Source organism: Pseudomonas sp. B21-054, assembly GCF_026016345.1.
Lineage (GTDB): Bacteria > Pseudomonadota > Gammaproteobacteria > Pseudomonadales > Pseudomonadaceae > Aquipseudomonas.
Genome location: NZ_CP087204.1, coordinates 4919813 through 4975949, shown reverse-complemented (window position 1 = coordinate 4975949; position 56137 = coordinate 4919813). Strand labels below are relative to the sequence as shown.

Below are 56137 nucleotides of genomic sequence, written 5' to 3'. Positions count from 1 at the left end.
CGGCACACACGACTTCTCACGGTCGGTGTCAGGTGCGTCATGGAAGTGGCTGGGCCATTCCAGTGTCCAGCGAGTTCGACCCAATGATGGCGAAGTCGCGACGGACGCGTCCTGCTTGCTGGCTATTCAAGCACTCAGTCAGGAGGAGGAATCAACCGGCGCCTGTGGACGAGATGAAGCGTCTAAATATAAGCCTAGTGCTACACAGTCCGACGGTTGTACATCTCCACCCTACACGTATCCCTGATAATCGGGTGCTGCCGCGCGCAGAATCCGCAGCGGGTTGGCATTTACCGTGAGCTCCGGAAGGGGAGGTCACGCATCATGGCTAATTTAGGCGTTGTTTCCGAGGCTCTCGCTCGGGTTCGTTCGTAGCTGACTGCACTTTGTGAACTGGCCGTGAATGTGGCGCGCAAAGCGAGTCAAAACTCTGCTTTGCCGCGTATTTCAGGCCTCATGTCACCTGCGCTCGTTACACCTGCAAACTCTACCGTTACGTAGCGAAAGCCCCGTAGGACGGCCTCTCGTCCTCGTGAATTGCGTTGGTCAGGGCCGGTTTTTGGCCGTTAGTCCGCTGTCCAGCCACTTTTGGCGGCGTTCGCGACTATAGCAGCAATGATTAAGTGCTTCAATTCCATAAAAAATTGTTATGATCGCCGCCATGACAACTACTGCCCCTTCGACCCCTGGCGTTCAACTGCTCGAGGTCTCGCCGGAATATGCCGGCCAACGAATCGATAATTTCCTGCTAGCCCGGCTCAAAGGCGTGCCCAAGACCTTGATTTACCGCATTTTGCGTAAAGGCGAAGTGCGGGTGAACAAGGGCCGGATCAAGCCCGAATACAAGCTCCAGGCCGGTGATATCGTGCGCGTGCCGCCGGTTCGCGTGCCCGAACGCGATGAGCCTGTGCCCCTGGCCCAAGGTCTATTGCAGCGCCTTGAAGCTTCGATCGTCTTTGAAGACAAAGCCCTGATCGTGATCAACAAGCCCGCGGGCATTGCGGTTCACGGCGGCAGCGGCCTGAATTTCGGCGTGATTGAAGCCTTCCGTCAGTTGCGTCCCGATGCCAAGGAGTTGGAGCTGGTCCATCGCCTGGATCGCGACACCTCCGGCCTGCTGATGATCGCCAAGAAGCGCAGTATGTTGCGCCATTTGCATGAGCAGCTGCGCGGCGATGGCGTCGACAAGCGCTATATGGCGCTGGTACGGGGTCGTTGGGACACGTCCATCAAGCAAGTTCGCGCGCCGTTGCTCAAGAGCAACCTGCGTTCCGGCGAGCGCATGGTGGAAGTCAACGAGGAAGGCAAGGAGGCGCTGACGGTTTTCAAGGTGCTGCGCCGCTTCGGTGACTTCGCCACTCTGGTCGAGGCCAAACCGGTGACGGGGCGTACTCACCAGATCCGTGTCCATACCCTGCATGCCGGGCATTGCATCGCCGGCGACAGCAAATACGGCGATGACGATTTCAGCAAGGAAATCCGCGATCTGGGCGGCAAGCGCCTGTTTCTCCATGCCTATATGCTCACTGTGCCGCTGCCCGATGGTGGCGAGTTGAAATTGCAGGCTCCCGTGGATGATATGTGGGCCAAGACCGTGGAGCGGTTGAGTGCATCCTGATTACAAACTGCTGATCTTCGATTGGGACGGCACTCTGGCCAACTCCATTGGTCGTATCGTGGAGTCGATGCATGTCGCGTCGGATCGTACGGGCTTTGTCCGGCGTGATGACTTTGCAGTAAAAGGCATCATCGGCCTGGGTTTGCCAGAAGCCATTCGCAGCCTGTATCCGGAGATTGGCGACGATGAGCTGGTGGTTTTTCGCCAGCACTATGCCGATCACTACATTGCGCTGGAGGCCGAGCCTTCGCCGTTGTTCGAGGGTGTGGTTCATACCCTTGAAACCTTGAAGGGCGAGGGTTATCGCTTGGCGGTCGCGACCGGCAAGGCTCGTCGTGGGCTGGATCGGGTCTTGAAATCCCATGGTTGGGACGATTACTTCGATATCACCCGTGCAGCGGATGAAACCGCCAGCAAGCCGCATCCATTGATGCTCGAGCAGATACTGGCTCATTGCGAGATGCGACCGGAACAGGCGTTGATGGTGGGGGATTCGTCGTTCGATCTGCAAATGGCCCGCAATGCCGGCATGGGCTCGGTGGCTGTCAGCTATGGCGCGCAATCCATCGAGGCGCTACGGGCATTCGAGCCGCGGCTGGCGATTGACCATTTTCCTGAATTGCACGCCTGGCTGAGCCAGCGCGCCGATTAAAGTCTGTTGAGGATGCATGTATGACCGATGAATGGAAGGCACCGGCCAAGGCGAGCGCTGACAACGGTGACGAAAAAAGCTGGAAGCTGCTGGAAAAGACCCTGTTGGCGGGGGTGGAGGAACAGCGTCGTGCGCGCCGCTGGGGGATCTTCTTCAAGTGCCTGGTCTTCATCTATCTGTTTTTCGGCTTGGCGATGATCTTTCAGGCCCTTGATGGCAAGAAGAGTCCGGGAGGTGGTTCGGCCTATACGGCGGTCATCGACATCGAAGGCGTGATTGCCGACAAGGAAGCGGCCAGTGCGGACAATATTATCGGCAGCCTGCGGGCCGCGTTTGAAGATTCGAAGGTCAAGGGCGTGGTGCTGCGCATCAACAGTCCGGGTGGCAGCCCGGTGCAGGCCGGCTATGTCTATGACGAAATCGTCCGCCTGCGCGCGGCGCATCCGGATATCAAGCTCTACGCGGTGATTTCCGACCTCGGTGCTTCCGGTGCCTATTACATTGCCAGTGCGGCGGACCAGATCTATGCCGACAAGGCCAGCCTGGTTGGCTCCATTGGTGTGACCGCCGCGGGTTATGGCTTCGTCGAGACGCTGGACAAGCTCGGCGTGGAACGCCGGGTCTACACCGCCGGTGAACACAAATCCTTCCTTGATCCGTTCCAGCCGCAGAAGCCGGAGGAAACGGCGTTCTGGCAGGGCGTGCTCGACACGACCCACAAGCAGTTCATCGCCAGCGTCAAGAAAGGGCGGGGTGAGCGGCTGAAAGACAAGGAGCATCCGGAGTTGTTCTCCGGGCTGGTCTGGTCGGGCGAGCAGGCGTTGCCGCTGGGCTTGATCGACGGCTTGGGCAGCGCCAGTTCGGTGGCTCGGGATGTGATTGGCGAGAAGGAACTGGTGGATTTCACCATCGAAGAGTCGCCGATTGACCGCTTCTCGAAAAAGCTGGGGGCCAGCATCGCTGAGCGTCTGGCGATGTGGATGGGGTTCCAGGGGCCGGCGTTGCGCTGATTGCCTTGGAGTTTCAATGCGGGGGAGGCTGACAGCCCCTCTGTTGCGAGGGGGTTTATCCCCGTTGGGCGCGAAGCGCCCCTTAATCTGTCGCCTCGGTGCGCGGCTCCATTGATAGGGCCGCCCCAGCGGGGATAAATCCCCTCGCCACGAGTTTTGTATTTAGCAGTGGTAACTCTCAATGACCAGGCTTCAGGGGATTTGCACGCCCTCGGCCAGCAACATGTCCACAAGGCGAATCAGCGGCAGCCCGACCAGGCTGGTGGCGTCCGGGCCTTCGGTGCTCTGGAACAGGCTGACGCCAAGCCCTTCGGCCTTGAAGCTGCCGGCGCAGTCATAGGGCTGCTCGGCCCGCAGGTAGCGCTCAATGCGCTCTGGGTCCAGTACGCGCATGTTCACGGTAAACGGAACGCAATCGACCTGGCAGGTACCGGTCTGGCTGTTTAGCAGCGCCAGGCCCGTCAGGAAGGTGACCCTGGCGCCGCTGGCGGCCAGCAGTTGTTCGCGGGCGTTCTCGAAGGTGTGGGGCTTGCCCAGGATGCGCTCGCCGAGCACGGCCACCTGGTCCGAGCCGATGATTAGGTGCGCCGGGTGACTGCCCGCCAGCGCCAGGGCTTTCCCCCGGGCCAGGCGCTTTACCAGGTCGAGGGCGGATTCGCCGGGGCGATGGCTTTCGTCGATGTCCGGGGAGCTGCAGACGAACGGTAGCCTCAGGCGTGCGAGCAATTCCCGGCGATAGACGGAGCTTGAGGCGAGTAATAAAGGCAGCATGGGCGTCTCCAAAAGGCAGGGCCGAATTCTAGCGAGGCGCGCAAGTAACGGACAGGGCTGAATTTCCTTTGACATGGCCGGGTGCATCCCTATAATGCTGCGCCTATGTTGAATGACCCGATTCCACCTCACGTTGACCCGCGCAAATTGGCTGACCGTGGCACCACCCTTCAAGGTGAATTGCTGCTGGCCGATTTGAAGAGACTCTGCGACCCGCTTTCCGACGATGTCGGTACGGTCCAGGCCAAATTCGTTTTTGAACGAGATGAACGTAAATCTGTGGTAATCCACAGCTTTATCGACACTGAAGTCAAAATGGTTTGCCAGCGTTGTCTTGAGCTGGTCACCCTGCCGATCCAAAGCGAGTGCAGTTACGCCGTGGTGAAGGAGGGTGCGAATACCCAGTCGTTGCCGAAAGGTTATGACGTGCTGGAACTGGGCGAAGATCCATTGGATCTGCAGTCACTGATCGAGGAGGAGCTTCTGCTCGCCTTGCCCATTGTGCCTGCTCATCATCCGGAAGAATGCCAGCAGCCGGCGGGAGCAGATGAGCCCGAACCGAGCGAGGACGAGGTAACGCGGTCCAACCCGTTCAGTGTATTGGCGCAGTTAAAGCGTGACCCAAACGTTTAGGAGTTAATCAATTATGGCTGTTCAGCAGAACAAAAAATCCCGCTCTGCCCGTGACATGCGCCGTTCGCACGACGCGCTCGAGGCTAGCACCCTGTCCGTAGAAAAAACCACCGGTGAAGTTCACCTGCGTCACCACGTATCGCCAGAAGGCGTATACCGTGGTCGCAAAGTGATCGACAAGGGCGCTGACGAGTAATCCTTGTCTGCTCAAGTCATCGCGATTGACGCAATGGGCGGGGACTTCGGTCCCCGCAGCATTGTTCAGGCCAGTCTTGCTTGTCTGAATGCTACGCCCTCGCTGCACCTGACCCTTGTCGGTCAACCCTCCCTTCTTGAAGAAATGCTCAGCGGCCAATCGGCTGTGGATCGCTCGCGCCTGGCCATTGCGCCAGCGTCCGAAGTCATCACCATGGACGAAAAACCGGCCCAGGCCTTGCGCGGCAAACCTGACGCTTCAATGCGGGTGGCCCTCGAGCTGCTGCGCGACGGCAAGGTCCAGGCGTGTGTCAGTGCGGGCAATACCGGCGCGCTGATGGCGTTGTCGCGCTATGTGCTCAAGACGTTGCCGGGGATCGACCGACCGGCGATGGTCGCGGCGATTCCGACCCAGCGGGGGTTTTGTCAGTTGCTCGACCTGGGTGCCAACGTCGATTGCAGCGCCGAGCATCTGTTGCAGTTCGCGGTGATGGGCTCGGTGGCGGCTGAAACCCTGGGCATCGTGCGCCCTCGCGTGGCGCTGCTGAACATCGGCACCGAAGACATCAAGGGCAACCAGCAGGTCAAGCTGGCCGCCACGTTGCTGCAGCGCGCGCGGGGTATCAACTACATCGGCTTCGTCGAGGGGGATGGCGTGTACCGCGGCGAGGCGGATGTGGTGGTGTGTGATGGCTTCGTCGGCAATATTCTGCTCAAGTCCAGTGAGGGCCTGGCGACCATGATTGGCCAGCGCATCGAGACCCTGTTCAAGCAAAGCCTGGCTTCGCGAGTGGTGGGGGCCCTGGCGCTGCCGTTGATGCGGCGGTTGCAAGCGGACCTGGCGCCGGCGCGGCACAACGGTGCGAGTTTCCTTGGGTTGCAGGGAATCGTGATCAAGAGCCACGGTTCGGCGGGCGTGCTGGGTTTTCAAAGCGCGATTAACCGGGCGGTGATCGAAATCCAGGAAAACCTGCCTGAGCGCCTTCATGGCCGCCTCGAAGATTTGTTAACTTAGGCGTTTTCGTCCGACAATGCTTAAATGTGACCGGTCGGTTCAACTCACCATCCAACTGTCAGTTTCCTAGCGCCCCCCGGGGCGTCAATTTTTGACGACAAGATCATTAGGGGCTTTGTTTTCATGTCTGCTTCCCTCGCATTCGTCTTTCCAGGACAGGGCTCGCAGTCCCTCGGCATGCTGGCCGAGCTGGGCGCGCAATACCCGTTGGTCCTCGAAACATTCAAAGAAGCTTCCGATGCGCTCGGCTACGACCTGTGGGCACTGACCCAGCAGGGGCCGGAAGAACAGCTCAATCAAACCGATAAAACCCAACCGGCCATCCTGACCGCCTCTATCGCGCTCTGGCGCCTATGGCTGGCCGAAGGCGGTGCGCGTCCGGCGTTCGTTGCCGGGCATAGCCTGGGCGAGTACAGCGCCCTCGTGGCGGCCGGCAGCCTGAGCCTGGGCGATGCGGTGAAGCTGGTGGAGCGTCGTGGCCAGTTGATGCAGGAGGCCGTTCCGGCTGGGCAGGGTGGCATGGCCGCGATCCTCGGCCTGGACGATGCCGATGTACTGGCCGCTTGTGCCGAAGCGGCGCAAGGTGATGTGGTCAGTGCGGTGAACTTCAACTCCCCGGGCCAGGTGGTGATTGCCGGTGCCAAGGCGGCTGTCGAGCGCGCCATTGAAGGTTGCAAGGCTCGTGGCGCCAAGCGCGCGATGCCGCTGCCGGTCAGCGTGCCGTCGCACTGTGAGCTGATGCGCCCGGCTGCCGAGCGTTTTGCCGAGTCCATCGCCGCCATCGATTGGCGAGCGCCACAGATTCCCGTGGTGCAGAACGTCAGTGCCAACGTGGCTCCGGATCTCGAGACCCTCAAGCGCGATCTGTTGGAACAACTCTACAAGCCGGTTCGCTGGGTCGAATCGGTGCAGGCCCTGGCGGCCAGGGGCGCGACCGAATTGGTCGAGTGCGGCCCTGGTAAAGTGCTGGCCGGTCTGAACAAACGTTGCGCCGAAGGCGTGTCGACTTCCAATCTCAATACCCCAGACGCTTTCGCTGCCACCCGTGCAGCGCAGGCCTGAACAGGAGAAGCTTGCATGAGTCTGCAAGGTAAAGTTGCACTGGTGACCGGTGCAAGCCGTGGCATCGGCCAGGCCATTGCCCTGGAACTGGGTCGCCAAGGCGCCATCGTCGTGGGTACCGCGACTTCCGCTTCGGGCGCCGAGCGCATCGCTGCGACCCTCAAGGAAAACGACATTCAAGGCACCGGCCTTGAGCTGAATGTCACCAGCGACGAATCCGTCGCGGCGGTGTTGGCAAGCATTCAGGAGCAGTTCGGCGCGCCGGCGATCCTGGTCAATAATGCCGGTATCACCCGCGATAATCTGATGATGCGCATGAAAGATGACGAATGGTTCGATGTGATCGACACCAACCTGAACAGCCTTTACCGGCTGTCCAAGGGCGTTCTGCGGGGCATGACCAAGGCACGTTGGGGCCGAATTATCAGTATCGGCTCGGTTGTGGGTGCCATGGGCAACGCAGGCCAAGTAAACTATGCTGCGGCAAAAGCCGGTCTGGAAGGTTTCAGCCGTGCACTGGCCCGTGAAGTGGGTTCGCGTTCGATTACGGTAAACTCGGTAGCCCCGGGTTTTATCGACACCGACATGACCCGTGAACTGCCGGAAGCACAGCGTGAAGCGCTGTTGACACAAATTCCGCTGGGTCGTCTGGGGCAAGCTCAAGAAATCGCGTCTGTGGTCGCTTTTCTTGCGTCGGACGGTGCGGCATACGTGACTGGGGCTACAATCCCGGTAAACGGCGGGATGTACATGAGTTAAATGTGACGGATTGCTTCAAAAAAATGTCATACGAGCTGTCTAAAATCCGTTATAAAGCTGCAATCAATTTATAGACGGCGGGCCGCGGGGTCTGAGGAGTGAAGCTTTCGGTTGAAAAACCGAAAAGTTCTTCTATACACTTACCCACCGGCCAGCTGCCTGAATTTGTCCATTAGGAGTGAAAACAAGGTATGAGCACCATCGAAGAGCGCGTCAAGAAAATCGTTGCCGAGCAACTGGGCGTCAAAGAAGAAGAAGTTGTGAACACCGCTTCCTTCGTTGAAGACCTGGGTGCCGACTCCCTTGACACCGTTGAGCTGGTGATGGCTCTGGAAGAGGAATTCGAGACCGAAATCCCTGACGAAGAAGCTGAGAAGATCACTACTGTACAAGCTGCTATCGACTACGTTACCAGCCACCAGGCGTAATTGTTTTTAGTCGTCGCTAGCTGTCATGGAAAAACCGCACTGCCATCACGGCGTGCGGTTTTTTCTTTAGGCCTGATGCAAAGTCGTCATTAGAAAAAGGAGAGTGCTGTGTCGCGTAGACGCGTCGTAGTCACCGGTATGGGTATGTTGTCGCCACTGGGTACGGATGTGCCGAGCAGCTGGCAGGGCATTCTGGCTGGCCGCAGTGGCATTGGTCTGATCGAGCACACCGACCTTTCTGCCTATTCCACCCGTTTTGGCGGCTCGGTAAAGGGTTTCAATGTCGAGGAATACCTGTCGGTCAAAGAAGCCCGCAAACTTGACCTGTTCATTCAATACGGCCTGGCAGCCGGTTTCCAGGCGGTGCGTAACGCCGGTCTGGAAGTCACCGACGCCAACCGTGAACGCATCGGCGTGGTCATGGGATCGGGTATTGGTGGTTTGACCAATATCGAAGAAACCAGCCGCACGCTGCACGATTCGGGGCCGCGACGGATTTCTCCGTTCTTCGTGCCGGGCTCGATCATCAACATGATTTCCGGTTTCCTGTCCATCCACCTGGGTGCCCAGGGACCTAACTACGCCATCGCCACGGCGTGCACCACCGGTACCCACAGCATCGGCATGGCCGCGCGCAACATCATGTACGACGAAGCCGACGTGATGATTGCCGGTGGCGCCGAAATGGCGGCTTGCGGCCTGGGCATGGGTGGCTTCGGTGCTTCCCGTGCGTTGTCGACCCGCAACGACGAACCGGCCCGCGCGAGCCGGCCGTGGGACAAGGGCCGCGATGGCTTCGTGCTGTCCGACGGCGCCGGTGCACTGGTGCTCGAGGAGCTGGAGCACGCCAAGGCCCGGGGCGCGACCATCTATGCCGAACTGATCGGCTTCGGTACCAGCGGCGACGCGTACCACATGACGTCGCCACCGGCCGATGGCGCCGGTGCTGCTCGTTGCATCGCCAATGCCTTGCGCGATGCGAAAATCAACGGCGAACAGGTGCAGTACATCAACGCCCATGGTACATCGACCCCGGCTGGCGACCTGGCTGAAGCCCAGGCGATCAAGACGGTATTTGGCGAGCACGCTTATAAACTGGCAGTCAGCTCGACCAAGTCCATGACCGGTCACCTGCTGGGCGCCGCCGGTGCGGTGGAGGCGATCTTCAGCGTGTTGGCGATCAACAGCCAAGTGGCGCCGCCGACCATCAATCTCGATGAGCCGGATGAGGGCTGTGACCTGGACTTCGTACCGCACACGGCCCGGAGCATGGACATCGATGTAGTGTTGTCCAACTCCTTCGGTTTCGGTGGGACCAACGGTTCACTGGTGTTCCGCCGGTTCGCCGGTTGATGGAAAGCTGGGTCGACGGTCAGCCGGCCGACGTTCTGTCGCTGAAAGATCGCGGCCTGGCTTATGGCGACGGGCTGTTCGAAACCATCGCGGTGCGCGATGGCAAGCCCGTGTTGCTGGAGCGTCACCTGCAACGCCTGGAGCTGGGTTGCCAGCGATTGGCGCTCAAGGTTGACATGACCGAGTTGAGCGTCGAGCTGAACACCTACGCGCAACGCCTGGGTGAAGGGGTGTTGAAGCTGATCGTGACTCGTGGGGACAGCTTGCGCGGTTATGCCGCCGATCCCTCTGCGCAGGGGCGCAGGATTCTGCAAGGGAGCCCGCCGCCCGCTTATCCCGCTGCGCATGCCGAACGAGGCGTTCATCTGTTTCCTTGCGCCGTACGCTTGTCCGAGCAGCCCTTGCTCGCCGGTCTCAAGCACCTCAATCGCCTGGAGCAAGTGCTGGCGCGCGCCGAATGGACCGATGCCCAATACGCCGAAGGCTTGATGCTGGATACGTCCGGGCGGGTGATCGAAGGCGTCTTCAGCAATCTGTTCCTGGTGCACGATGGCGTATTGATCACTGCGGATCTGAGCCGTTGCGGTGTGGCCGGCGTGATGCGCGCAGAATTATTGTTTCAAGCCGAGTCCCAAGGCATCGCCACGCAAATCACTGACATTCGCCTCGAACAGCTGCACCAGGCCGATGAAGTCTTCGTTTGCAACAGCGTTTATGGCGTGTGGCCAGTGCAGGCATGTGGTTCGGCGCGCTGGTCGGTTGGGCCGCTCACCCGTAAACTGCAGACCCTTGCCCGCGCGCTATTGGATGTTTGATTCGTGAGACGTAAATTCTTGCTGCTGCTGGAAACCGGACTGGTTCTGGCGGGGCTGTTGTTGGGCGCTTCGGCCTGGAAGATTCATTCGGCGTTGCAACAGCCGCTGAACATCACCCAGGAAGAAATGCTGGACGTACCCAACGGGACCACCCCGACTGGCACCCTCAAGCGCCTCGAATCCGACGGCCTGATCAGGGACGCTTTCTGGTTGCGGATCTATTGGCGCTTCAATCTCGCTGACCAGCCGTTGCACTCCGGTGAATATCGGATGGTGCCAGGCATGACGATGGAAAACCTGATCGGTGTCTGGAAGCGTGGTGAAGTGGTGCAGTACAGCGTGACGCTGGTGGAAGGCTGGAATTTCCGTCAGGTTCGTGCGGCGCTGGCCAAGGATGAAAAGCTCCAGAAGACCCTCACCGGGCTGAGCGACAGCCAGGTGATGGAGCGTCTTGGCCATTCCGGGGTCTTTCCCGAAGGGCGGTTCTTCCCGGACACCTATCGCTTCGTGCGCGGTACGTCGGATGCCGATCTGCTGAAAAAAGCCTATGACCGGCTGGAAGACGTGCTTGCCAAGGAGTGGGCACAGCGTGCCGCCGATGTGCCTTACACCCAGCCTTATCAAGCCTTGATCATGGCGTCCCTGGTGGAAAAGGAAACCGGCGTGCCCCAGGAGCGCGGTCAGATTGCCGGCGTATTCGTGCGCCGCATGCGCTTGGGCATGCTGCTGCAAACCGACCCCACGGTGATCTACGGCCTGGGCGAGCGCTACACCGGCAAACTTACCCGCGCCCATTTGAAAGAAGAAAACCCGTACAACACCTATTTGATTCCGGGTCTGCCGCCGACGCCGATTGCGATGGTGGGGCGCGAGGCGATTCATGCCGCGTTGAACCCGGCGGAGGGCAACAGCCTCTACTTTGTTGCCCGCGGTGACGGCAGCCACGTGTTCTCCGATGATCTGGAGTCGCACAACAACGCGGTGCGCGAATTCCAGCTCAAGCGCCGCGCCGATTACCGCTCCAGCCCGACCCCGGCCACGCCGGACGAGCAGGTGCCGATTCCCGCCGCTTCGCCTGATACCACGCCCGAAGCGGTGCCTCAAGTGCCGCCCCAGGTACCTGCACCGCAACCTGCTCCCGAACCGAACGACAGCGAGCCGAGCCCGCAATGACTTTGATTAAGGATCGCCCGTGACTGGCTTGTTTATTACGCTGGAAGGCCCCGAAGGCGCCGGCAAGAGTACCAACCGCGAATACCTGGCCGAACGCCTGCGGGCTGCCGGCATCGAGGTGCTGCTGACCCGTGAGCCCGGCGGTACGCCGTTGGCCGAGCGGATTCGCGAGGTCTTGTTGGCCCCGATCGAAGAAGTCATGAACCCCGACACCGAGCTGTTGCTGGTGTTCGCTGCGCGGGCGCAGCACTTGGCCGAGGTGATTCGCCCGGCGTTGGCCCGTGGCGCGGTGGTGCTCTGCGACCGTTTTACCGATTCGACCTACGCCTATCAGGGCGGCGGTCGAGGCTTGTCCCTGGAGCGCATTGCCGCGCTGGAGACCTTCGTCCAGGGCGACCTGCGACCGGACCTGACGCTGATATTCGATCTGCCGGTGGAAATCGGCCTGGCCCGCGCCAGTGCCCGAGGCCGGCTGGATCGTTTTGAACTGGAAGGCCAGGTTTTTTTCAATGCGGTACGCGCTGCCTTCCTGGATCGTGCCAAGGCCGATCCGTCCCGTTATCTGTTGATCGATGCCGCGCAACCGTTGACCCAGGTCCAGCAGTCCCTGGACGGCCTGCTGCCACGTTTGCTGGAGCGTGCCCGTGGCTGAAGCCTATCCCTGGCAGGACGGCCTCTGGCAACAGCTCGCCGGGCGCGCCCAGCATGCCCATGCCTATTTGCTGCACGGTCCGGCCGGTATCGGCAAGCGGGCGTTGGCCGAGCGCCTGATGGCCAGCCTGTTGTGCCAGCGCCCGGGGGCCTCTAACGCCTGCGGCGAGTGCAAATCCTGCCTGCTGCTCAAGGCTGGCAGCCATCCCGACAACTATGTGCTGGAACCGGAGGAAGCGGACAAGGCGATCAAGGTCGACCAGGTTCGTGATCTGGTCAGTTTCGTGGTCCAGACTGCGCAGATGGGTGGGCGCAAAGTGGTGTTGATCGAGCCTGTCGAGTCGATGAACATCAACGCCGCCAACGCCTTGCTCAAGAGTCTTGAGGAGCCGTCTGGCGACACCGTGCTGTTGCTGGTCAGCCACCAGCCGAGCCGTTTGCTGCCGACGATCAAGAGCCGCTGCGTACAGCAGGCCTGTCCGCTGCCAAGCGAGGCGACGAGCCTGCAGTGGCTGGCCCAGGCCTTGCCTGACAGCAGCGATGAAGAACGCGTCGAATTGCTGACCCTGGCCGCCGGTTCGCCCTTGGCGGCCGTCAGTCTTCGGGCCCAGGGCGTATTGGAGCAACGGGCGTTGGTGGTGGACGGGGTGAAAAAACTGCTCAAGCAGCAGCAATCCCCGACGCAACTGGCTGAAGGTTGGAATGCCATCCCGCTGCTGTTGCTGTTTGACTGGTTCTGCGACTGGTCGAGCCTGATCCTGCGCTACCAGCTCACCGAGGACGAGGCCGGCCTGGGGCTGGCGGACATGCGCAAGGTGATCCAATACCTGGCGCAAAAAACCAGCCAGGACAAAATCTTGAACATTCAGGACTGGATTCTTGCCCAACGTCAGAAGGTGCTGAGTAAGGCAAACCTCAATCGGGTGTTGTTGCTCGAGGCTCTATTGGTGCAGTGGGCGAGTTTGCCTGGTCGAAACTGACAGACACGGCCTAGACTCAGCTCAATCGCAGCGGAGATCAGCATGAACGAACCTGTCAGTCCCGGGCCACGCAACGGCATCCTGTCCCTGACCATCAAGGATAAGTCGGTGCTTTACGCCGCCTACATGCCCTTCATCAAAAATGGCGGCCTGTTCATCCCGACCAACAAGAGTTATCGCTTGGGCGATGAGGTGTTCATGCTGTTGAGCCTGATGGATGAGCCGGAGAAGATCCCGGTCGCCGGCAAGGTGATCTGGATGACCCCCAAAGGCGCTCAGGGCAATCGGGCCGCCGGTGTCGGCGTGCAGTTCAATGAAGGCGACAGTTCGGCCCGTAATCAGATCGAAACCCACTTGGCCGGAACCCTGAAGTCCGACCGTCCCACCCATACGATGTAGCCCAGTCCTCTATGCTTGTAGATTCCCATTGCCACCTTGACCGCCTCGACCTCGCTGCCCATGACGGCTCCCTGGATGCCGCGCTGGACGCCGCCCGCCAACGAGGCGTCGGCCACTTCCTGTGCATTGGTGTCAGCGCCGACAACGCCGCTGACGTCAAGGCGCTGGCTGAACGCTATGAAGATGTCGATTGTTCGGTCGGTATCCATCCGCTGGATGTGCAGCCCGATGCCACGCCGGCCCTGGACTGGCTGCTGCGTGAGCTCGACCACCCGCGGGTGGTGGCCATTGGCGAAACCGGTCTGGACTATCACTACGAACCAGAAGCCGCCGAGGTGCAGCAAGCCTCGTTCCGCCTGCACCTGGAGGCTGCGCAACAGACCGGTAAACCGGTGATCATCCACACCCGTGGCGCCCGGGCCGACACCCTGGCCTTGCTGCGTGACGCGGCGTTGCCCCAGGCCGGTGTGCTGCATTGCTTCACTGAAGACTGGGACATGGCCAAGGCTGCGCTGGACATGGGTTACTACATTTCCTTGTCTGGAATTGTCACGTTCCGCAACGCTGATGCCTTGCGCGACGTCGCCAGTAAAGTGCCGGCCGATCGCTTGCTGGTGGAAACCGACTCACCGTACCTGGCGCCGATTCCGTATCGTGGCAAGCCGAACCTTCCTCAATACGTACGAGAAGTGGCGGAGTTTCTGGCGATGTTGCGCGGCGAGTCCTACGAGCGGTTCGCTGAGCAGACGACGAAAAATTTTAAGCAATTGTTTCCGCTGGCTCACGTTCGTCCGGCGCAAGCCTGAATTTCATGCAAAAAAAACCCGGGTTCTGGGGGGTGAATCCGGGTTAAGACCATTAGGAGTAAAACAAAGGCACACGGTCCATTGGTACCTTTATCAGCGCGTCACTTGGGGGAGATGTCGCGCTGACAGTTCAAGTATTGATCAGTATCCCAACGCGTCCAGTCGGGCCGAGGCGGTTTTTAAACATATTTGGAATACGCTCGCTTCGGATAAGTTCTCACTGTCGCCAAAGCTTGCCGGGGCGGCGTGTCGGAGCGAAAAAAACGCAGCCGGGCGTGTACGGTTTTTGGAAGAACTGCGGTCGAGAACGGATGATCCGTGCATTTTTGCGTAAGTTAGGCATAATACCGGGCTTCGAATTTTGACCCTTCAGACCTTTTTTCTTATGCACAAAGAACCCCGTAAGGTCCGTGAGTTTCGTCGCCGCGAGCAGGAAATTCTCGACACCGCGCTCAAGTTGTTCCTCGATCAGGGTGAAGACAGCGTCACCGTCGAGATGATTGCGGATGCCGTGGGTATCGGCAAAGGCACGATTTATAAACATTTCAAATCCAAGGCAGAGATCTATCTGCGCCTGATGCTCGATTACGAGCGCGATTTGAACGAGCTGCTGCATTCGGCCGACGTGGACAAGGACAAGGAGGCCCTGTCCCGGGCCTACTTCGAGTTCCGCATGCGTGACCCGCAGCGTTACCGCTTGTTCGATCGCCTGGAAGAGAAGGTGGTCAAGGGCAACCAGGTGCCGGAGATGGTCGAGGAGCTGCACAAGATCCGCGCCTCGAACTTCGAACGCCTGACGCTGTTGATCAAGGGCCGGATCAGCGAAGGCAAGCTCGAAGACGTGCCGCCTTATTTCCATTACTGCGCCGCCTGGGCGTTGGTGCATGGCGCGGTGGCGCTGTATCACTCGCCGTTCTGGAGCAATGTGCTGGAAGACCAGGAAGGCTTCTTCCAGTTCCTGATGGACATTGGCGTGCGCATGGGCAACAAGCGCAAGCGCGATACCGACGTTCCTGGCAACTGACATTCAGATGCCTTATTGCGCCATGTCCGCTTACATGGCGCAGTGCCCCAGGAATATACTCAGGCTTGGGCCTTGCGCATACTTGATTTCTAGGTCAAGTTTCGGGAGTCCGATTCTTCTTTCGCCGGAGTGATCCATGATCGTTGACCGTCAAGGCAGGCGTTTTCGCAATTTGCGGATCAGCCTGACTTCCGCCTGCAACTACGCGTGTACCTACTGCGTGCCCAATGGCAAGCGGCTGGTGGCTGCGCAGGATGAACTGTCGGCCGAGGCGATGGCGCGGGGTGTGGCCTATCTGATCGAGGCCGCCGGAATCGAGCGGTTGCGTATCACCGGCGGCGAGCCCCTGGTCAGCCCCAAGCTTGAAAGTTTCATGATGGCGGTGGGGCAGATGGGGCTGGAAGACATCAGCCTGACCACCAACGGTCAATTGCTGGCGAAAAAACTGCCCTTGCTGGTGGATGCCGGCATCCGCCGCATCAACGTTTCCCTCGATACCTTGGACCCCGACGCGTTTCGCAGCATCGCCCGTGGCGGTGATTTGGCGACGGTGCTCGACGGTATGGATCAGGCCCGGGCGGCGGGCCTGAAGATCAAGGTCAACATGGTGCCGTTGCGCGGGCAGAACCTGGATCAGGTGATGCCCTTGCTCGAATACTGCATGGAACGCGGTTATGAACTGCGTTTTATCGAGCTGATGCGCATGGGCCACTTGGCCAGCGATTCCAACGCATTTTTGCAGCAGTTTGTTAGTCTCCAACAACTGTTGAGTCTGATCGGCGATCGGTACGAATACCTGCAGGCCGATGCCCGGTGGATGCCACGGCGGTGCGCTATGAGATCCCGGGGCTGGGTTATTTCGGCGTGATCGCCAATGAAAGCGTGCCTTTCTGCCGGACCTGCTCGCGCCTGCGGCTGTCCTCTACGGGGTGGTTGCATGGCTGCTTGTCCTCCAGCAACCGTCACTTTGTCGGCGATCTCTTGGACAAGCCGCGTCACCAGGCGTTGCCCGCTCTTCAGCGCTTGCTGGTCAAAGCCTTGGGAGATAAGCAGGAAGTGGCGTTCTCTGGTGGTGCGACCATCATGAAGATCATCGGCGGCTGACCGAGCTGGCGCAAAAGCTGCATCCACTGGCCATTCGCCGGTTTTCCGACACCGGTTTCTGGAGGGTAGGATGCGTAGCCTGGTTTTGCTGCTGGCCGTTTTGGTGCTTGGCGGTTGCATGAATGTCAGCGACATGGGAGAGGGCGTTCGTTATCACATGAGCGACGCCGGCCTGCTGGACCATAGCGACAGCCGTCGAGTGAACAATCTGCGTATTCAACCGGATTCCTTCATCTACATCGCCCAAGGAGCCTTCGCTCCGCCAGGCAGTGCCTATCCACGTCCCAATGTGGTGGCCGAGGAAGCCTTCAATGGCTTTATCGAGTATTTCCCCATGGTCCGTCGCGCCCGGGTTCCCGAAGGTCTCGATCAGGCCATGGGCGAAGCTCGTTCCGCCGGTGCCCATTACTTGCTCTATACCCGATTTGCCAAGGCCGACAACCGCATCGGCAACACCGACGAATGGCAGGATGAAGAAGCCGTGGATCGCCTGGGGGTCGACACCAGCGTGATTCAAATCATGTTGATCGAGACCAGTACCCAGTATTTGATTGATACTGCTCGTATCAAGAGTCGTGGCGGTTTACTGACGTTGCACGACAAGCAGCCACAAGACCTCATCGCCACGCCGTTGCGTGAATATGCCCGTAGCCTGCTGGGGATGAGCGACGAATAAATACAAGGAGTCACCATGAGCGGACCGCAAAAAGCCAATGACTTGCTGGGGCAGATCCCCAAGACCAAAGGGCTGCCGCCGGTCCACTTGTGGAACCCTGACTTCTGCGGCGACATCGACATGCGTATCGCCCGGGACGGCACCTGGTATTACCTGGGCACGCCGATCGGGCGAAAGCCGATGGTCAAGCTGTTCTCTACCATCATCCGCCGTGACGGCGATGATTACTTCCTGATTACCCCTGTGGAAAAGGTCGGCATCAAGGTCGACGATGCGCCGTTCGTGGCCGTGACCCTTGAGGTTGAAGGCGAAGGGGAAGGGCAGTTGTTGCGCTTCACGACGAATGTCGATGAAACCACTGAGGCCGGCGACGAACATCCGATGCGGGTGGTGATTGATCCCCAGACCCAGGAACCCGCGCCTTATGTGCATGTGCGCAGCAATCTCGAAGCGCTGATCCATCGCAATGTGTTCTACCAACTGGTGGAGTTGGCGGTCAGTCGCGAGATCGATGGGCAGCGGTGGTTGGGTGTGTGGAGTGGTGGCGTGTTCTTCCCTATCGGCGTGGAGCCGTAAACCCTGTGGGAGTGGGCTTGCTCGCGAAGGCGTCGGCACATCCAGCATCTTCTTGACTGACCCACCGCTTTCGCGAGCAAGCTCGCTCCCACAGTGGCCAAGTAAAATTCAAATTGACACCCAATCATATGATGATTAGCGTGGGCCTCCAATAAGAGTGGCCCTGGGGTGTTCATGTCCAGCAGTTTTCATGCATCGACCGTCGATTGGCTGGGTGGCTGGATAGCCGCCGGCCAGGTCAAGCCTGGGCAGACCATCAAGGTCGAAGCGGACTTGGGCGAGCAACTGGGCGTCAGCCGCACGGTGATTCGCGAGGCGATCAAGACCCTGGTGGCCAAGGGCATGCTGGAAGTCGGGCCGAAAGTCGGCACGCGAGTGTTGCCGGTGCGCCGCTGGAACCTGTTCGACCCTCAGGTAGTCGGCTGGCTGTCACGCAGCGGCCTGCCGGAAAACTTCGTCGATGACCTGCTGGACCTGCGCCGCACCATCGAGCCGATGGCGGTGCGTTGGGCCTGCGAGCGGGCCACGGCCGACCAGGTACAGGCGATCCGCCTGGCCTACCATGCGCTGGAGCGGGCCGTGGACAGCGGTGCCGATTACAACCGCGCCGACCAGTTTTTCCACGAGTGCATCCTCGCCGCCAGCCATAATCAATTCATCGAACAAATGGTCCCGGCCCTGGGCGCGCTGCTGGCGGTATCGTTCGAGGTGTCGGCTGCCGACCCGGATGAGCTGCGCCGCACTTTGCCCATCCACAAGGACATCGCCGACGCCATCGAAGCCCGTGACGCGGCGCGGGGCGTGTGGGCCTGCATGACCCTGATCGATAACGCAGACCTGGCCATCAAGCGCTTTTACCCTAATGTGATGGCCGGTCGGACAGACGCTGCCGGGCAGGCAGGGAACGGGAGGTTTCAATGAAGTGGACGGCTGTTACGGAACACCGGGCGATCTTGGGTGAGGGGCCGTTCTGGGATGAGCCGACCCAGGCGTTGTACTGGGTCGATATCGCCGGCAAGCAAGCGCTGCGGTTGATCGGCGCCAATGTGCAGATCTGGCAGATGCCCGAGCATGTGTCCGCCTTTATCCCGACGCAGAGTGGCGACGCACTGGTGACGCTGAGCAGTGGTGTCTACCGGCTGGACCTGGATTCGCCGGGCCTGGAACCCCGCCTGACCCTGCTGTGCATGGCTGATCCGCAACTGGGCAATCGTGCCAACGAAGCCCGTTGCGATGCCTTGGGCCAGCTCTGGCTCGGCACCATGCAGAACAACATCGGTGAAAACGCAGAGGACTTGCCCATCGAACGGCGGTCCGGTGGTCTGTTTCGTGTCAGTGGCGATGGCCGGGTCATGCCGCTGCTACGCGGACTGGGCATCCCGAACACCTTGCTGTGGAGTCCAGATGGCACCACGGTGTATTTCGGGGAGAGTCTCGACGGCACGTTGTATCGGTACTTTATCCATCCCGATGGCAGCCTGGCACCCGCCGAGGTCTGGTTCGGTCCCCACCCGCGCGGCGGGCCGGATGGTTCGGCGATGGATGCCCGGGGTTATATCTGGAATGCGCGCTGGGACGGCAGTTGCCTGTTGCGATTGAATCCGCAAGGCCAGGTCGACCGGGTGATCGAATTGCCCGTCAGCCGGCCTACCAGCTGTGTGTTCGGGGGGGAAGACCTCAAGACCTTGTACATCACCAGTGCGGCAAGTCCGTTGGGCCATCCGCTGGACGGTGCGGTGCTGTCGATGCGCGTCGACATACCGGGCGTGGCCTGTACTCGGTTTGCGGGATAAATCCCAAAATATGGGATGTAAATATATATATTGAGATTGTTCGGCGGTCGGGTTTATAGTCGGCTCCATCAGCAATACGCACTCACACTAAAAAAACAAAACAGGTGAAGTGATGCAACGATCCTCCCCCGTGCGCCCCGGTGGCGTACGCGACTCACTGTTTTTCGCCACGCCTTTTGACCGGTCATCCCTGGGTGCCCGGTTTTTGTCGTGCGTGCGAACAGGGGGCTTGATCCATGGCTGAGGCTCTTGTCTTGCCGCCGATACCTGAGCCACCGAAGGGCGAGCGCCTGAAAAACAAGGTGGTGTTGCTGACCGGCGCTGCCCAGGGCATTGGCGAAGCGATCGTCGCCGCGTTCGCTTCGCAACAGGCACGGTTGGTGATCAGTGACATCCAGGCCGAGAAGGTCGAAACGGTCGCGGCCCAGTGGCGTGATCGCGGCGCGGATGTGCAAGCGCTGAAAGCCGATGTGTCGGATCAGCAGGACCTGCACGCCATGGCCCGGCATGCCATTGAGCTGCACGGTCGCATCGACGTGCTGGTGAACTGTGCCGGGGTCAATGTGTTCCGTGACCCGCTGGAAATGACCGAAGAGGACTGGCGCCGCTGCTTCGCCATCGACCTGGATGGCGCCTGGTACGGTTGCAAGGCGGTGTTGCCGCAGATGATCGAGCAGGGCGTGGGCAGCATCATCAACATTGCCTCCGTCCATTCGTCCCACATCATTCCCGGCTGTTTCCCTTACCCGGTGGCCAAGCACGGTTTGCTCGGCCTGACCCGCGCCCTGGGCATCGAATACGCGCCCAAAGGGGTACGCGTCAACGCCATCGCCCCGGGTTACATCGAAACCCAACTGAATGTCGACTACTGGAACGGCTTTGCCGATCCCCATGCCGAACGCCAGCGTGCGCTGGATCTGCACCCGCCACGGCGCGTCGGGCAACCGATCGAAGTGGCAATGACGGCCGTGTTCCTGGCCAGTGACGAAGCACCGTTTATCAATGCTTCATGCATCACCATCGATGGAGGACGTTCGGTCATGTACCACGACTGAATATTCCTGGATTGCAGTGGGAAACTTCGCCTGTAATCCAATCATCATACGATATGACTATTTAGGCCTATGCTGTGTAGCAACTTGATGTAACCGCCCAGCCTGCGCACTTCCACCGTCGGTGGAGCAGACCCTGGACGTTTGGCTTTCAATAAAAAAAACAAGGAGTCAACTATGAATCATCGTCGTGGGATCCGTTCCCTGTGTCGCGCCGCCCTGGCGGTAACCGCGGTCAGCCTCAGCAGCAGCTTGCTGGCGGCTGATCCCGTGAAAATCGGTTTTCTGGTCAAGCAGGCCGAGGAGCCTTGGTTCCAGACCGAATGGGCGTTCGCCGAGAAGGCGAGCAAGGACAAAGGCTTCGAATTGATCAAGATCGCCGTGCCCGACGGCGAGAAAACCCTCTCGGCCATCGATAGCCTGGCCGCCAACGGTGCCAAGGGCTTCGTGATCTGCCCGCCGGACGTGTCCCTCGGCCCGGCCATCATGGCCAAGGCCAAGCTCAACGATCTCAAGGTCATTGCCGTGGACGACCGTTTTGTCGACGCCAGCGGCAAGTTCATGGAAGACGTGCCGTACCTGGGCATGGCCGCGTTCGAAGTGGGCCAGAAGCAGGGCGCTGCCATGGCCGCTGAAGCGAAAAAACGCAACTGGGAGTGGAAAGATACCTACGCGGTGATCAACACTTTCAACGAGCTGGACACCGGTAAGAAGCGCACCGACGGTTCGGTCGATGCCCTGAAGAAAGCCGGGATGCCGGCAGACCACATTCTTTATTCGGCGCTCAAGACCCTCGACGTACCCGGCAGCATGGACTCCACCAACTCGGCGTTGGTGAAGCTGCCAAGCGCCGCGAAAAACCTGATCATCGGCGGCATGAACGACAACACTGTGCTGGGCGGCGTGCGCGCCACCGAAGCAGCCGGGTTCAAGGCTGACAACGTGATCGGCATCGGCATCAACGGCACCGACGCCATCGGTGAGCTGAAGAAACCGAAAAGCGGCTTCTTCGGTTCGATGCTGCCAAGCCCGCACATCGAAGGCTACAAGACCGCCGAGATGATGTACGAGTGGATCACCACCGGCAAGGAACCGCCGAAGTACACCGCCATGGACGAGGTGACGCTGATCACCCGGGAGAACTTCAAGCAGGAGCTGGAAAAGATCGGCCTGTGGAACTGACGGTCGGTTGATTCAAAAGCGGCCTTGGTCACCGAGTGGCGGGGCCGCTTGATCTCTGTAAGTTCGAGGTGGTTATGCAAGCGCAAACAGCGACACGGCAATACAACATTGGCGGCAGCTTGCGGTTCAACGGGATCGGTAAGTCCTTCCCCGGCGTGCAGGCGTTGGCCAATATCAGTTTCGTCGCTCATCCGGGGCAGGTCCATGCCTTGATGGGCGAGAACGGCGCGGGCAAGTCCACGTTGCTGAAAATCCTCGGTGGCGCCTATATCCCGAGCAGTGGTGACTTGCAGATCGGTGAACAGACGATGGCCTTCAAAGGCACCGCCGACAGCATCGCCAGCGGGGTAGCGGTGATTCACCAGGAGCTGCACCTGGTGCCGGAAATGACCGTGGCTGAAAACCTGTTTCTCGGCCATTTGCCGGCGCGTTTCGGCCTGGTCAATCGTGGCGCGCTGCGCCAGCAGGCGCTGACGCTGCTCAAAGGCCTGGCCGACGAAATCGATCCGCAGGAAAAAGTCGGTCGCCTGTCCCTCGGCCAGCGCCAATTGGTGGAAATCGCCAAGGCCTTGTCCCGTGGCGCCCACGTCATTGCTTTCGACGAACCCACCAGTAGTCTGTCGGCCCGTGAAATCGACCGTTTGATGGCGATCATCGCCCGCTTGCGAGACGAGGGCAAAGTGGTGCTGTACGTCAGCCACCGCATGGAAGAAGTGTTCCGTATCTGTAACGCGGTGACGGTGTTCAAGGACGGTCGTTATGTCCGGACCTTCGAAAACATGAGCGAGTTGACCCACGATCAGTTGGTCACGTGCATGGTCGGTCGCGATATCCAGGATATCTATGATTACCGCCCTCGGGAGCGTGGCGATGTGGCGTTGCAGGTGAAGGGCCTGCTGGGGCCGGGCTTGCGCGAACCGGTGAGTTTCCAGGTGCACAAGGGTGAAATCCTTGGATTGTTCGGGCTGGTCGGCGCCGGTCGTACCGAGCTGTTTCGCTTGCTCAGTGGCCTGGAGCGCCAGAGCGAGGGGAGCCTGGTGCTGCACGGCAAGGAGTTGAAACTGCGTTCGCCCCGGGATGCCATCGCCGCTGGCGTGCTGCTCTGCCCGGAAGATCGCAAGAAGGAAGGCATCATTCCGCTGGGCAGCGTGGGCGAGAACATCAACATCAGTGCCCGTCCGGCTCATTCCGCGCTCGGCTGCCTGCTGCGCGGCGACTGGGAGCGGGGCAATGCCGACAAGCAGATCAAGTCGCTGAAGGTGAAGACCCCGGCGGCCAGCCAGAAAATCATGTACCTGTCCGGCGGCAATCAGCAGAAGGCGATTCTCGGTCGCTGGTTGTCGATGCCGATGAAAGTCCTGCTGCTGGACGAGCCGACCCGTGGCATCGATATCGGCGCCAAGGCGGAGATCTACCAGATTATCCACAACCTGGCGGCCGACGGCATCGCGGTGATTGTGGTGTCCAGCGACCTGATGGAAGTGATGGGCATTTCCGACCGAATCCTGGTGCTTTGCGAAGGGGCCATGCGCGGCGAGCTGTCGCGTGACCAGGCCAACGAATCCAACCTGCTGCAACTGGCGCTGCCGCGCCAACGCGTTGCCGACGCGGCGAACTGAGAGGTAAATCATGACCATTCAAAACAATGCACTGCCAACGGCACGCAAACCCCTGGACCTGCGTCGTTTCCTGGATGACTGGGTCATGCTGCTGGCGGCCATCGGTATCTTCGTGCTCTGCACCTTGATGATCGACAACTTCCTGTCGCCGCTGAACATGCGCGGCCTGGGCCTGGCGATTTCCACCACCGGCATCGCGGCCTGCACCATGTTGTATTGCCTGGCGTCCGGGCACTTCGACTTGTCGGTCGGTTCGGTGATTGCCTGTGCCGGCGTGGTCGCGGCGGTGGTGATGCGCGACACCAACAGCGTGTTCCTCGGCGTCAGCGCGGCGCTGGCGATGGGGCTGATCGTCGGCTTGATCAACGGCATCGTCATTGCCAAGCTGCGGGTCAATGCGTTGATTACCACACTGGCGACGATGCAGATCGTCCGCGGCCTGGCCTACATCTTCGCCAACGGCAAAGCGGTGGGTGTCTCGCAGGAATCGTTCTTCGTGTTCGGCAACGGCCAATTGTTCGGCGTGCCGGTACCGATCCTGATCACCATTGTCTGCTTCCTGTTTTTCGGCTGGCTGCTGAACTACACCACCTACGGGCGCAACACCATGGCCATCGGTGGCAACCAGGAAGCGGCGCTGTTGGCAGGGGTGAACGTTGATCGCACCAAGATCATCATCTTCGCCGTGCATGGCTTGATCGGCGCCTTGGCCGGCGTGATCCTGGCATCGCGCATGACCTCGGGCCAGCCGATGATCGGCCAGGGCTTCGAGCTGACCGTGATCTCGGCCTGCGTATTGGGTGGGGTGTCGTTGAGCGGCGGTATCGGCATGATTCGCCATGTCATTGCGGGCGTGCTGATCTTGGCGATCATCGAAAACGCGATGAACCTGAAGAACATCGACACCTTCTACCAGTACGTGATCCGCGGTTCGATCCTGTTGCTGGCGGTGGTGATTGACCGTTTGAAACAACGCTGAGACTTGCGTCGGCCGGGCTGTCCATCGCGGGCAGGCCCGGCTTTTTGGCCTGGCGCAGACCCAACAATGTGGGAGCGGGCTTGCCCGCGCAGGCGATGGTAAATTCAGCATTGATGCAAGCTGACCCGCCGCTATCGCGAGCAAGCTCGCTCCCACAGTTCTTGAGTCCGGCACTGCACCGCAACACACCGCAAACCCCATGTGGGAGCGGGCTTGCCCGCGCAGGCGATGGTACATTCAGCATTGATGCAAGCTGACCCGCCGCTATCGCGAGCAAGCTCGCTCCCACAGTTCTTGAGTCCGGCACTGCACCGCAACACACCGCAAACCCCATGTGGGAGCGAGCTTGCTCGCGATGGCGTCCTCCCTGGCGCCGACGATCATCCTGCCTTGCGCAGGGCTTCGATGAGCTCTTGCTTACGCATCTTCGATCGCCCGGAAATATTCTTCGCCCGGGCTTCCTTCATCAGGCTGTCCACCGTCTGGGCCTCATGGGAGGCCTTGCTGGTGCGTGGATGGCCTTCGCGGGTCTTGGCGGCACGTCGGGCTGATTCCTTGCGGTCGGTTTTCTTTTCCGCGGCCGGTTTCGCCTTCCCCGAACCGCCGGAACGTTCGCCGCCGCCGGACTGTTTGTTGACTGTCGCCCAAGCGCGTGCCTCGGCTTTGTCCTCGGACAGGCCTTTGTTCTCGTAACTTTTTTCGATGTGTTCGGCCTTGCGCTTTTGCTCGGCGGTGTATTTGTCTTTGCTTCCACGAGGCATGGGATGTTCCTCCTCAAGTGTCTGAGCAGAGGCTACTGGCTGGCTGCGCCGCCTTCGGAGCCCGAACCACCGGTCGTGGTTTTCGAGCCCACGCCGGTCTCGGCGTTGTCAGGGGCTGTAGAGTCCGGCGTATTCAAGCCGCCCTGACGCCCCATGTCATTGCCCTGCACACGCGGATCGGTGCCGGTGGCGGGTGGCTGGCCACTGTTCAGGCCGCCGCCGGTACCGTCGGTGTTCAACTTGGGCATGCCTTGCGTAGCGGGGGAGTTGGGTGCTTCCACCGGGTCGGTTGGCCCGGTGCCGGAGGTGGAAGCCGCGAACGCGATTGAAGACAGCAGCGTGGCGAATGTGAATGCAGTCAGCCTTGAAGTGATCATGGTGTCGCCTCCATTTTTCAGAATGCTTGCCTGATCTTGGGCCTCGCCGGATTTGGGTTGGTGCCTGGGGACCGACGAATGGTGTTTTGGGCCCGGCCCCGCAAATTTGTCTTGAAGTGTGACGAGCGCCCTCTGGCGGCTTAGTATGGCGCTTTCCATTGGCTACAAGGCCCGTTCATGTCGATCGAGATCCGTCCTGCGCAACCCAGCGATGCGCCTCAAATCCTTGCCTTTATCACTGAACTGGCCGATTACGAAAAGGCCCGCCACGAAGTCATCGCCAGTGTGGCGGACATCGAGCGTAGCCTGTTCAGCGAGGGCGCCACCGCCCATGGGCTGATCTGCCTGCGTGACGGCGTGCCGATTGGTTTCGCGGTGTTTTTCTTCAGTTACTCCACGTGGCTGGGCAGCAACTGCTTGTACCTCGAAGACCTGTACATCACGCCTGAGCAGCGCGGCGGCGGGGCGGGCAAGACGCTGTTGCGCCACCTGGCGAAGATCGCCTGCGACAACGATTGCGGCCGCTTCGAATGGAGCGTGCTGGACTGGAACACGCCGGCCATCGAGTTCTACAAATCCCTCGGTGCGCAACCCCAGGAAGAATGGGTGCGCTACCGAATGGACGGCAAGGTGCTACGGGATTTCGCCCAGGGCAACTGAGCCGTTCATGAGTGCGCGGCGGATGCGTACTCGACAAACCCCGGCCGTTGTTCGAGGCGTTTGCAGTAGGCGGCCACGGCAGGGTAGTCGGGGCGCTCCATGGGTGCCTGGCGCCAGCGGTGCACAGACAGGCCGATGAGCACATCGGCAAGGGAAAAACCTGTACCGGCCACATAGGCGCCGGTGCGGTTCAACTGCTGTTCCAGCAACCCCATCTTCTCGTTCCAGCCTTTGACCCCGGCGGCAATGCGCTGCGGGTCCTGGAAATCCGGATTCTTGCGCACCAGCGCGTGGAACGCGTAGCCCCAGGACGGGTTGAGTTCCGTCGCCTGCCAATCCATCCACTGTTCGATCCGCGCCCGGGCAGCAGGCTCGACGGGCAGCAGATCGCTGCGCCCGTGCTTACCCACCAGATAACGGCAGATCGTGTTTGATTCCCAGAGCACACCGTTCTCATCAATGATCACCGGCACTTGGGCGTTGGGGTTGAGTGCCAGGAATGCCGGGTCATGGGTCGAGGAAAAACCAATGCCCCAGTCTTCGCGTTCGTAGGCAATTTCCAGTTCCTGGCAGGTCCACAACACTTTTCTGACGTTGATAGAGGAAGTGCGGCCGAGGATTTTCAACAGTTGTCCCATAACGTTTCCCTGAGTGCTGAGGCGGTCCGATCAGAAAACGTAGCAGGGTCGTGGAGGAATGGCGATTGGATTTTTGCTGTTTCGTTTATCCCATTATATGGGAGTGATATTTATATATTGAGATTTTGCCACGCCCAGGTTTATAGTCCGTTCACTCACTGCCAAAAAACAGAACAGGTGAAACGGATGCAGGCGCAATTGATTGCGCTCGATTGGGGGACCACCTCATTACGGGCTTACAAACTCGCCGCCGGGGGCGAGGTGCTCGAGCAGCGCTCGCTGTCATCGGGGATCATGCAGTTGCCTTCCGGGCCGCGGACCCTGGCCGGTCGCGTGTGCATCGACGGCTTCGAACTGGCCTTCGACGAGGCCTGCGGCGATTGGCTCGATGCCCAACCCGGCTTGCCCGTCATTGCCTGCGGCATGGTCGGCAGCGCCCAGGGCTGGCGCGAAGCGCCTTACTGCGACACGCCCGCCAACGTCGCCAATCTCGGACATTCCCTGCAAACCGTGCGCAGTCTTCGCGGTGTCGATGTGCACATTGTGCCGGGGGTGATCCAGCGTTCACGGTTGCCCAATGTCATGCGCGGCGAAGAAACCCAGGTGCTCGGCGCCTTGCACAGCTTGCCGAACGAAGCGGTGCTGATCGGCCTGCCCGGTAGTCATTCCAAATGGGTCGAGGTCGCCGATGGCTGCATCGTGCATTTCGACACTTTCATGACCGGCGAAATTTTCGCCGTGCTCAGCGACCACAGCATTCTCGGCCGTACCCAGCAGCGCGGCGCGGCATTCGACGGCCAGGCCTTTGATCGTGGTGTGCAGGTGGCGTTGTCGGTGGACGGCCAGATCGGCCCGTTGTCCACCGTGTTCAGCGCCCGCAGCCTCGGCTTGACGGGCGAACTGGGGGCCAGCGCCCAGGCGGATTACCTCTCTGGCCTGTTGATTGGCCATGAGCTGACGGCGCTGGCCACGGTACAGCGCCGTCGGCGCGACAGCATCCACCTGCCAACGGTGGTGCTGATCGGCAATTCCCAACTCTGTGTCCGTTATCAACGGGCCCTCGACGCCTGCGGTTTCGCCCGGGTGACCCTGGCCGAACAGGCCACCGAACGGGGTTTGTGGCAACTGGCCGTGGCGGCCGGGCTGCTCGACTCCACCGCATCGCGTTAAACCTGACTGGAGGTCTGACATGCTCACACAAGCACTGGCGTACAACGGGCTGATCGCCATCCTGCGCGGCCTGCGTCCTGAAGATGCAGCCGCTATCGGCGATGTCCTTTACAGCGCTGGATTTCGCGTCATCGAAGTACCGCTCAATTCCCCGGAACCGTACGAAAGTATCCGCATCCTGCGCAGCACCTTGCCCGCCGATTGCCTGATCGGTGCCGGCACGGTGCTCACGCCGGAACAGGTCGAGCAGGTGAAAGCCGCTGGCGGCCAAGTCATCGTCATGCCCCACAGCGACCCGAAAGTACTGCGGGCGGCGAAAGCGGCGGGCTTGTACCTGTCGCCAGGCGTCGCCACGCCCACCGAAGCCTTTGCCGCGCTGGCCGAAGGCGCCCACGTGTTGAAGATGTTCCCGGCCGAGCAAATGGGCCCGGCGGTGGTCAAGGCCTGGCTGGCGGTGCTGCCGGCCGGGACCGTGCTGGTGCCGGTGGGCGGGATTACGCCGGACAACATGGCGGTGTTCGTCGAAGCTGGGGTCAAGGGCTTTGGCCTCGGTTCCGGGCTGTTCAAGCCAGGGATGACGGCAGATGAGGTGGCGGTGCGCGCCAAGGCCTACGTGGCCGCGTGGAATGCCTTGAACTGAAGACTTATCCAGCGCCCCGTGCGCTGCATCTGACAAGAGAGACAACAAGATGAAAATCACCAAACTGACCACGTTTATCGTTCCGCCGCGCTGGTGCTTCCTCAAGGTCGAAACCGACGAGGGCGTGACTGGTTGGGGCGAGCCCGTGGTCGAAGGCCGTGCCCACACGGTGGCGGCTGCTGTTGAAGAATTATCCGACTACCTGATCGGCAAAGACCCACGCAACATCGAAGACATCTGGACCGTGCTGTATCGCGGCGGTTTCTACCGCGGTGGGGCCATTCACATGAGCGCCCTGGCCGGCATCGACCAGGCGCTGTGGGACATCAAGGGCAAGGCCCTGGGCGTGTCGGTCAGCGATTTGCTCGGTGGTCAAGTGCGCGACAAGATCCGCGTGTATTCATGGATCGGCGGCGACCGGCCGGCGGACACCGCCCGGGCGGCGAAAGAAGCCGTGGCGCGGGGCTTCACCGCAGTGAAGATGAACGGTACCGAAGAGCTACAGTTTCTCGACACCTTCGAAAAAGTCGACCTGGCCCTGGCCAACGTGGCGGCGGTGCGGGACGCGGTTGGGCCGAACGTCGGCATTGGCGTGGATTTCCATGGCCGGGTGCACAAGCCGATGGCCAAGGTGCTGATGAAGGAGCTCGACCCTTACAAACTGATGTTCATCGAAGAGCCGGTGCTCAGTGAAAACTACGAGGCGCTCAAGGAACTGGCGCCGCTGACCAGTACCCCGATTGCCCTCGGTGAGCGGTTGTTTTCCCGTTGGGATTTCAAGCGCGTGCTCAGCGAAGGCTATGTGGACATCATCCAGCCCGATGCATCCCACGCCGGCGGCATCACCGAAACCCGCAAGATCGCCAACATGGCCGAGGCCTACGACGTGGCGTTGGCGCTGCACTGCCCGTTGGGTCCCATCGCCCTGGCGGCGTGCCTGCAACTGGATGCGGTCTGCTACAACGCGTTCATCCAGGAGCAGAGCCTGGGCATCCATTACAACGAGAGCAACGACCTGCTGGATTACATCAAGGATCCACAGGTGTTCGACTACGACAAAGGCTTCGTGAAAATTCCCAACGGCCCGGGCCTGGGCATTGAGATCAACGAGGAATACGTCATCGAACGCGCGGCCATCGGTCACCGCTGGCGCAACCCGATCTGGCGCCATGCCGATGGCAGTTTTGCCGAGTGGTGAGTCACGCCTGACCCTGTGGGAGCGAGCTTGCTCGCGATGGCGATGTATCAGTCACACATGTGCCAACTGACACACCGTTATCGCGAGCAAGCTCGCTCCCACAATTTGATCTTCGCAAGCAGGGAGATCTTCTTCGATGCGCCCGTTTCCTCAATAAACATAAAAAGAGGCACCTCACATGCAAGCGCACACCCTGAGCGCGCAAGCGTCGTTGGTGACGCCCAGCCGCAAGCGTTTTTTCATCATGGTCCTGCTGTTCATCACTGTGGTGATCAACTACCTGGACCGCAGCAACCTCTCGATTGCCGCCCCCGCGCTGACCAGTGACCTGGGTATCGATCCGATCCATGTAGGGCTGATTTTCTCGGCATTCGGCTGGACCTACGCAGCCATGCAGATTCCCGGCGGCTGGCTGGTGGACCGGGTGCCGCCGCGCATTCTGTACAGCGTGGCGCTGCTGCTGTGGTCGCTGGCCACGGTGATGCTCGGTTTCGCCGCCAGTTTCATCGCGCTGTTCGTGCTGCGCATGGCGGTCGGTGCCTTGGAAGCGCCGGCGTACCCGATCAACAGCCGCGTGGTCACCACCTGGTTTCCTGAGCGTGAGCGAGCTACGGCCATCGGTTTCTACACGTCCGGACAATTCGTCGGGCTGGCCTTCCTGACGCCGGTACTGGCGTGGCTGCAACACGCGTTCGGTTGGCACATGGTGTTTGTCGCCACCGGCGCGGTGGGCATTCTCTGGGCGCTGATCTGGTACGCGGTGTACCGCGAGCCACGGGATTTCAAAGGCGCCAATGCCGCCGAAATCGAGCTGATCCGCGAGGGTGGCGGGCTGGTGGATATCCAGGCCGATACGGCGAAGGCCAAGGCGAAATTCAGTTGGACCGACCTGGGCATTGTCCTGACCCAACGCAAATTGTGGGGCATTTACCTGGGCCAGTTCTGCCTCAACTCCACGCTGTGGTTTTTCCTGACGTGGTTCCCGACCTACCTAGTGAAATATCGCGGCATGGACTTCATCAAGTCTGGCCTGCTGGCATCGCTGCCCTTCCTCGCAGCGTTCGTGGGGGTGTTGTGTTCCGGTTTCTTCTCTGACTGGCTGATCCGTCGCGGCGCCACGGTGGGGTTTGCCCGCAAGCTGCCGATCATTGGCGGTCTGTTGATTTCCACCTCGATCATCGGCGCCAACTTTGTTGAATCGACACCATTGGTGATCGCTTTCCTGGCCCTGGCGTTCTTCGGCAACGGCCTGGCGTCGATCACCTGGTCGCTGGTCTCCACACTGGCGCCGGCGCGGTTGCTTGGGCTGACGGGCGGGGTGTTCAACTTCATCGGTAACCTGGCGGCCATCGCCACGCCGATCGTGATTGGTTTCCTCGCCAGCGGCGATTCGTTCGCCCCGGCCATTACCTACATCTCTGTTCTGGCGTTGGCTGGCGCGCTGTCCTACATCCTGCTGGTGGGGAAGGTCGAGCGCATCGAGTTGTAGTCCGACGAGGCGGGCGACCATAATGCCGCCCGTTCCCCCCCGCTCACTGTTGAAGGCCGGCTATGCAGCAAGACGATCCAAAAATCACCAAGGACGCAACGCCTACAGGCACCCAGACATTGCTGCGCGGCCTGGGCGTCGTGCAGGCGGTCGCCAGCGGCGCCCGTGACTTGAAGGAAATCGCCCGGCTGATCGGTACCACTCGCAGCACCACCCATCGCCTGGCCAGCTGCCTGGTGGATGAACGTTACCTGCGCGTGGTGCCGCAAGTGGGTTACCTGCTGGGGCCGAAGCTGATCGAGCTGGGTTTCCAGGCTCGGGAAGAATTGCCACTGGTCAGTCTGGCGGGACCGTACCTGGACGAGCTGTCGGCGCTGACCGGGGACACTGTTCACCTGGCGATTCGCGAGGGCGACGAGGTTTTGTACCTGCTGAAGAATCCGGGGCGTAACGGCCCGGAAATGCGCTCGCGCGTAGGCCATCGCATGCCGTTGGCGCGCACCGGGATCGGCAAGGCGCTGATGCTCGATGACACGCAGGAACAATGGAAGCGGCTGTATGAAATCAGCCTGCCGGCGGGTGGGAAGAATCAGTTCTGGCCCCAGCATCAGGAGCAATCCTGGGAACAGTTCCAGCAACGGATGGTGGAGTATGTGGCGGGGGGCTACGCGTTCGATCTGGAAGACAACGAACCGTCGATTCGCTGCGTGGCGGCGCCGATTCGTGACGCTGGCAAGCGCATCGTTGCCGGCATCAGCATCGCTAGCACCGTGCCATATATGCCGCTGGAAAAAATGGCCGAGCTGATCCCCCTGGTCAAAGGGGTCACAGCCCGGCTATCGGCGGAACTGGGTGCCAAGGTTTGACGAAGGTCAGGCCTTGAGCGTCGCCATGTCGATGACAAAGCGGTACTTCACGTCCCCGGCGATCATGCGGCTGTAGGCCTCGTTGATCTGGCGGATATCGAGCATTTCAATGTCGCAGCTGATGTTGTGTTCGGCGCAGAAATCCAGCACTTCCTGGGTTTCTGCGATACCGCCGATCAACGAGCCGGCCAGGACGCGACGACCCATGATCAAGTTGGCCGCATGGACCGGCGGATCGATCGGTTCGACCAGGCCCACCAGGATGTGTACACCGTCGAAATGCAACGTGCTGAGGTAGGGGTTGAGGTCGTGTTGCACCGGAATGGTGTCCAGCAGGAAGTGGAAGCGTCCGGCCGCGGCAGCCATCTGCTCGGCGTCGGTGGACACGATCACATGGTCGGCGCCCTGGCGACGGGCTTCTTCGGCCTTGCTGGCCGAGCGGGTGAACAACGTCACTTCCGCGCCCATGGCCTTGGCGAACTTGATGCCCATGTGACCGAGACCGCCCATGCCCAGCACGCCGACCTTGTCGCCGGCCTTCACGCCGTAATGCTTGAGGGGCGAGTAGGTGGTGATGCCGGCACAGAGAATCGGCGCGGCGCCGGCCGGGTCAAGTGCTGCCGGGATGCGTAGCACAAAATGTTCTTTGACCACGATGCTGTTGGAGTACCCGCCCATGGTGTGGCCGCCGCTGATACGGTCCGGGCTGGCGTAGGTCTGGGTCATGCCCTGGTAGCAGTATTGTTCCAGGTTCGCGTGGCAAGCTTCGCACTCGCGGCAGGAGTCGACCATGCAGCCAACGCCCACCAGGTCGCCAACCTTATAGCGCGTGACGTCCGCGCCGACGGCGGTGACCTTGCCGACGATCTCATGGCCCGGCATCAGCGGGTAAACGGCGATGCCCCATTCGTTGCGAGCCTGGTGGATGTCGGAGTGGCAGACGCCGCAGTAGAGAATGTCGATCGCCACGTCGTCGGCTCGCGGGCTGCGGCGCTCGAATTTCATGGGGGCGAGGGGAGTAGTGGGTGATTGAGCGGCGTATCCGATGGCGGTGTACATAATGGACCTCGCTAAGCAGTGAACAGTGGTGAGGCGATCTATTCTGGTAGCCATGGCGATATTCGGCGATGGCGATTCCTACGGGTGTCATGCCTAATCCTCCGACCTTGGCCGTGGATTGATCCTATGGAGCACCAGACCTGCGATGATGTTCCCATCCCTTTTTCCGTGAAGTTTTCCCCATGTTGCTGACCCGTTATCTCGATGCTAACGCGACGCTGGTTTCGTTGATTGAACCCCTGGCGACCCGTGACGGTTTTATTCCGACCCCGTTGCCTGGCGTACAAGTCCTGCGGTGCAGCGAGGACATCGCCCGTGGTCCTCAGCTCTACGAGCCAAGCCTGGTGATCATTGCCCAGGGCAGCAAGCTGGCTTACCTGGGACCACGCACGCTGGAGTACGGCGCTGGGCATTACCTGATCCAGGCCTTGCCGGTGCCGTTCGAGTGCGAAACCTATGCCATGCCCGATGCTCCGCTGCTGGGGATATCGGTTGCGATCGATCGGGCGCTGTTGGGCGAGCTCGTGCTGGCAATGGGGTTGATGCCGGGGCGAAGCCTCGCGGCCCAGACGCCGGAGTCGATGACGTGTGCCGTGCTCGATCACGACATGCGTGGGTGTGTCGAGCGCTTGTTGCACTGTCTGCACGATCCGTTGGAATGCCAGGTCATGGGTCAGGCGCGGTTGCGGGAACTGCTGTTCGTCGCCTTGCGCGGGCCCCAGGCCGATGTATTGCGGGCGCTGGTGGAGCAGCAAGGGCAGTTCGCCCGGATTGCCGCGGCCTTGAGCCATCTGCATGCACACTTCACCGAGCCGCTGAACGTCGAGACGCTGGCCAGTTGCGCGAACATGAGCGCCTCGACCTTTCATGAGCATTTCAAGCGCAGCACGTTGTTGTCGCCGGTGCAGTACCTCAAGCGCTTGCGTCTGCTCAAGGCTCAGCGGCTGCTGCTCATCGAGGGCATGGGCGTGGCACAGGTGGCACATCAAGTGGGGTATCAGAGCCCGTCGCAGTTCAGCCGGGAGTACAAACGCTACTTCGAGCGCAACCCTGGGGAAGAGCGCGCCGCCTGATCCTGCGATGTTCCCCTGTGGGAGCGAGCTTGCTCGCGATAGCGGTGGGTCAGTCGACATCTGTGTTGAATGAAAAATCGCTATCGCGAGCAAGCTCGCTCCCACATTGGGTTGCGGTATTCCTTGGATGGCAGGCAACAAAAAGGCCCCCATTGCGGGAGCCTTGATGTTCAGCGAGTCGGCTTACATGTTCGGGTAAGTCGGCCCACCAGCGCCTTCCGGGGATACCCAGGTGATGTTCTGGGCCGGATCCTTGATGTCGCAGGTCTTGCAGTGGACGCAGTTCTGGGCGTTGATCTGGAAGCGCTTCTCGCCGTCTTCCTTGGTCAGCACTTCATACACGCCGGCCGGGCAGTAGCGTTGGGCCGGTTCGTCGTACAGCGGCAGGTTCTTGCTGATCGGGATGCTCGGGTCGGTCAGCTTCAGGTGGCAGGGCTGTTCTTCTTCGTGGTTGGTACCGGAGATGAACACCGAGCTGAGTTTGTCGAAGCTGATCTTGCCGTCCGGTTTCGGGTAGTCGATCTTCTTGCAATCGGCCGCCAGTTTCAGACAGGCATAGTCGGGCTTGTTGTCATGCAGGGTGAACGGCAGCTTGCCGCCGAAAATGTTCTGGTCGAGCCAGTTGAAGCCGCCACCGATGATGGCGCCGTACTTATGGATCGCCGCGCCGAAGTTGCGACTGGCGAACAGCTCTTCATACAGCCAGCTGTTTTTGAAGCTGTCGACGTAAGCGGTCAGTTCATCACCGCCTTCGGATTCGGCGAACAGGCGATCGGCCACCGCCTCGGCGGCGAGCATGCCGGATTTCATGGCGGTATGGCTGCCCTTGATCTTGGCGAAGTTCAAGGTGCCGAGGTCGCAACCGATCAGCGCACCGCCCTTGAAGACCATTTTCGGCAGCGAATTCAGGCCGCCCTTGCAGATGGCGCGAGCGCCGTAGCTGACGCGCTTGCCGCCCTCCAGATACTGCTTGAGCACCGGGTGATGCTTGAGGCGCTGGAACTCGTCGAACGGTGACAGGTAGGTGTTGCTGTAGGACAGGTCGACGATCAGGCCGACCACAACCTGGTTGTTTTCCAGGTGATAGAGGAACGAACCGCCGGTGTTCTCGGTGCCCATGATGTCCAGCGGCCAGCCGGCAGTGTGCACCACCAGGCCGGGTTGGTGCTTGGCCGGGTCGATTTCCCAGATTTCCTTCAGGCCGATGCCGTAGTGCTGGGCGTCGGCCTCGCTGTCCAGGTTGAAACGCTTGATCAACTGCTTGCCGATGTGGCCACGGCAGCCTTCTGCGAACAGCGTGTACTTGCCGCGCAACTCCATGCCGGGGGTGTAGAGGCCTTCCTTCGGGTTGCCTTCGCGGTCGACACCCAGGTCGCCGGTGATGATCCCGCGCACCACGCCGTTTTCGTCGAACAGCGCTTCCTGGGCGGCGAAGCCTGGGTAGATCTCCACGCCCAGGTTTTCGGCCTGCTGGGCCAGCCAGCGGCACAGGTTGCCCAGGGAAATAATATAGTTGCCTTCGTTGTGCATGGTCTTGGGCACAAAGAAGTCAGGGATTTTGCTCGCGGCCTCGGCGTTTTTCAGGACATAAATGTCATCGCGTTTGACGGGCGTATTCAGCGGTGCGCCGAGTTCTTTCCAGTCCGGGAACAGTTCGTTCAGGGCACGAGGTTCGAACACCGCGCCGGAGAGGATGTGCGCACCGACTTCCGAGCCTTTTTCGACCACGCAGACGCTGATTTCCTTACCGGCTTCGGCGGCCTTCTGTTTCAGTCGGCAAGCGGCAGACAGGCCAGCGGGGCCGGCACCGACGATGACCACGTCGAATTCCATGTATTCGCGTTCCACAGGCTATCTCCTACTCAAGGCTCTACAGTTTTTTCTAATTGGAGGTTTGGCGTTGCATCCGTTGTTTCCTTCGAAAAGCGACGAAAGCGACAATGGATGACACGCGGTTCTCTCTTAAGCGGCGCATTATATCTACACCACTCTCAGGGTCCAATACAAACGTTCGTTTGAAATTGCCGCAGGCCAGATAAATCACTGACGTACGGCTTATGACTGACCATTTTGCCGTATTGACCGGAATAGGCGTTCCGGTCAAGATACGGTCGGTTTTGCGCTCGCCGTAGGCTGACTGTTGGTTTCAAGAGCACCTCTAAAGACAGGGCGAAGGCAGCACAAAGTGACGTATTGCGTGGCTCGGACGCGCAGTTTACACGCCGCGATAATGAATGACTCGTCGGTCATCACTGACGAACGGTCTTCACTCCCGTGTGCAAGGTCATGTGTGGTTCATGCCGGCGTTTTTAGAGGTGCCCTTGCGCCCATGAGCATCAACCGCCAGGTTCGCCTAGGCGACTTTCTTTTCACCGGAGAGTAACGAGGAATCCATGAAGGTTCTTGTAGCTGTCAAACGAGTGGTCGACTATAACGTCAAGGTTCGCGTCAAGGCGGACAACTCCGGCGTCGACCTCGCCAACGTCAAGATGTCGATGAACCCTTTCTGCGAAATCGCCGTAGAAGAAGCCGTGCGCCTGAAAGAAAAAGGCGTGGCGACTGAGATCGTCGTCGTCTCCATCGGCCCGACCACCGCCCAGGAACAACTGCGTACCGCGCTGGCACTGGGTGCCGACCGCGCCATCCTCGTCGAATCCGCCGAAGACCTGACCTCCCTGGCCGTGGCCAAGTTGCTCAAGGCCGTTGTCGACAAGGAACAGCCTCAGCTGGTGATCCTCGGCAAACAAGCCATCGACAGCGACAACAACCAGACTGGCCAGATGCTCGCTGCACTGAGCGGCTACGGTCAGGGCACGTTCGCGTCCAAGGTCGAAGTCAGCGGCGACAGCGTTGCCGTGACCCGCGAAATCGACGGCGGCGCGCAGACGGTTTCCCTGAAACTGCCAGCCATCGTCACCACCGACCTGCGTTTGAACGAGCCGCGTTATGCGTCCCTGCCAAACATCATGAAAGCCAAGAAGAAGCCGCTTGAAGTGCTGACGCCTGACGCTTTGGGCGTTTCCACCGCCTCCACCAACAAGACCCTCAAAGTCGAAGCGCCGGCTGCACGCAGCGCAGGCATCAAGGTCAAGTCGGTGGCTGAACTGGTCGAGAAACTGAAAAACGAAGCGAAGGTAATCTAAACATGACTATCTTGGTAATCGCCGAACACGATAACAAGGCGCTGGCTCCGGCCACGCTGAACACCGTTGCTGCCGCTGCCAAAATCGGTGGCGATGTCCACGTCCTGGTCGCCGGGCAGGGCGCTGGCGCCGTGGCCGAAGCGGCTGCGAAAATCGCTGGCGTGGCAAAAGTGCTGTCGGCCGACAACGCCGCCTACGCGCATCAACTGCCGGAAAACGTCGCGCCACTGGTGGCCGAGCTGGGCAAGGCTTACAGCCACATCCTGGCCGCCGCCACTTCCAACGGCAAAAACATCCTGCCGCGCGTTGCCGCTGCGCTGGACGTCGACCAGATCTCCGAGATCATCTCGGTAGAAAGCGCCGACACCTTCAAGCGTCCGATCTACGCCGGTAACGCCATTGCCACCGTGCAATCGAACGCGTCGGTCAAGGTCATCACCGTTCGCGCCACCGGTTTCGACCCGGTTGCCGCCGAAGGTGGCTCGGCTGCCATTGAAGCTGTTGCTGCTGCCCACGACACTGGGATCTCCAGCTTCGTCGGTGAAGAGCTGGCCAAGTCCGATCGTCCTGAACTGACCGCTGCCAAGATCGTCGTTTCCGGCGGTCGTGGCATGCAGAACGGCGACAACTTCAAGCACCTCTACGCCCTGGCCGACAAGCTGGGCGCTGCCGTCGGCGCTTCCCGCGCGGCGGTCGACGCAGGTTTCGTACCCAACGACATGCAGGTCGGTCAGACCGGCAAGATCGTTGCACCACAGCTGTACATCGCCGTCGGTATCTCCGGCGCGATCCAGCACCTGGCCGGCATGAAAGACTCCAAGGTGATCGTTGCGATCAACAAGGACGAAGAAGCGCCGATCTTCCAAGTGGCCGACTATGGCCTGGTGGCGGACCTGTTCGAAGCCATCCCTGAGCTGGAGAAGCTGGTCTAATCCGGCGTCTTCACTTATAAAGAGCCCGGCCCTTTGGCCGGGTTTTTTATTTCTGCATTATTTGTTTTCGCTGCAAGAGGAGCGTATTGCCATGGATCTTCGCCGTTTGGCCGGCTGGTCGTTGCTGTGGGCGTTGGCGGGTGTGCCGGGCCTGTCTGCCGCCGCTGGCAAGTGTGAGCGGTTGATCGCCACCGGCAGCCCGGATGCGCCCCCCTACCTTTGGCAAGATCCTCAAGACCCCAAGCACTTGATTGGCGCTGGCGCCGACCTGCTCGCGCAGGTGGCGGGGGAGTTGGGCATCAAGATCGAATTGCTTTACGCCGGCAAGCGCGCCCAGGCACTGGACGAAGTGCGCAGCGGCCGCATGGACCTGCTCACCGATGCTCCGCTGACCAGCACCGGGCTTGAAGCCTTGGACTACGTTCATCCGCCCTTGCTGGAAAACGATTACCTGGTCTGGACCCGCAAGGATTCGACACTGGTCATCAACCAGCCCGAAGACTTACAGGACCATCCCGGCGCGTTGTCGGAAAAGGCCCGTATGACCCAGGGATTCGGCGTTTTTGCCGAGCAGAAATTATCTCTGACCCGCACGCCCAACCTGACCCAGGCCTTTCAGAAATTGCTGTTGGGGGAAGTGGAATATGTCCTGGCAGGGCGCTATTCGGGCCTGGCCATGGCGCAGACACTGGGGATGGCGAACGACCTGCAGGCTGCACCGCAAGCCGTGGACAAACCCGGGCTGTTCCTCGCGGTTTCCCATAACTCTGCCTGCAATGACCCATGGTTACGCGGACAGCTGGCGCAAAAGATGACAGAATTGGCCGCGTCCGGCCTGACGGAGGCTGTGTTGCAGCGCAATCTCGAACGTTGGAAAACACAGTTGCAGCCACCTGTCGGTGCCCCAAAACAGTAGGGAACATTAGTGACTATTCGACCTCTTTTCGCTGCCCTGGCCGTTCTGGCTCTGGCGGGCTGCGCAGCCGATCCGGCGCCGAATGAACAAATCCGCCTGACCGAACAGGCACTGGAGCAAGCCCGGGCCGTAGGTGCCAATGCCGACGAAGTGCCCGAATTGAAACTGGCTGAAGAAAAATTCGCCCGGGCCAAATCCAACATGACCGACGAATCGTACAAGAAGGCGCGCATGCGCGCCGAACAGGCCGAGCTGGATGCGCGCCTGGCCGAAGCGAAGGTGCTGACCCTCAAGAGCCAGGAGCAACTGAACGTGCTCGACACCCGCATCAAGCGCTTGCGCAAACAGTTGAGGGAGGATGCCCAATGAAGCACTCCCACGTTTTGGGCGGCCTGGTCCTCGCAGGGTTGGCCAGTTTGTATGGCTGCGCCGGCCAGCGCAGCGAAGCGGCACTTGAGCAGGCCAGCACCGACTTCCAGAAGGTCAAGGAAGACGCCAACGTTTTACGGGCCGCCCCCCGGGACGTGATCCGCGCCGGCGAATCCCTGGCCCGTGCCGATCGCTTGTCCTCCTACTGGGGCAGCGGTGAGGATGTGCAGCATTACGCCTACCTGAGCCAGCGCTACAGTGCGATCGCCCGGGAACACAGTAATCAGCTACTCAATGAAGAGCGTGCGGCGAAGCTTGAACTGGAGCGCCAGCGCCTGCAATTGGCGTTGCGCGAATCCAAGCTGCTGAGCGTGCAGCAGCAAGGCAAATGGCTCGAAGAACAGATCATGGCGATGGCGACCACCCAGACCGATCGCGGCCTGGTGATGACCCTCGGTGACGTGCTGTTCGACACCGGCGAGGCGGAATTGAAGAACTCGGCCAACCGGGTCGTGCTCAAGATCGTGCAGTTCTTGCAGCTCAATCCCAAGCGCGTAGTACGCATCGAAGGCTACACCGACAGCACCGGCGGCAAGCAGGAAAATCTCAAGCTGTCGCGGGATCGCGCCCAGGCGGTGGCGGACGTGCTGGTGGATCTGGGGATTGACGAAAAGCGTATCCAGGTCGAAGGCTACGGTGACCAATACCCCGTGGACGTCAACGCTTCCGAACGTGGCCGCGCACAGAATCGTCGCGTTGAAATTGTGTTCTCCGACGAGAAAGGCCAGCTCGGCGCCGCCCGCTGAGGGCTGCGTCACTGGAAAACCCGGCCCCTTCAACGGCGCCGGGTTTTTTTGGGCCCGCAAATTGTCCTGTGAGGGGTACAGTTAGCGCTGTCACTCCCTTGTACTGTCGAGTAATCTGGCAACTGTCCCAGTACACTTCTAAACTGTGCCGGTATCGTTTCAGACAAGAATAAAATGCCCGTGAAATCGAGTGCTGCGTCATGACCAACCTCCTGCTCTATCAACGTATTGCTCAACAACTGGCTGAAGACATCCGCCGCGGTGTGTATCAGCCCGGAGAACGCGTGCCTTCGGTGCGCAAGATGAGTTCGCAGCTCAACGTCAGCCACGCGACGGTGCTGCAGGCCTACGCCAACCTTGAAGACCAGGGGCTGATCCGTGCGCGGCCGCAATCGGGTTACTACGTGCACCAGACCCCAGCCTTGACGGCGCCGACGCCGGACATCGCCCGGGTCGAGCGTCCGGGGCTGGTGACGCGCAGCAGCATCATCCAGCAGGTACTGGACGAGTCGCGCCGTGAAGGGGTGTTTCCCTTGGGGGCGGCGGTACCGAGCGTCGATTACTTGCCGGTGCGGGCGCTGCACCAGCAATTGGCCAAGGTCACGCGGTTCCACAGCCCGCGGGCGTTCAGCTACATGTTCAGCCCGGGCTTCGAACCGTTGCGACGTCAGGTGGCGATTCGCATGCGCGATGCCGGTGTGGTGGTGGATCCCTCCGAAGTGGTGATCACCCACGGCTGTGTCGATGCGCTGCAGATGTCCTTGCGCGTGTTGACCCGGCCAGGGGATCTGATCGCTGCCGAATCACCCACCTACTACGGCTTGCTACAACTGGCGGATCTGTTGGGGCTCAAGGTCATCGAGATACCCAGCGACCCGGTCACTGGCATGAGCCTAGAGGCCCTGCAACTGGCGGCCAACCAATGGTCGATCAAGGCGTTGGTGCTGACCACGCGCTTGAGTAACCCCTTGGGTGGGACGATGCCGGAGGAGCGGCAAAAGCAACTGTTACGCCTGGCGTCGGATTTCGACATTCAGATCGTCGAGGACGATATCTATGGTGAGCTGATGTTCGAGCAGGGGCGCACCAAGGCACTAAAAGCCTATGACCGGTTGGATCGGGTCATCTACTGTTCGAGCTTTTCCAAGACGTTGTCGCCAGGGGTGCGTATTGGCTGGATGATCGCCGGCAAATTCCAGCAGGAAATCCAGCGGCTCCAGACCTTCAGTACCCACTCGGCGTGCAGCGTCACGCAGATGGGCATTGCGGCGTATCTGGAAAATGGCGGCTATGACCGACACCTGCGTTATATCCGCCAGGAGTACCGCAAAAATCTCAGCGCCTTTCAGCTGGCGGTGCAGCAGTACTTTCCCGAAGGCACGCAGATGAGTCGGCCCACCGGCGGTTTCATCCTGTGGGTCAGCCTGCCGGGACGGGTCAATACCCAGGAATTGCATGTGCGGGCGTTGCAACAAGGCATCAGTATCGCGCCCGGGCTGATTTTCAGTAACACCGAGCAGTTCAACCACTGTATCCGACTGAACTGTGGCACGCCTTGGAACCGTGAGGCGGAGCGGGCCTTGATGACGCTGGGGCTGTTGGCCACTCAATTGTGCCAAGAGACTGCCAACGGATTTTTATAGGAATCAGCGGCTTAGCCTGATGTGCTTGTCAGCGTCTCATTATCAGGCGAGCATGGGGTTCTCTGCCGTAACTGCCGTTGTATTTATGAAAGCCATTGTTCCTGTCGCGTGGGTTTTGATCGGCCTGTTGACTGCCTTCCACACAGGAGGCGTCGTGGCGGCTTCGGCGCAGGATAAACCGGCCGTCAACGCCGCGCAAAATGCGCCGAAAAAACCGGCAGCGGTCAAAAAGGCACCCGCGAAAAAGGCAGCGCCCGTGAAGAAAAAACGCGCGCCAATCGCTTCCAAGAGCAAATCTGCCCACGAGATCGCCAAAAAACCACTGCCGCCGCCCAAGCTGGATTTGAGCCTGCCCCATGACATGGTCGAGAATCTGCAGCCACCGGGTAAGGTATTGTCACCCAAACATGAGCCACTGCTGCCTTCATTTTTTGGAGAGAAGCCCGGACCGTTCCAGCTCAATGGCCGTTTGCTGAGCAATGAAATGCAGCTGCCCCTGCGCAATCAGGAGCGTCATGAAGTGGAAGGGGCGGCGCTGGATTTCGAGTTCAAGCAGTAGATCTTGGCCATGCTTGCAGTCGTTGCTGACTGTCCAGTCATCTTGTTGCGGCGAAAAAACACACAAGCAGTAATTTAAAACGAGTGTTTTAGCCGCTACTCTGTGCCCTGTTACCAATCATTACTTGTCGTGAGGATGTTTGTCGTCATGAAGTGCCGTGAAGGCTGTGGCGCCTGCTGCATTGCCCCTTCCATCAGCTCGCCGATCCCTGGCATGCCCCAGGGCAAGCCGGCAGGAGAACGCTGCGTGCAGTTGTCGATCGATAACCTGTGCCGGATCTTCGGCGAGCCAGAGCGTCCGGCAGTATGTTCGGCGTTCGAAGCTGACATCGAAGTCTGCGGCAACAGCAGCGAAGACGCTATCCGCCTCATCGGTTGGTGGGAGCAAGTCACGGCAGCGTAATGGGTTAATGATCGGAACTGACATGAACGAACTTGGACAATAAGGAAAAGAATTATGGGTTCGCTGCATCGTATGGCTGTGTTGTGTGGGATGACCGTGTTGTTGGCATCGGCCGCCGCTCAGGCAGAAGACTGGCAAGTGGTCAAGGAGCAGGACGGTATCAAGGTTTCCCTCAGTGAAGTGGCCGGCTCCAAGTACAAGGCCTACCAGGGCGTGACCGTCATGAAAACCACCATGCCCAAGCTGCGGGCCCTGCAGGAAGATGTCTCGGGTGCCTGCGCCTGGATTCATGAATGCAAGAGCCAGAAACTGCTCAAGCACGAGGGCGACAAGAGCTGGACCTACACCCAGTTCAATACGCCGTGGCCGGTCAAGTCCCGGGACTCTGTGTTGGAAGTGACCACCGTCGAAGGCACCGATGGCAGCCTGACCCGCAACCTCAAGGGCGTGCCGAAGTACCTGCCCGAAGAGCCGGATTATGTGCGGGTGACCCAGGTTGAGGGCTTCTGGAAATTCGTACCCAAGGGCGCGGGCCAGGTCGAAGTGACCTATCAGGTCCACACCGATCCGGGTGGCAGCGTACCGTCCTGGCTGGCCAACAAATTTGTGGTGGACGCGCCGTTCAACACCTTGAAAGCCCTGAAGGAACGTGCCGAGAAATAATCGGCTATGCAACACCCCAAAAGACCGCCCTCGAGGCGGTCTTTTCGTACGTGCCGGCCAACAACCCGGCGGAACGATTGTTCAGCGCTCAATGTCGAGATGTACGTAAGCCAGGCCCTGAATTGATCGAGGAGAGACCGATGCAAAAGTGGGAGATCACTTTCGTTGATGACCACGGCGAAGCCATCGCCGAGCAGTTCGACTATGACCAAGAGCCCACCATGGAGCAGGCTGCGCAATTGATCCGCGAAAAGTTGCTACCCGTGCCCGCCAAGCTTGATCTCAATGACCTGGAAGGTCGCACCGAAGACCCAACGCTCAAGAACCTCAAATCCCAGCACAGCATCGAAATCATCAGCATTAAACCGATTTCATGAAATTCAGTGTCTGGCCCCGCTTGGCAGTGACCGCGACTTGCGGCTACTCTGCAATTGAGATCAGCGAAAGGATCGCGAAGGTCCGGTCTTGTCAGCTACATGCTTGTGTCCCGACGGTCAGTTGATGCCGTGCCATGCGCAACCCCTGGGTTGCTCATACGGGAAGACGGAAAGTCTATCCATCAGTTTGAGGAGGACGTTTCATGAGCACAGCCTATCAAGAAGACATCAGCACCAGTGTGCTTCGCCGCATGAAAGAAGGCGGTTTCGATTTCTCACAATTCCATCCCATCGAGTTCTACGCCATTTTCCCGGATGAGGAGCGGGCGCGCAGGGCAGCAGGTCAATTTCGGGGTGAGTCATTGAACGCACAGATCAGCGCCCGGGACGACGGGGCCTGGTCGTTGGAACTGAGCCGGGTGATGTACGCCACCTACGACGACATTGGAGACTTCGAGCAAGACTTCGAGGCCGTGGTTGAACCCTTGGGCGGCATCATCGAGGGTTGGGGCGTCAAACAGGAGATTCGGCGCCTGCAGGCCTGATACTTCACTTACTGCAACCAGAGCAACGGCTGACCTTTGTGTCGGCCGTTTTCATGTGTGCCCGCCAGCCGCCAACTGACCCCTGCCACACTCCTCCAGGTTTTGTACCTAACTGTATCCGCAGCAGGCTACGTCCTTTTTCCGTGTCTATGCTCAGGGTAGCCAGGCTATGCGTCGTGATGAGGCGTGGCGGTGGGGTAGGGGGGCATTGGCTGCACTACAAGGGTGCATGGCCTCCCGGTGGATAATCCAACCCTTTGATCAGGAAGCGTTTATGCCGATGGCACGGGCCTTGCGAAGCCGGATGTCAGGGTGACAAGGAGTACGGCATGATCCGCACCGGTTTTGATGAAATGTACGACGCCGACGGCCAGGTCCGCCCGCATTATCGGGCGTTTGCCCGTTGGCTGGCCGAAACCCCTGACGAGCTTCTGGCACAACGGCGGCGCGAAGCCGACCTGTTGTTTCATCGCGCCGGGATCACATTCACGCTCTACGGTGACGAGCAGGGAACAGAGCGCCTGATCCCTTTCGACACCATCCCGCGCAGCATTCCCGCCAGTGAATGGCGGGTCGTCGAGCGTGGCTGCATCCAGCGAGTCAAGGCGCTGAACATGTTCCTGGCCGACCTCTACCACGAACAACGCATCATCCGCGCCGGGATCATTCCGGCCGAGCAGGTGCTGGCCAACGAGCAATATCAACTGGCGATGCAGGGGCTGGACCTGCACCGCGACATCTATGCCCACATTTGCGGGGTCGACCTGGTACGCGACGGCGACGGCACGTACTACGTGCTCGAGGACAATCTTCGTACGCCCAGTGGCGTCAGCTACATGCTCGAAGATCGCAAGATGATGATGCGCCTGTTTCCCGAACTGTTCGCCGTCCAACGCATCGCGCCGATAGATCATTATCCCAATCTGCTGCTCGACACCCTGAAAAGCGCGAGCCCGCTGGACGATCCCAGTGTCGTGGTCCTCACTCCGGGACGTTTCAACAGTGCTTTCTTCGAACACGCGTTCCTGGCTCGGGAGATGGGTGTGGAACTGGTGGAAGGCGCTGACCTTTTCGTACGCGATGACAAGGTCTTCATGCGTACCACTGACGGGCCGAAAACCGTCGATGTGATCTATCGGCGCCTCGACGATGCGTTCCTCGATCCCCTGGCCTTCAACCCGGAGTCGATGCTCGGTGTACCAGGGCTGTTGTCGTCCTACCGTTCGGGCAACGTGGTGCTGGCCAATGCCATCGGTACGGGGGTGGCGGACGATAAGTCGGTGTACCCGTTCGTCACCGACATGATCCGTTTTTACCTGGACGAAGAGCCGATCCTGAAGAACGTTCCGACCTGGCAGTGTCGCAATCCTGCCGAGCTTTCCCACGTGCTGGCTAACCTTCCGGACCTGGTCGTCAAGGAGACCCAGGGTTCCGGCGGTTACGGAATGCTGGTGGGGCCGGCGGCGACGACGGCGCAGATCGATGCCTTCCGTGAGCGGATCAAGGCCAAGCCGCACGCCTATATCGCCCAGCCGACGCTGTCACTCTCGACGTGCCCGACCTTTGTCGAAAATGGCATCGCTCCACGGCATATCGACTTGCGGCCGTTTGTGCTGTCCGGCCGGGAAACCCGTGTGGTGCCCGGCGGCCTGACCCGTGTGGCGCTGCGCGAAGGGTCGCTGGTGGTGAACTCATCCCAGGGCGGTGGCACGAAGGACACCTGGGTGGTCGAGGATTGAAGGAGCTGCCATGTTAAGTAGAACCGCCTCGGACCTGTATTGGATGTCGCGTTACCTGGAGCGTGCGGAAAACCTCGCGCGGATGCTCGACGTCAGCTATTCGCTGTCGTTGATGCCCCAGGACGGGCGCGGTGACGGCCTGCACGAGTTGGCCATGCCGTTGCTGATCACCGGGACGCTGGACGATTACCGGGAACGCCACGGCGATTTGCATGCCGAGCGATTGCTGCACTTCTTTGCCCTGGACGCCGCCAACCCGGCCAGCATCTACAGCTGCCTCGGCTCTGCGCGGGCCAGTGCCCATGCGGTACGTGGGCGAATCACCGCCGACATGTGGGAAAACATCAACGCCACCTGGTTGGAAATTCGCGATATTGCCGAGCAAGGCTTGAGTCGCTACGGCATGAGCCGTTTCTGCGAGTGGGTCAAGGAACGGTCCCACCTGTTTCGAGGCGCAACCTACGGCACCATCATGCGTAACGATGCCTTCAGGTTCATTCGCCTGGGGACCTTTATCGAAAGGGCCGACAACACCCTGCGCCTGCTCGACGCCCGCTACGAAATGGCCGGCGATCAGGCCGACACGGTCAGCGATGGCACCGCCCACGCGTACTACCAGTGGAGCGCCTTGCTGCGGGCCTTGTCTTCCTTCGAGGCCTACACCGAGATCTACCGTGACGCCCCGGGTGCCCGCCATGTGGCTGAACTGTTGCTGTTACGCGCCGACGTGCCGCGCTCACTGCGCGCCTGCACTGAAGAAATCGAGCAGATTCTCGCGAGCCTGTCGGGCTCCAATGGCCGGCAGGCACAACGGCTGGGGGCGGAAATGGACGCGCGCCTGCGCTACACCGGTATCAACGAAATCCTCGACGGGGGCCTGCATGCCTGGCTCACCGAGTTCATCCCACTGGTCCGCGAACTGGGCAATGCCATCCACAGTTCCTACCTGGAGGTCATATGAGACTCTCAATCAGCCACGAAACGGCCTACCACTATGAAGATCAGGTTCGCGCGAGTATTCAGTACCTGCGTCTGACTCCCCACGACAGCGAACGCCAGCATGTGCTGAGCTGGCAGCTCGACCTGCCTCGGCCAGTGCGGGCGCAGCTGGATCCGTTCGGCAATATCCTTCATGTCCTTACGCTGGACGAGCCCCACGAAACGATCGTCATCGGTGCTCGCGGGCAGGTGGACATCGATCCGTTGCACGAAGCTGAACATGAGAGCCAATCGGCGCTGCCGTTCCTGCGGTTCACGCGGTTGACTGAAGCGGACGAGGCTCTTCGCGCCTTTGCCCAGCAGCAATGCAAGCAGCGCCGCGATCGCACGGCCTTGATCGATTTGATGCATGGGCTGAACCAACATATGAGCTACGCGCCGGGCTCCACTGAAATCGAGACCAGCGCGGCCCAGGCTTTTGCCGGTCGTAGCGGGGTGTGCCAGGATCACGCCCATGCCTTCCTGGCCTGCGTTCGCAGCCTGGGCATACCGGCGCGCTACGTATCGGGCTATCTGTTCGGCGACAACAGCGAACACCTGGCCAGTCACGCCTGGGCCGAGGCCTGGCTCGATGACGCCTGGTACAGCTTCGATGTGACCAACCAACTGGCCCGCCCGGAGCGACACCTGAAACTGGCCGTGGGCCTGGATTACCTGGACGCCTGTCCGGTGCGCGGCATGCGCCGTGGCGGCGGTTGTGAGCAGATGCATGCCAAGGTGGTCGTGACACCGGCGCCGCTGATCACCGTGCAACTTCAGTAACTGGTGGCTGATTCAATGTGACGAGGGGATTTATCCCCTCGCCACAGAGGTCAAGTCAGCCGCATACGTGGTCTTATTGGCCCAGAGGTGTTTTACGCCCCGCCATATGCTTCAAATACCCCACCAACAAATCCAGCTCCGAGTCCGGCAGCACTGCCTCCGAGAAACCCGGCATCTTGCCCTGGGGCCAGCGGCGCAGGCCCTGCGGGTCGCGGATATAGCGCTTGAGGAAGTCTCCCGAGAAGTACTCGGTAGGATTGAAGGGGATGTTCAAGTCCGGGCCGAACTGCGCATCGCCGGCGCCATTGAGGCGATGGCATGCCAGGCAGTTCTTCTGGAACAGCTCGAAACCTTTATTGATCGGATCGTCCTTGGCCAGCGTAGGCGATGGCAGCAGGGCCGGGAAGCGTTCGGCCACCGCTGACAGGCGCTTGATGCTCGCCACCGCGTACGGCCATTGTTCAGGGCTGATATGGCCCGCCTGAGGGTCCGTCCAGACCAGGTAGAAAGGTCCGGCGCTGTGTTTGCCTTCGCCCAGTGACGGCCAGGGTTTGGCAGGGTCTTCAATCGCCAGCCAGGCACGGGCGCCGCTCTTGTTGAGCAATGGCGCCGCGGGCATTTCGGCGGCGAAACCGTCCAGCGCCACGGCTTGCAGGTGGTCGTCCGGCTGGATGCCGATCAACAACGCTGTCAAAGGCACGGCGCGATAACTCATCGCTTTTTTGTAGGAAACATCTTCAGCGATCTGGACCGTTCGAGCTTCAGGATGCTTGAGCAGTTCTTCAGTTTGCCAGGTGCGAGTACCCGCGCCCAACTCCAGCACCAGTTGCGCGGCATACAGGGGCGTGCTGAGCAGCAACGCCCCGAACACAATGAGAGCTTTCAAATGGATCGTCTTCCATGTCGAGGGGGATGCCATAAAGGTTGGCACAGCCACCACCGCCGGAACAACGAACCCGTCACATTTTTTGGCGATACAACGTGCTGATGGTTCAGGTACCCGCGCGCAGGACTCAGCCGATCACCTTGGTGATATTCGGCAAAATCAACAGCAGCGTCGTGGCGAAGAGAATGAGTCCGGCTTGACGAACTTTCGAATGTTTGAACATTGGCTGACCCGCCTTTTTTGTTATTTCCTGAGGCCAGCCTGCATATCCATGGCGACTGGCGGTGCACTTCCTGTTTGACAAGTGCCTCGGCAAAACCCGACGACTTTCTTGTACAAGGATTACATTAGGGGCCCCAGCGCCGTTGGCTTAGATCCAATTCGTATCAGTTTCTAGCTAATTGCTATTAAAACGGCATGAGGCCTATTGCCAGCTTCTTGCTGGGCCTTTTGCTAGACAGCTTGCTTACCTGAATCGGTTAACCCGATAGCAGGCTACCGTTCGTCTGAGCGCCGTCGTCAACGGGGTTGAGCACTGCGGTCATTGAATCCCGCGCCGCTGGGCTTATGGTTGTAGGCATCGCATTACCCCCGTGGTTTCGAGGATGTCATGACCCAAGCTTTGATTTTCGACGCACTGCGCACGCCTCGCGGCAAAGGCAAGACCGATGGCGCCTTGCACAGCGTGAAGCCGGTAAACCTGATGGCTGGCCTGCTCATCGCTTTGCAACAACGCATGAGCCTGGACACCAGCCAGGTCGACGATATTGTGCTGGGTTGCGTAACGCCGGTGGGAGAGCAGGGCGCCGACATCGCCAAGACCGCCTCGTTGATGGCCGATTGGGATGTCAGTGTGGCGGGCGTGCAACTCAATCGGTTTTGCGCCTCGGGCCTGGAATCGGTGAACCTGGCGGCCATGAAAGTGCGATCCGGGTTCGAGGACCTGGTGGTGGCCGGCGGCGTCGAATCCATGTCCCGGGTGCCCATGGGCAGTGACGGCGGCGCCTGGGCGCTCGACCCGCAATCCAACCTGCACGGGCACTTCATTCCCCAGGGCATCGGCGCCGACTTGATAGCCACCCTGGAGGGCTTCAGCCGCGCGGATGTCGATGCCTATGCGCTGCACTCCCAGCAAAAAGCCGCGCGGGCCCGGGCTGACGGTTCGTTCGCCAAATCCCTGGTGGCGGTGCGGGACCAGAATGGCATCGTGCTGCTGGACCATGACGAATTCATTCGCGCCGACTCCACGCTAGAGAGCCTGGGCAAGCTCAAGCCGAGTTTCGAAGCCATGGGCCAGATGGGTTTCGACGGCACGGCGCTGCGGGTCTACAGCCATGTCGAACGAATCAACCATGTGCACACGCCGGGCAACAGTTCCGGCATCGTCGATGGCGCGGCGCTGATGTTGATCGGTTCCGAGTCCAAGGGGCGCGCCATGGGCCTGCAACCCCGGGCACGGATCGTCGCCACGGCCGTCACCAGCACCGACCCGACCATCATGCTCACCGGCCCGGCGCCGGCCACCCGCAAGGCCTTGGCCAAGGCCGGCCTGCGAGTGGAGGACATTGACTTGTTCGAAGTCAACGAAGCCTTTGCCTCGGTGGTGCTCAAGTTCATCAAGGACATGGCCATCGACCCCGCCAAGGTCAACGTCAACGGTGGCTCCATCGCCATGGGCCATCCCTTGGGCGCCACCGGGTGCGCAATCCTCGGCACCTTGCTCGATGAGTTGGAGGTGCGGCGCCTGCGCTATGGCCTGGCGACCCTGTGTGTCGGCGGCGGCATGGGCATTGCCACCGTTATCGAACGCCTCTGAGCCACGACTTCAAGGAACACTGCTGATGACCGATGCCATCCGTTATGAAACCGGCCAGGACCGGATCGTCGTCCTGACCCTGGACATGCCGGGCCAGAGCGCCAACACCATGAATGCCGCGTATCGCGAGGCCATGGCCGCTTGCGTGGCCCGTTTGGCCGCCGAGAAGGACACGATTGCCGGGGTGATCATCACTTCGGCCAAGAAAACCTTCTTCGTCGGCGGTGACCTCAACGAACTGATCAAGGTCGGCAAGCCCGAGGCCACGGCTTTCTACGAAAGGGTCCTGGGACTCAAGGCGCAGCTGCGTGCGTTGGAAACGTTGGGCAAACCGGTGGTGGCGGCCATCAACGGCGCGGCCCTCGGTGGCGGCTGGGAAATCTGCCTGGCCTGCCATCATCGCGTGGCCCTGGATCACCCATCGGTGCAGCTCGGCCTGCCGGAAGTCACCCTTGGCCTGTTGCCGGGCGGCGGCGGAGTGGTGCGGATGGTGCGCCTGCTCGGTTTGGAGAAGGCCTTGCCATATCTGCTGGAGGGGAAAAAGGTTCGCCCACAGCAAGCACTGCAGGCGGGGTTGATTGATGAATTGGCAGCTGACCATGACGAACTGCTGGCCAAATCCCGGGCCTGGATTCTCGCCAACCCAAGCGTGGTCCAGCCATGGGACGCGAAGGGTTATCAGATCCCGGGTGGTACGCCGTCGGACCCGAAAGTCGCGCAAATGCTGGCGATTGCCCCTTCAATTCTGCGTAACAAGACCCAAGGTTGCCTGCCGGCACCGGAGAAGATCCTCTGTGCCGCGGTGGAAGGCGCCCAAGTAGATTTCGACACGGCCCACCTGATCGAAACCCGCTACTTCACTGAGTTGACCACCGGCCAGGTGGCGAAGAACCTGATCGGCACCTTCTGGTTCCAGCTCAATGAGATCAAGGCCGGCGGCTCTCGCCCACGGGGTTTTGCGCCTTATCTGACAAAAAAAGTCGGCGTGCTCGGTGCCGGCATGATGGGCGCCGGCATTGCCTACGTCAGCGCCGTGGCCGGCGTCGAGGTGGTGCTCAAGGATGTCGACCTGGCTGCCGCCGAAAAGGGTAAAGCCCGTTCGGCGGTGCTGCTGGAGAAGAAGGTCGCCCGCGGTCAACTGACTGCCGAGCAACGCGAAGCCACGCTGGCGCGGATCCATACGACCGACAGCGACGCGGACCTGGCCGGTTGCGATTTGATCATCGAAGCGGTGTTTGAAGACCGTGTCCTGAAAGCCAAGGTGTCGGCCGCTGCCCAGGCGGTGGTGGGGCCGGACGCGGTGATGGCTTCCAATACATCGACTTTACCCATCAGCGGTTTGGCCATGGCAGTATCAGACCCGACGAGGTTCATCGGCCTGCACTTTTTCAGCCCCGTGGAAAAAATGGCCCTGGTGGAAATCATCAAGGGCGCCCGCACCAGCGACGAGACCTTGGCACGAGGCTTCGATTTCGTCCTGCAAATCAACAAGACGCCGATTGTGGTCAATGACAGCCGCGGCTTCTTTACCTCTCGCGTGTTCGGCACCTTTACCCAGGAGGGTATCGCCATGCTCGGTGAGGGCGTGAGTGCGCCGATGATCGAGACCGAAGCGCGCAAGGCCGGGATGCCGATCGGGCCGCTGGCGATCTCTGATGAAATTTCCCTCAGCCTGATGAGCCATATCCGCGCGCAAACCGCCAAGGACCTGCACGCAGAAGGGAAAACGCCGATTGAGCACCCGGCATTCGTCGTGATTGACTTGCTGCTCAACGAATACAAGCGGTCGGGCAAGGCCGCCGGGGCGGGGTTTTATGAATATCCGGCCGATGGGCAAAAGCATCTGTGGCCGGAACTCAAAAGCCGTTTCGAGAAAGCCGATGGGCAGATTTCGCCGCAGGATGTCCGTGATCGGCTGCTGTTCATCCAGGCCCTGGAAACCGTGCGTTGCGTGGAGGAAGGCGTTCTTACCTCGACAGCCGACGCCAACGTTGGCTCGATCCTGGGCATCGGCTTTGCGGCCTGGACCGGCGGTGCATTGCAGTTCATCAACCAATACGGCCTACAGGACTTTGTCGGCCGGGCCCAGTATCTGGCCGAACAATACGGCGAGCGTTTTTCACCGCCGGCCTTGTTGCTGGAGAAAGCCGCCAGGCACGAACTGTTCTGACAGACCCGGGGAGGGGCTTGCCTTGGGACCGTGTTTCAGGGCAGGCTCTGGGGTGTGCAATATTCCCATCATCGTGTCAGGTATTTTTTATGTCGCTACGCATCTGCATTCTGGAAACCGATATCCTGCGTCCGGAACTGGTCGACCAATATCAGGGTTACGGGCAGATGTTCCAGCGCCTGTTTTCACAACAGCCCGTGGCGGCCGAGTTCACGGTGTACAACGTGATGCAGGGGTACTACCCCAGCGATGACGAGCAGTTCGACGCTTATCTTGTGACCGGCAGCAAGGCTGATTCTTTCGGCAGCGACCCCTGGATTCAAACCCTCAAGACCTACCTGCTGGACCGTTATCAGCGTGGCGACAAGCTACTGGGCGTGTGCTTCGGCCATCAACTGTTGGCGCTGTTGCTGGGCGGCAAGACTGAACGCGCTACCCAGGGCTGGGGCGTCGGCACCCATCGCTACACACTCGCGGCCAAGGCGCCGTGGATGAGCCCGGTGATGGAAGAACTGACCTTGTTGATCAGCCATCAGGACCAGGTGACCCAATTGCCCGAAAATGCCACGGTCATTGCGTCCAGCGATTTCTGCCCGTTCGCCGCCTATCACATCAACGACCAGGTGCTGTGCTTCCAGGGCCATCCGGAATTCATCCACGATTATTCCCGGGCCTTGCTGGAGATTCGCCAGCAACACCTCGGCGAGCAGGTCTACAGCCAGGGCGTGGCGAGCCTCGCCCAGGAGCACCACGGCACCACGGTGGCGGAGTGGATGATGCGGTTTGTCGCTCAGAAGCAGCTGTGAGCTATAAGCTGCGAGCTACAAGTTAAGGGCTGCAATCCTGAGCTTGCAGCTTGCAGCTGTTCCTACAGCCATCCCGAGCGCTTGAAGCTCGCCCACAGCGCAGTACAACCCACTCCAATAAACCCCAGTACGAGAAAATACCCATAGTGCCAGGTCAATTCCGGCATGTTCTCGAAGTTCATCCCGTAGATGCCAGCCACTGCGGTAGGGAATGCCAGAATCGCCGCCCACGCCGCAAACTTGCGTTGCACTACGCTCTGGCGCGACGCTTCGAGCAGTACGCCAACCTCGATGGTCTGGCTGGCGATGTCGGCCAGGGTCGCCAGGTCTTCCATTTGCCGCGTGACATGAATCTGCACATCGCGGAAATATGGACTCATGTTTTTGTCGATGAAGGGAAAGTCCAGTCTCTGCAGTTCTTCGCTGATTTCCACCATCGGTGCCGCGTAGCGACGCAGGCGCAGCACATCGCGGCGCAGGCTATGGAGGTTCTGGATGTCTCGTTCGTTCAGGGCGCTGCACAGCACGTTGCGCTCCAGTTCATCGATCTCAGCGTGGATGGCCTCACCCACTGGCTGGTAGTTTTCAATGACGAAATCAAGGATGGCGTAGAGCACGAAATCTTCCCCATGCTCCAGCAGGATAGGACGTGCTTCACAGCGTTGCCGGACGTGGGCGTAGGACGCTGAGTGACCGTTACGGGCGGTGATGATGTAGCCCTTGCCGGCGAAGATATGGGTTTCGATGAACTGCAGCTTGCCGTCCTTGCGTATCGGCGAATACGTGACGATAAACAGCGCATCGCCAAAGGTCTCAAGCTTAGGGCGGCTGTGCTTTTCCATGGCGTCTTCGATCGCCAGTTCATGCAGGTTGAATTGGCGCTGCAGGTTGGTCAGTTCCAGGGCGCTGGGCTCTTCCAGGCCGATCCACACAAAGTGACCCGGTTTGGCCGCCCAGGCACTGCCTTCGTCGAGGGTAATGTTGGTGATTTTCTTTCCGGCGCTGTAAACCGCAGCAGCAACGACTCTACCCATAATGGTTATTCACTTCTTATTGGAAAATGGCAGTGGCAAGGCACTGTCCAGCTTAACGTGCCCTACCGGTTGAGAGTCAGCAAAATCTGCCAAGTTCGTAGGCAAAAGAAAACCCGCTGCAAGAGCGGGTTTCTTTCAGGTCCGTTGCAGCTGCCGGTCCATGGCCTCGATGCATTCACGCATTTGCTCGCGGCACCGGGCGATAAGCTCGGGCATGTCATCCATGCTCAGCCCTGCTGTAGGAATTGCCGGCAATGAGCGTATGAGGACTTCACCGCTGTGCCAACGATTCAGGCGCATGTGCTTGATATAGTTACTGACGCAGACCGGGACAATGGGCACCCCGGCGGCTATGGCCATCTGGAATGCGCCTCTCTTGAAGGGCAGCAGGTCTTCGCCAAAATTTCGCGTCCCTTCCGGAAACACCCAGATCGACGTGTCCTCGTGCTGCAAGGTATGCGTGGTGGTCAATATCGACTGACGCGCCTTGATCGCATTGCCGCGGTCGATCAGCACATTGCCCGCCAGCCAGAACAGTTGCCCGAACAGCGGCACCCACTTCAGGCTTTTCTTGCCAATGCACACAGTACGGCGCGGCACTACATTGCCGAACACGAACAGGTCATAGTTGGACTGGTGGTTAGCGATGATCACGCAACTTTGGGGTTTATCCGCCAGCCCGCCAACGTCGGCCCTGATCTGCAGGCCCAAAATATACATGGCGGGCAGGGCATACAGCCTGGCGCATAAACGACTGTTGTCCGGGTTGAACGGGCGGCATATCCCCAGGATTACGCCAAGCACACCCGCCAAGACAAAGTGCAGCCCCATCAACAACATACGCAGTACAAACAGCATCTACAGGCCCTATCGGGACAAAAGGTGGCGCAGTGTACGGATGTGCACTGATTTCGGCAATTGCCCCTATAGAGGTAGGAGATGGACGATATTTAAGCGTATGTTTCTGAACAACGTGACAGAAGCGGGCTAGAGCGGTTGCTGATTTTTAAGCAATGCATGTAGGAAAAAGCCCGACACGGGGTCGGGCTTTTAGTTTGGCGAAGGAAGGCGCGTTAGCCCATGTGTTCCTGATCCAGCAGAATCGCACTGTCCAGGGTTTCCAGCAGGGCCTTGCGGACTTTCAGCTTGGTGTTCTTGTGGGCCGTCATGTTGATTTTCTTCAATTGACGCGCCGCCTCCAAGGCCGCGCCCTGCAGTTCTTCTGCCGACACCACCTTGTCGAGGAACCCCGCATCCACCGCGCTTTGCGGGTTGAACATCTCGGCATTGATCACCGAGCGGTGAAACGCTGAC

At 60.2% G+C, this 56137-nt stretch carries 59 protein-coding genes and 1 pseudogene (1 of these 60 only partly in view); 50 read left to right on the top strand and 10 right to left on the bottom strand.

The window, feature by feature from the left end:
- The first annotated feature begins 661 nt into the window (after nt 1-661).
- The 3 genes from rluC to LOY70_RS21465 are packed head-to-tail and all read left to right on the top strand — an operon-like array spanning nt 662 to nt 3280.
- On the top strand, nt 662-1618 hold the full coding sequence (gene rluC / locus LOY70_RS21475) for a 23S rRNA pseudouridine(955/2504/2580) synthase RluC (RefSeq protein ID WP_123416028.1): 957 nt from the start codon (nt 662-664) through the stop codon (nt 1616-1618).
- Complete coding sequence (locus LOY70_RS21470) at nt 1608-2270, top strand: HAD-IA family hydrolase (protein ID WP_265029254.1); 663 nt, start codon at nt 1608-1610, stop codon at nt 2268-2270. The genes rluC and LOY70_RS21470 overlap by 11 nt, the downstream gene beginning before the upstream one ends.
- A gap of 20 nt (nt 2271-2290) precedes the next feature.
- The gene (locus LOY70_RS21465) at nt 2291-3280 is read left to right on the top strand and encodes a S49 family peptidase (protein ID WP_123345923.1); all 990 of its coding nucleotides are present in this window, start codon (nt 2291-2293) and stop codon (nt 3278-3280) included.
- 192 nt (nt 3281-3472) lie between these two features.
- Here the strand turns inward: LOY70_RS21465 and LOY70_RS21460 are convergent, their stop codons facing one another.
- The gene (locus LOY70_RS21460; protein ID WP_265029253.1) at nt 3473-4051 is read right to left on the bottom strand and encodes a Maf family protein; all 579 of its coding nucleotides are present in this window, start codon (nt 4049-4051) and stop codon (nt 3473-3475) included.
- Nucleotides 4052-4156: 105 nt separating this feature from the next.
- Here LOY70_RS21460 and LOY70_RS21455 point away from each other — a divergent pair, with 105 nt between their 5' ends.
- The 23 genes and pseudogenes from LOY70_RS21455 (at nt 4157) to araH (ending at nt 24325) form a co-directional block, all read left to right on the top strand.
- Entirely contained in the window at nt 4157-4684 is a 528-nt protein-coding gene (locus LOY70_RS21455; RefSeq protein WP_265029252.1) for a YceD family protein, read from the top strand.
- A gap of 13 nt (nt 4685-4697) precedes the next feature.
- The gene (gene rpmF, locus LOY70_RS21450; RefSeq protein WP_003179396.1) at nt 4698-4880 is read left to right on the top strand and encodes a 50S ribosomal protein L32; all 183 of its coding nucleotides are present in this window, start codon (nt 4698-4700) and stop codon (nt 4878-4880) included.
- 3 nt (nt 4881-4883) lie between these two features.
- A complete protein-coding gene (gene plsX / locus LOY70_RS21445; protein WP_080712593.1) occupies nt 4884-5894 on the top strand; it encodes a phosphate acyltransferase PlsX in 1011 nt (336 codons plus the stop codon).
- 123 nt (nt 5895-6017) lie between these two features.
- Nucleotides 6018-6956, top strand: coding sequence for an ACP S-malonyltransferase (fabD, locus tag LOY70_RS21440; protein ID WP_265029251.1), 939 nt, complete (start codon nt 6018-6020; stop codon nt 6954-6956).
- 15 nt (nt 6957-6971) lie between these two features.
- A complete protein-coding gene (fabG, locus tag LOY70_RS21435; RefSeq protein WP_025214858.1) occupies nt 6972-7715 on the top strand; it encodes a 3-oxoacyl-ACP reductase FabG in 744 nt (247 codons plus the stop codon).
- A gap of 191 nt (nt 7716-7906) precedes the next feature.
- Entirely contained in the window at nt 7907-8143 is a 237-nt protein-coding gene (gene acpP, locus LOY70_RS21430) for an acyl carrier protein (protein ID WP_003175607.1), read from the top strand.
- 108 nt (nt 8144-8251) lie between these two features.
- On the top strand, nt 8252-9496 hold the full coding sequence (gene fabF, locus LOY70_RS21425; protein ID WP_123345914.1) for a beta-ketoacyl-ACP synthase II: 1245 nt from the start codon (nt 8252-8254) through the stop codon (nt 9494-9496).
- Nucleotides 9496-10311, top strand: a complete 816-nt coding sequence (gene pabC / locus LOY70_RS21420; protein WP_265029249.1) for an aminodeoxychorismate lyase — start codon at nt 9496-9498, stop codon at nt 10309-10311. Before fabF ends, pabC begins: the two co-directional genes overlap by 1 nt.
- A gap of 3 nt (nt 10312-10314) precedes the next feature.
- A complete protein-coding gene (gene mltG, locus LOY70_RS21415; protein WP_265029248.1) occupies nt 10315-11484 on the top strand; it encodes an endolytic transglycosylase MltG in 1170 nt (389 codons plus the stop codon).
- Nucleotides 11485-11503: 19 nt separating this feature from the next.
- A complete protein-coding gene (tmk, locus tag LOY70_RS21410; RefSeq protein WP_123345908.1) occupies nt 11504-12136 on the top strand; it encodes a dTMP kinase in 633 nt (210 codons plus the stop codon).
- On the top strand, nt 12129-13115 hold the full coding sequence (locus LOY70_RS21405) for a DNA polymerase III subunit delta' (RefSeq protein ID WP_265029247.1): 987 nt from the start codon (nt 12129-12131) through the stop codon (nt 13113-13115). Before tmk ends, LOY70_RS21405 begins: the two co-directional genes overlap by 8 nt.
- A gap of 42 nt (nt 13116-13157) precedes the next feature.
- Entirely contained in the window at nt 13158-13514 is a 357-nt protein-coding gene (locus tag LOY70_RS21400) for a PilZ domain-containing protein (RefSeq protein WP_123345904.1), read from the top strand.
- 11 nt (nt 13515-13525) lie between these two features.
- Complete coding sequence (locus LOY70_RS21395; RefSeq protein ID WP_123415955.1) at nt 13526-14320, top strand: TatD family hydrolase; 795 nt, start codon at nt 13526-13528, stop codon at nt 14318-14320.
- 385 nt (nt 14321-14705) lie between these two features.
- Nucleotides 14706-15344: a TetR/AcrR family transcriptional regulator gene (locus LOY70_RS21390; RefSeq protein WP_265029246.1), complete on the top strand. Its 639-nt coding sequence runs from the start codon at nt 14706-14708 to the stop codon at nt 15342-15344.
- 136 nt (nt 15345-15480) lie between these two features.
- Nucleotides 15481-16448 (top strand): annotated as a pseudogene (locus LOY70_RS21385) (GTP 3',8-cyclase MoaA).
- 70 nt (nt 16449-16518) lie between these two features.
- Nucleotides 16519-17124, top strand: a complete 606-nt coding sequence (locus tag LOY70_RS21380) for a DUF4823 domain-containing protein (RefSeq protein WP_060741240.1) — start codon at nt 16519-16521, stop codon at nt 17122-17124.
- Between the two features lie 15 nt (nt 17125-17139).
- Nucleotides 17140-17700 carry a DUF1285 domain-containing protein gene (locus LOY70_RS21375; protein ID WP_123345897.1) on the top strand — a complete coding sequence of 187 codons (561 nt, stop codon included), beginning with the start codon at nt 17140-17142 and terminating at the stop codon, nt 17698-17700.
- A gap of 174 nt (nt 17701-17874) precedes the next feature.
- Nucleotides 17875-18621 carry a FadR/GntR family transcriptional regulator gene (locus tag LOY70_RS21370; protein ID WP_123345895.1) on the top strand — a complete coding sequence of 249 codons (747 nt, stop codon included), beginning with the start codon at nt 17875-17877 and terminating at the stop codon, nt 18619-18621.
- Nucleotides 18618-19493 (top strand): SMP-30/gluconolactonase/LRE family protein, encoded by an 876-nt coding sequence (locus tag LOY70_RS21365; RefSeq protein WP_265029245.1) that lies wholly within the window; start codon nt 18618-18620, stop codon nt 19491-19493. The genes LOY70_RS21370 and LOY70_RS21365 overlap by 4 nt, the downstream gene beginning before the upstream one ends.
- Before the next feature lie 236 nt (nt 19494-19729).
- Nucleotides 19730-20548 (top strand): SDR family oxidoreductase, encoded by an 819-nt coding sequence (locus LOY70_RS21360; protein WP_265029244.1) that lies wholly within the window; start codon nt 19730-19732, stop codon nt 20546-20548.
- Between the two features lie 174 nt (nt 20549-20722).
- Nucleotides 20723-21727 carry a substrate-binding domain-containing protein gene (locus LOY70_RS21355; RefSeq protein ID WP_176689324.1) on the top strand — a complete coding sequence of 335 codons (1005 nt, stop codon included), beginning with the start codon at nt 20723-20725 and terminating at the stop codon, nt 21725-21727.
- A 74-nt stretch (nt 21728-21801) separates the two neighbouring features.
- A complete protein-coding gene (araG, locus tag LOY70_RS21350) occupies nt 21802-23346 on the top strand; it encodes an L-arabinose ABC transporter ATP-binding protein AraG (protein WP_265029243.1) in 1545 nt (514 codons plus the stop codon).
- Nucleotides 23347-23356: 10 nt separating this feature from the next.
- Nucleotides 23357-24325 carry an L-arabinose ABC transporter permease AraH gene (gene araH / locus LOY70_RS21345; protein WP_025214842.1) on the top strand — a complete coding sequence of 323 codons (969 nt, stop codon included), beginning with the start codon at nt 23357-23359 and terminating at the stop codon, nt 24323-24325.
- A 380-nt stretch (nt 24326-24705) separates the two neighbouring features.
- Here araH and LOY70_RS21340 read toward each other — a convergent pair whose 3' ends face one another.
- Together LOY70_RS21340 and LOY70_RS21335 are read right to left on the bottom strand one after the other, a co-directional pair.
- A complete protein-coding gene (locus LOY70_RS21340; RefSeq protein ID WP_265029242.1) occupies nt 24706-25086 on the bottom strand; it encodes a Rho termination factor N-terminal domain-containing protein in 381 nt (126 codons plus the stop codon).
- A 32-nt stretch (nt 25087-25118) separates the two neighbouring features.
- Nucleotides 25119-25463 (bottom strand): hypothetical protein, encoded by a 345-nt coding sequence (locus LOY70_RS21335; RefSeq protein ID WP_265029241.1) that lies wholly within the window; start codon nt 25461-25463, stop codon nt 25119-25121.
- 177 nt (nt 25464-25640) lie between these two features.
- Between LOY70_RS21335 and LOY70_RS21330 the strand changes: the two genes are divergently transcribed.
- Nucleotides 25641-26123, top strand: a complete 483-nt coding sequence (locus LOY70_RS21330) for a GNAT family N-acetyltransferase (RefSeq protein ID WP_053150223.1) — start codon at nt 25641-25643, stop codon at nt 26121-26123.
- Between the two features lie 5 nt (nt 26124-26128).
- Here LOY70_RS21330 and LOY70_RS21325 read toward each other — a convergent pair whose 3' ends face one another.
- Nucleotides 26129-26761 carry a glutathione S-transferase family protein gene (locus LOY70_RS21325; protein ID WP_265029240.1) on the bottom strand — a complete coding sequence of 211 codons (633 nt, stop codon included), beginning with the start codon at nt 26759-26761 and terminating at the stop codon, nt 26129-26131.
- Nucleotides 26762-26947: 186 nt separating this feature from the next.
- On the opposite strand from LOY70_RS21325, the gene LOY70_RS21320 reads away from it, so the two are divergent.
- From LOY70_RS21320 to LOY70_RS21300, 5 genes are all read left to right on the top strand, one after another.
- Nucleotides 26948-27931 carry a 2-dehydro-3-deoxygalactonokinase gene (locus tag LOY70_RS21320; RefSeq protein ID WP_265029239.1) on the top strand — a complete coding sequence of 328 codons (984 nt, stop codon included), beginning with the start codon at nt 26948-26950 and terminating at the stop codon, nt 27929-27931.
- 19 nt (nt 27932-27950) lie between these two features.
- Nucleotides 27951-28571: a 2-dehydro-3-deoxy-6-phosphogalactonate aldolase gene (locus tag LOY70_RS21315; RefSeq protein ID WP_265029238.1), complete on the top strand. Its 621-nt coding sequence runs from the start codon at nt 27951-27953 to the stop codon at nt 28569-28571.
- 49 nt (nt 28572-28620) lie between these two features.
- Complete coding sequence (gene dgoD / locus LOY70_RS21310; RefSeq protein ID WP_003179439.1) at nt 28621-29769, top strand: galactonate dehydratase; 1149 nt, start codon at nt 28621-28623, stop codon at nt 29767-29769.
- A 178-nt stretch (nt 29770-29947) separates the two neighbouring features.
- Entirely contained in the window at nt 29948-31258 is a 1311-nt protein-coding gene (locus tag LOY70_RS21305) for an MFS transporter (protein ID WP_265029237.1), read from the top strand.
- A gap of 62 nt (nt 31259-31320) precedes the next feature.
- Complete coding sequence (locus tag LOY70_RS21300) at nt 31321-32124, top strand: IclR family transcriptional regulator (protein ID WP_265029236.1); 804 nt, start codon at nt 31321-31323, stop codon at nt 32122-32124.
- A gap of 6 nt (nt 32125-32130) precedes the next feature.
- Here the strand turns inward: LOY70_RS21300 and LOY70_RS21295 are convergent, their stop codons facing one another.
- On the bottom strand, nt 32131-33183 hold the full coding sequence (locus tag LOY70_RS21295) for an NAD(P)-dependent alcohol dehydrogenase (RefSeq protein WP_265029235.1): 1053 nt from the start codon (nt 33181-33183) through the stop codon (nt 32131-32133).
- 182 nt (nt 33184-33365) lie between these two features.
- Between LOY70_RS21295 and LOY70_RS21290 the strand changes: the two genes are divergently transcribed.
- Nucleotides 33366-34256 (top strand): AraC family transcriptional regulator, encoded by an 891-nt coding sequence (locus LOY70_RS21290; protein WP_265029234.1) that lies wholly within the window; start codon nt 33366-33368, stop codon nt 34254-34256.
- A gap of 183 nt (nt 34257-34439) precedes the next feature.
- On the opposite strand, the gene LOY70_RS21285 is transcribed toward LOY70_RS21290, so the two are convergent.
- Nucleotides 34440-36104 (bottom strand): electron transfer flavoprotein-ubiquinone oxidoreductase, encoded by a 1665-nt coding sequence (locus LOY70_RS21285; RefSeq protein ID WP_265029233.1) that lies wholly within the window; start codon nt 36102-36104, stop codon nt 34440-34442.
- A gap of 545 nt (nt 36105-36649) precedes the next feature.
- Between LOY70_RS21285 and LOY70_RS21280 the strand changes: the two genes are divergently transcribed.
- From LOY70_RS21280 to LOY70_RS21215, 14 genes are all read left to right on the top strand, one after another.
- Nucleotides 36650-37399, top strand: coding sequence for an electron transfer flavoprotein subunit beta/FixA family protein (locus tag LOY70_RS21280; RefSeq protein ID WP_007908338.1), 750 nt, complete (start codon nt 36650-36652; stop codon nt 37397-37399).
- Nucleotides 37400-37401: 2 nt separating this feature from the next.
- Nucleotides 37402-38331, top strand: coding sequence for an electron transfer flavoprotein subunit alpha/FixB family protein (locus LOY70_RS21275; protein WP_265029232.1), 930 nt, complete (start codon nt 37402-37404; stop codon nt 38329-38331).
- 91 nt (nt 38332-38422) lie between these two features.
- Nucleotides 38423-39247, top strand: a complete 825-nt coding sequence (locus LOY70_RS21270) for a substrate-binding periplasmic protein (RefSeq protein WP_265029231.1) — start codon at nt 38423-38425, stop codon at nt 39245-39247.
- A gap of 9 nt (nt 39248-39256) precedes the next feature.
- A complete protein-coding gene (locus LOY70_RS21265; protein ID WP_025214828.1) occupies nt 39257-39616 on the top strand; it encodes a DUF4398 domain-containing protein in 360 nt (119 codons plus the stop codon).
- A complete protein-coding gene (locus LOY70_RS21260; RefSeq protein ID WP_265029230.1) occupies nt 39613-40422 on the top strand; it encodes an OmpA family protein in 810 nt (269 codons plus the stop codon). Before LOY70_RS21265 ends, LOY70_RS21260 begins: the two co-directional genes overlap by 4 nt.
- A gap of 200 nt (nt 40423-40622) precedes the next feature.
- Nucleotides 40623-42065 (top strand): PLP-dependent aminotransferase family protein, encoded by a 1443-nt coding sequence (locus tag LOY70_RS21255; RefSeq protein WP_123345855.1) that lies wholly within the window; start codon nt 40623-40625, stop codon nt 42063-42065.
- An 85-nt stretch (nt 42066-42150) separates the two neighbouring features.
- On the top strand, nt 42151-42624 hold the full coding sequence (locus LOY70_RS21250) for a translation initiation factor 2 (RefSeq protein WP_265029229.1): 474 nt from the start codon (nt 42151-42153) through the stop codon (nt 42622-42624).
- Between the two features lie 147 nt (nt 42625-42771).
- Nucleotides 42772-43026: a YkgJ family cysteine cluster protein gene (locus LOY70_RS21245; RefSeq protein WP_265029228.1), complete on the top strand. Its 255-nt coding sequence runs from the start codon at nt 42772-42774 to the stop codon at nt 43024-43026.
- A 54-nt stretch (nt 43027-43080) separates the two neighbouring features.
- Complete coding sequence (locus tag LOY70_RS21240; RefSeq protein WP_265029227.1) at nt 43081-43689, top strand: START domain-containing protein; 609 nt, start codon at nt 43081-43083, stop codon at nt 43687-43689.
- Between the two features lie 140 nt (nt 43690-43829).
- The gene (locus LOY70_RS21235; protein WP_123345849.1) at nt 43830-44066 is read left to right on the top strand and encodes a hypothetical protein; all 237 of its coding nucleotides are present in this window, start codon (nt 43830-43832) and stop codon (nt 44064-44066) included.
- A 203-nt stretch (nt 44067-44269) separates the two neighbouring features.
- A complete protein-coding gene (locus tag LOY70_RS21230; protein ID WP_025214821.1) occupies nt 44270-44611 on the top strand; it encodes a ribonuclease E inhibitor RraB in 342 nt (113 codons plus the stop codon).
- A 329-nt stretch (nt 44612-44940) separates the two neighbouring features.
- Nucleotides 44941-46350, top strand: coding sequence for a circularly permuted type 2 ATP-grasp protein (locus LOY70_RS21225; RefSeq protein ID WP_265029226.1), 1410 nt, complete (start codon nt 44941-44943; stop codon nt 46348-46350).
- 10 nt (nt 46351-46360) lie between these two features.
- Complete coding sequence (locus LOY70_RS21220) at nt 46361-47311, top strand: alpha-E domain-containing protein (protein ID WP_123415972.1); 951 nt, start codon at nt 46361-46363, stop codon at nt 47309-47311.
- Nucleotides 47308-48111, top strand: a complete 804-nt coding sequence (locus LOY70_RS21215; protein WP_265029225.1) for a transglutaminase family protein — start codon at nt 47308-47310, stop codon at nt 48109-48111. Before LOY70_RS21220 ends, LOY70_RS21215 begins: the two co-directional genes overlap by 4 nt.
- Nucleotides 48112-48184: 73 nt before the next feature.
- Here LOY70_RS21215 and LOY70_RS21210 read toward each other — a convergent pair whose 3' ends face one another.
- Nucleotides 48185-48997: a c-type cytochrome gene (locus LOY70_RS21210; protein ID WP_265029224.1), complete on the bottom strand. Its 813-nt coding sequence runs from the start codon at nt 48995-48997 to the stop codon at nt 48185-48187.
- Between the two features lie 610 nt (nt 48998-49607).
- Between LOY70_RS21210 and LOY70_RS21205 the strand changes: the two genes are divergently transcribed.
- The 3 genes from LOY70_RS21205 (at nt 49608) to LOY70_RS21195 (ending at nt 53789) form a co-directional block, all read left to right on the top strand.
- Entirely contained in the window at nt 49608-50813 is a 1206-nt protein-coding gene (locus tag LOY70_RS21205) for an acetyl-CoA C-acetyltransferase (RefSeq protein ID WP_265029223.1), read from the top strand.
- 25 nt (nt 50814-50838) lie between these two features.
- A complete protein-coding gene (locus LOY70_RS21200) occupies nt 50839-52983 on the top strand; it encodes a 3-hydroxyacyl-CoA dehydrogenase NAD-binding domain-containing protein (protein WP_265029222.1) in 2145 nt (714 codons plus the stop codon).
- 89 nt (nt 52984-53072) lie between these two features.
- Nucleotides 53073-53789, top strand: coding sequence for an amidotransferase (locus LOY70_RS21195; protein WP_265029221.1), 717 nt, complete (start codon nt 53073-53075; stop codon nt 53787-53789).
- 62 nt (nt 53790-53851) lie between these two features.
- Here the strand turns inward: LOY70_RS21195 and LOY70_RS21190 are convergent, their stop codons facing one another.
- From LOY70_RS21190 to LOY70_RS21180, 3 genes are all read right to left on the bottom strand, one after another.
- Nucleotides 53852-54823: a magnesium and cobalt transport protein CorA gene (locus LOY70_RS21190; RefSeq protein ID WP_265029220.1), complete on the bottom strand. Its 972-nt coding sequence runs from the start codon at nt 54821-54823 to the stop codon at nt 53852-53854.
- A gap of 135 nt (nt 54824-54958) precedes the next feature.
- On the bottom strand, nt 54959-55681 hold the full coding sequence (locus LOY70_RS21185) for a 1-acylglycerol-3-phosphate O-acyltransferase (protein WP_265029219.1): 723 nt from the start codon (nt 55679-55681) through the stop codon (nt 54959-54961).
- A 215-nt stretch (nt 55682-55896) separates the two neighbouring features.
- On the bottom strand, nt 55897-56137 hold the 3' end of the coding sequence (locus LOY70_RS21180) for a crotonase/enoyl-CoA hydratase family protein (protein ID WP_025214812.1). Its footprint extends 449 nt past the window's final position; 241 of the gene's 690 nt are visible here — the last part of the coding sequence; its start codon lies off the right edge, out of view; it ends in the stop codon at nt 55897-55899.

Coding starts and splice junctions, on each gene's coding strand:
- rluC (WP_123416028.1), top strand. CDS start 662: ATGACAACTACTGCCCCTTCGACCCCTGGCGTTCAACTGCTCGAGGTC.
- LOY70_RS21465 (WP_123345923.1), top strand. CDS start 2,291: ATGACCGATGAATGGAAGGCACCGGCCAAGGCGAGCGCTGACAACGGT.
- LOY70_RS21460 (WP_265029253.1), bottom strand. CDS start 4,051: ATGCTGCCTTTATTACTCGCCTCAAGCTCCGTCTATCGCCGGGAATTG.
- LOY70_RS21455 (WP_265029252.1), top strand. CDS start 4,157: ATGTTGAATGACCCGATTCCACCTCACGTTGACCCGCGCAAATTGGCT.
- rpmF (WP_003179396.1), top strand. CDS start 4,698: ATGGCTGTTCAGCAGAACAAAAAATCCCGCTCTGCCCGTGACATGCGC.
- fabD (WP_265029251.1), top strand. CDS start 6,018: ATGTCTGCTTCCCTCGCATTCGTCTTTCCAGGACAGGGCTCGCAGTCC.
- fabG (WP_025214858.1), top strand. CDS start 6,972: ATGAGTCTGCAAGGTAAAGTTGCACTGGTGACCGGTGCAAGCCGTGGC.
- acpP (WP_003175607.1), top strand. CDS start 7,907: ATGAGCACCATCGAAGAGCGCGTCAAGAAAATCGTTGCCGAGCAACTG.
- pabC (WP_265029249.1), top strand. CDS start 9,496: ATGGAAAGCTGGGTCGACGGTCAGCCGGCCGACGTTCTGTCGCTGAAA.
- LOY70_RS21400 (WP_123345904.1), top strand. CDS start 13,158: ATGAACGAACCTGTCAGTCCCGGGCCACGCAACGGCATCCTGTCCCTG.
- LOY70_RS21395 (WP_123415955.1), top strand. CDS start 13,526: ATGCTTGTAGATTCCCATTGCCACCTTGACCGCCTCGACCTCGCTGCC.
- LOY70_RS21390 (WP_265029246.1), top strand. CDS start 14,706: ATGCACAAAGAACCCCGTAAGGTCCGTGAGTTTCGTCGCCGCGAGCAG.
- LOY70_RS21380 (WP_060741240.1), top strand. CDS start 16,519: ATGCGTAGCCTGGTTTTGCTGCTGGCCGTTTTGGTGCTTGGCGGTTGC.
- LOY70_RS21375 (WP_123345897.1), top strand. CDS start 17,140: ATGAGCGGACCGCAAAAAGCCAATGACTTGCTGGGGCAGATCCCCAAG.
- LOY70_RS21370 (WP_123345895.1), top strand. CDS start 17,875: ATGTCCAGCAGTTTTCATGCATCGACCGTCGATTGGCTGGGTGGCTGG.
- LOY70_RS21365 (WP_265029245.1), top strand. CDS start 18,618: ATGAAGTGGACGGCTGTTACGGAACACCGGGCGATCTTGGGTGAGGGG.
- LOY70_RS21360 (WP_265029244.1), top strand. CDS start 19,730: ATGGCTGAGGCTCTTGTCTTGCCGCCGATACCTGAGCCACCGAAGGGC.
- LOY70_RS21355 (WP_176689324.1), top strand. CDS start 20,723: ATGAATCATCGTCGTGGGATCCGTTCCCTGTGTCGCGCCGCCCTGGCG.
- araG (WP_265029243.1), top strand. CDS start 21,802: ATGCAAGCGCAAACAGCGACACGGCAATACAACATTGGCGGCAGCTTG.
- araH (WP_025214842.1), top strand. CDS start 23,357: ATGACCATTCAAAACAATGCACTGCCAACGGCACGCAAACCCCTGGAC.
- LOY70_RS21340 (WP_265029242.1), bottom strand. CDS start 25,086: ATGCCTCGTGGAAGCAAAGACAAATACACCGCCGAGCAAAAGCGCAAG.
- LOY70_RS21335 (WP_265029241.1), bottom strand. CDS start 25,463: ATGATCACTTCAAGGCTGACTGCATTCACATTCGCCACGCTGCTGTCT.
- LOY70_RS21330 (WP_053150223.1), top strand. CDS start 25,641: ATGTCGATCGAGATCCGTCCTGCGCAACCCAGCGATGCGCCTCAAATC.
- LOY70_RS21325 (WP_265029240.1), bottom strand. CDS start 26,761: ATGGGACAACTGTTGAAAATCCTCGGCCGCACTTCCTCTATCAACGTC.
- LOY70_RS21320 (WP_265029239.1), top strand. CDS start 26,948: ATGCAGGCGCAATTGATTGCGCTCGATTGGGGGACCACCTCATTACGG.
- LOY70_RS21315 (WP_265029238.1), top strand. CDS start 27,951: ATGCTCACACAAGCACTGGCGTACAACGGGCTGATCGCCATCCTGCGC.
- dgoD (WP_003179439.1), top strand. CDS start 28,621: ATGAAAATCACCAAACTGACCACGTTTATCGTTCCGCCGCGCTGGTGC.
- LOY70_RS21305 (WP_265029237.1), top strand. CDS start 29,948: ATGCAAGCGCACACCCTGAGCGCGCAAGCGTCGTTGGTGACGCCCAGC.
- LOY70_RS21300 (WP_265029236.1), top strand. CDS start 31,321: ATGCAGCAAGACGATCCAAAAATCACCAAGGACGCAACGCCTACAGGC.
- LOY70_RS21295 (WP_265029235.1), bottom strand. CDS start 33,183: ATGTACACCGCCATCGGATACGCCGCTCAATCACCCACTACTCCCCTC.
- LOY70_RS21290 (WP_265029234.1), top strand. CDS start 33,366: ATGTTGCTGACCCGTTATCTCGATGCTAACGCGACGCTGGTTTCGTTG.
- LOY70_RS21280 (WP_007908338.1), top strand. CDS start 36,650: ATGAAGGTTCTTGTAGCTGTCAAACGAGTGGTCGACTATAACGTCAAG.
- LOY70_RS21275 (WP_265029232.1), top strand. CDS start 37,402: ATGACTATCTTGGTAATCGCCGAACACGATAACAAGGCGCTGGCTCCG.
- LOY70_RS21270 (WP_265029231.1), top strand. CDS start 38,423: ATGGATCTTCGCCGTTTGGCCGGCTGGTCGTTGCTGTGGGCGTTGGCG.
- LOY70_RS21260 (WP_265029230.1), top strand. CDS start 39,613: ATGAAGCACTCCCACGTTTTGGGCGGCCTGGTCCTCGCAGGGTTGGCC.
- LOY70_RS21255 (WP_123345855.1), top strand. CDS start 40,623: ATGACCAACCTCCTGCTCTATCAACGTATTGCTCAACAACTGGCTGAA.
- LOY70_RS21250 (WP_265029229.1), top strand. CDS start 42,151: ATGAAAGCCATTGTTCCTGTCGCGTGGGTTTTGATCGGCCTGTTGACT.
- LOY70_RS21245 (WP_265029228.1), top strand. CDS start 42,772: ATGAAGTGCCGTGAAGGCTGTGGCGCCTGCTGCATTGCCCCTTCCATC.
- LOY70_RS21240 (WP_265029227.1), top strand. CDS start 43,081: ATGGGTTCGCTGCATCGTATGGCTGTGTTGTGTGGGATGACCGTGTTG.
- LOY70_RS21235 (WP_123345849.1), top strand. CDS start 43,830: ATGCAAAAGTGGGAGATCACTTTCGTTGATGACCACGGCGAAGCCATC.
- LOY70_RS21230 (WP_025214821.1), top strand. CDS start 44,270: ATGAGCACAGCCTATCAAGAAGACATCAGCACCAGTGTGCTTCGCCGC.
- LOY70_RS21225 (WP_265029226.1), top strand. CDS start 44,941: ATGATCCGCACCGGTTTTGATGAAATGTACGACGCCGACGGCCAGGTC.
- LOY70_RS21220 (WP_123415972.1), top strand. CDS start 46,361: ATGTTAAGTAGAACCGCCTCGGACCTGTATTGGATGTCGCGTTACCTG.
- LOY70_RS21215 (WP_265029225.1), top strand. CDS start 47,308: ATGAGACTCTCAATCAGCCACGAAACGGCCTACCACTATGAAGATCAG.
- LOY70_RS21205 (WP_265029223.1), top strand. CDS start 49,608: ATGACCCAAGCTTTGATTTTCGACGCACTGCGCACGCCTCGCGGCAAA.
- LOY70_RS21200 (WP_265029222.1), top strand. CDS start 50,839: ATGACCGATGCCATCCGTTATGAAACCGGCCAGGACCGGATCGTCGTC.
- LOY70_RS21195 (WP_265029221.1), top strand. CDS start 53,073: ATGTCGCTACGCATCTGCATTCTGGAAACCGATATCCTGCGTCCGGAA.
- LOY70_RS21190 (WP_265029220.1), bottom strand. CDS start 54,823: ATGGGTAGAGTCGTTGCTGCTGCGGTTTACAGCGCCGGAAAGAAAATC.
- LOY70_RS21185 (WP_265029219.1), bottom strand. CDS start 55,681: ATGCTGTTTGTACTGCGTATGTTGTTGATGGGGCTGCACTTTGTCTTG.